Here is a 46,586-nt window from a genome sequence, read left to right as displayed (position 1 = left end):
TCCGACGTTCTGATGCCGATCGACCCGGCGCCGAGAATGTCGTCAGGGAGCTGGATGCGAATCCGTGACGGCCGGGCCCGCGGTGCTGGTGACGTGGACGGGCAGGTTGTCGGCCCACGGCTGGCTTTCCACCATGTCGGCGACTCGCACTGTGCCCCTTTCGAATTCGCCGGTGGCGGCGTCGACGAGGCGGTAGCCCTGCACCTGGGTGTGGATGGGCTGGGCGTCGAGCAGGACGATCCGGACTTCGCCGGGTTCGAAGTGGCAGCGCTGTTGCAGGGCGGCGATGAGTTGTTCGTTGTGCATGTGCCCGTCGCCGAAGTTCCAGCCGATGGCGGTGCTGCAGATGCGTTCGCCGTCGGTGATGGTGTATTCGTCTTCGCGGCCGGCGGGCATGGCGCGGTGCACGAGGGTGAACAGGGCGCGGCCGTGGGTGTTCATGGCGCGGAAGGCATAGCCGAGATACAGCGGGATCTGGGCTCGGTCCTTGCCGTAGTAGCGCTCCATCTGTGCCTGCGGCATGCTCGCGATCGCGACGACGTTGCGGTCGATCTTCTGCGCCGCCGAGGGTTTGACGCACCACACCGTGGTGTCCCAGTTGCCGGCGTAGTAGCGCATGCCGGGCAGGAACGAGATCCGCGAGGGCACCAGGTTGCCGGTGATCACGATCGCGACGAGTACCGCGAACAGCAGGACGGGCAGCCATGGGTGTTGCGCGTCGGCGAAGCCGATATCGGCGTGGGCGACGAACAGCACTCCGAGACCGAACATCATGAACACATTCCACTCGAGCGGCACGCCCATCGGGATGGCGGTGAGGATCACCAGGTGGAAGCACAGCAGGATCACCGCGGCCACCGCGGTGGGCGGGCCGCCGTGGGAGAAGAACAGCACGATCGGCGCGCACATCTCCACCGCGGTGCCGCTGTGGGCGACCAACCGTGACAGCCGTCCCGGGCGCAGGTCGTCGGGGAAGTCGGCGAAGAAGCGCCGCTTCAACCATCGCGGCCGCACGATCGGACTGTTGGACATCATGGTCGAGACCACGAACGGGAAGTGCCGGTTCAGTTTCGAGGTCGCCGCACCCATCCAGATGACGACGAAGACGAGTTTCGCGGCGAGGATCGCGTCGGCGCCGCCGAACAGGAACGCCACCGCGAGCGAGCCGTACACCTCGCCGCGCGCGGCCAGGAAGATCACCTTGTCGCGCAGTCCCAGCACCGCCAGCACGGCCACGACGAGGCCGACGTGCCAGGCAGGCAACAGACCGACGGTGGTGTCGAATGCGGGGATGGGGCCGGTGCCGTCGGACAGCAGCGCCCACAGCAGTACCGCCAGCAGCAGCGCGTAGAGTGCGGCGTCGACCGGGGTGCGGGCGGTGCCGCGGGTGAGCGGGACGACGCGCGGCCACGGTGGGAGCCGGATCGTGCCGGGCCGCAGCCAGTACAGGATCGATCCCATCGGCGGGAAGTAGCGGTTGTTGAGCGGGCCGAATCCGCAGCCGAGCCCGATCACTTCGAACAGCATCGTGTAGAGCACGACCTTTTCGAACACGATCGGTTCCGACCACCAGCTGCCGACATCGGTGAATCCGTCGATGCCGCTGGTGCTCAGCGCGAACAGCCAGCCGCCGAGGATGTAGAGGCAGATCTTGACCACGTAGAACAGGTGCAGCACCACCGGTGTGCCGAAGCCGACCTCGGCCCAGTGCCGCGCCATGAGCCGGATGCGCTCACTGCGGTCGCTGCCCTGCCACTGCTGCTGATCGACGACCGGCAGTTCCGGCTGAACGAACCCCATCAATCTCTCCGTTCCCGCATCCGCGGCCGGTCACGGCACCATGACCGCGGTGTTGCCCTTCTCGCTCGACGTGACGAGGATGTCGCGGCCGATCGGATCGTCCACCGCGGCAAGGCTTTCCGGCGCCATCAACGCCAGGAACCGGCTGTCGTCGGCGTGCAGGCGCCCGACGACCAGTCCGGTGCGCGGCTCGAACGCATGACGCACGGTGTAGGTTTCGATCCGCGCCGGCCCATCGGCGCGCGCCCGGCTGGGCACCCGCGGGGCCACCGCCACGGCCCGCTGTAACTGTGCGCTGCGGTCAGGCGCCCAGGGCGCCGGCGCGGTCGAATACACCCCGACCGAATATTTGCTCATGATGCCGCCGTTGGCGCCCACCAGGCCGAAAGTGCCCGGCTGCTCGCGCATCCGGGCCACGGTCTCGGCGATCGCGTGCATCGAGTAGTTGTTGCCGGGGCCGCCGAAGAACGGCAACCCACCGGTCACGGTGAGCCCGCGCGGGTCGTCGGTGGCCAGTCCGGTGCCGTCGCAGAAGTTGAACACCGCGACGGGGAAGCAGCTGTAGAGATCGAAGGTGGTCAGGTCGTCGAGCCCGATTCCGGCCACCCGCAACGCTTCTCGCGCCGCCGTCCACGCGGTGGGTGCGGCGCCGAGGTCCGGGCGGGCGAGCAGTGGCTGTTCCTCGAGGTCGGCGTGACCACGCAGATACACCAGTTTGTCGTCGGGGACGCCGAGTTCGCGGGCTCTGCCCAGCGACATCACCACGGCCGCGGCGCCGAGGTTGACCAGATCGCGGGCCACCATCAGGCGCGGATACGGGTCGCAGATCATCCGGTTCGCGTCGGTGACGGCCGCCAGTTCCTCGGCGCTGCGTTCGACCGGCGCGGCGGCGAGCGGGTTCTTCGCGGCCACGGAGGTGAACGGCGCCAGCAGTTTTCCCATCTGCAGGCGATACTGCTGCGGTGTCGTGCCCACCCGCGCGCGGCGGGCGTTCTCCAGCAGACCGTATTGGGTGGGTGCGCCCATGACGGCATGGGCGACGAGGTTGTCGTCGACGAACGATTCGTATCCGAAGCCGCGGTCCTCGAGCTGACCGGGGGCGGTTTCGGTGAAGTCGGGCCGATCGTCTCGTCCGGCGTAGTAGCGCTCGGTCGAGATCGCGTCCGATCCGGTGATCAGCACCGATTCCAGTCGCCCGGCGGCGATGCCGGCGGCGAATTCGGTGAGCAGATGTTGCGGGCCCTGCCCGCCGACCACCTCGAGCACGGCGCGGGCGGGGTCGATGCCCAGTCGCCGCGCCACCGAGCGCGGGTAGTTGTCGGAGCGGCCGAGCGGGGCGCGCACCGGCGCCGAGATTTCGAATTGGCGCACCCCGGCGATGAGTTCGACGCTCGCGGCGGCGTCGGAGTAGCGGACCTCGGTGTCCTCGAGGGCGGCGCGGGCGGCCGCGGCGGCGAGGTCGACCGACGACATCTGCCGGTATTCGGAACTGTCGATGCGATCGATGGCCTGTCCGACGCCCACGACGACCGGCGTACGCGAATCGACCATCAGCGGACCCCGCCACTGCGTGCGGTCGTGCCGGCTCCCCGTCTCATGGGAGTGACAGTAACACGGGAAATAGAACCTGTTACAGACGTTTGTCTCAGATGGTGGCTCGCTGCGAGGCCGCGGCATGCTCGCCTAGATCGGCGAGGGTGAGCCGGTGCCGCGGCGCGCGGTCGACGACGGTGTGCCGGGTGGTCACCAGATCGGGGCCCACGTGCAGCAACCGGCCCACCGGCAGATCACGCCAGCCGGGATCGCTGTCCATGCGTTCGGTGGCGATGACCACGGCCGGATGGTCGGCGAGCGCGGGCGAGTGGGCGCGAAGGGGCCCGGTGCCGGCGTGGTCGAGATGTTTGCCGCCGCCGGGTCCGCCCGCGGCTCGTTCGAGGACGAACAGGTCGTGGGTGCCGGGGTAGCGCAGCGCCCACAGATCCTGTGCGGTGGTGAGTACGAAGTTCAGTGCGAACACCGGCAGGTTGTCCGCGATCCACCCGACCGCGGCGCTGATTCCGGCGACGACATCGCCGTCGTGTTCATCGATGCGGCGGGTGATGAGCGCGAAGACCCGCTCGGAATCGGTTTGCCCGGCGACCAGATCGCGATAGTCACCCAGGGCGCGGTCCAGTTCCGGCAGGCCGCCGACGACGCCATTGTGGGCGAACAGCCGCCCGTGTTGCTCGAACGGGTGGGTGTTGGCCGCGACCGTCGCCCCGGTGGAGGCGTAGCGCACGTGGGCAAGGAAGGTCGCCGACTCGCATTCCATGGCCTCGCGCACGAACTGCTCGTCTTCGTAGGCGGCGATGGGCTGCTTGCGCACCAGCGGTTCGCCGTCGGCCTCGAAGGTGCCCAGTCCGGTGCCGTCGGGTTCGCGGCGACTCTGGCGGGCCAGGCTGTCGGAGGCCTCCAGCAACCAGAACGTCGCGTGCACCCGCTGTGGTGCCGCGCTGAGCCCGAACAATCGGCACATCGTTTCACCTTTCGCCGCACCGGCGCGGATCCCGCGATCCGTGTCGGACGAAACCGCTTGTCACGGTTCGATATTCAGTGAACGAGCTACGGGGGAGCCGAGCCGATGACGCGGCCCGGGCCGCCGAACCGACCCTACCCGTCCGCCGCGAAACGCGAGGCCCTTCGACCCTGGATCCGCAAGCGCCCGCGGTGCACCATGAGGTGATCGATACGCGGCGGATCGGAGAGGGGTGCTCGTGGCGAGGAAACGGTGGAGCGAGCTGGACGAGCGGACGCGACGACTGATCGTGGCCGCGACCGTGGTGGAAGGGATCCTGAAACTGGCGGCGCTCATCGATATCGCGCGCCGGCCGGCCGCCGAGATCCGAGGGTCGAAACTGCGGTGGGCGACCGCGGTGACGCTGCTCAACTCGGCGGGCGCGGTGCCGATCACCTACTTCCTCGCCGGACGCCGGCAACCGGGCACGCACTCCTGAGCCCGGTCACCCTTCGCCGCGATAGTCCTGGCATCGGCAGCGATGCGTCGGCAGCCCGGCGCCGCGCTCGCGCGAGACCAGAACTCCGGCGTCCACGGCGCTGCGGCAACGGCCCGATACCGGGTCGTGCACGATATTGGAGTGCCCGCAGTGCGAGCACAATCGGCGTGTCACCTTCCGCGGCACCAGGATCAGCAGCACCAGCGCCGAGAAGGCGACGGTGACACCGACGAACCTGAGCAGATGTGGCCAATCCATCTCACGACCTCACTTTCCGGCCGAGTCCGCCGCGGCCGACCGCGATCAACGCCGTCGCAGGTGCATGCCGTAGGGGACCGCCTCGAGCAATGTCACGTTCACCGACGCCCCGCTGGGAATCCGGTACGAGCACACCTGCCCGGGCCGGGCGCCGGTGAGCGCGCTGCCCAGCGGCGACTCGGGCGAGTACACCTCGAGTTCCTCGGTGTCGGCGCCGTCGCGCCGGCCCAGCAGGAACGTTTCGGTCTGCTCGTCGTCGAACCGGACGGTCAGCACCATCCCGGGTTCGGCGATGCCGTCGTCGGCGGGCGCCTGCCCGACCACGGCACGATCCAGCAACTCCTCCAACTCCAGCCGGCGCAGCCGCCGCCCGGCCGCGGACTGCCCGTCCTCGTCGCCGGGGCCGTGTTGCGCCGCCCGCAACTCCAGCAATTCCCGCCGCAGCCGCTCGTACGCGTCCTGCGTCAACCAGACGCTTTCGGTTCCCGTCATCTCATTCTCTTCGTCCACTGCCGACAACACCGGCCCCCGGACGACACCACATCCGCCGCACCGAGGGTCCACCTCCAGAGTGACCCGCCGGCACACCCGCTACATTGTCAGCAACAAACAATCTCGTCCCACACTATTGTCGTTCCCGGACAGGGCGGCGGTGGCCCGACGCCCCGGAAGGAGCCGTGAGCTGCACCGATGGTCAAATTGGACCGGTTGATCAATATCGTGAGCCGCTACGGCGCCCGCCTGCACGGCACCGTCGTGGATCGCGCCGTCGAGATCCACAGCGTCGCGGTGCACGACCCGATCCGCCCGCACGCGGCCACCGGCGACGTATTCCTCGCCGTCGGCGCGGCCGACCTCGCCGAAGCCCTCACCCTGGGTGTGGACGCCCGCGCCCGCGTGATCGTGGCGCGCACCTCCGAGACACCGGATGCCCGGATCCGGCAGCTGCTCGATGATCGCGGGCCGGCGCTGATGACCGTCGACCCGAGCGTGTCCTGGAGCCAGATCGCCTCGGTCGTCTACGGGCTCGTGCTCGAGGGCCGCGAAACCGAATCCGGGCGCGGGCCCAGCGATCTGTTCGCCCTCGCCGACACCATCTCCGCCTCCCTCGACGGGCCGGTCACCATCGAGGATCAGCTCTCGCGCGTGATGGCCTACTCCACCGCGCACCACGACACCGACCCGGTCCGCTCGGACACCATCCTCGGGCGGCGCATGCCCGATCGCGTGCGGCGATTCTTCGAGGAGCAGGGCATCTTCGCGCATCTGGCCCGCTCCGATTCGCCGCGCTACATCCCGCCGGCACCCGAACACGGACTGCACGGGCGCACGGTGGCCGCGGTGCGCGCGGGCCGGGAGCTGCTGGGTTCGGTGTGGGTGTCCGGTCGCGAGCCGCTGTCGGCGGATCGGGCCCGAATCCTGCAGGAGGGCGCGCACACCGTCGCGCTGCATCTGCTGCGGTCGCGGGTCAGTGCCGACCTCGAACGGCAGGTGGAGTCCGAACTGGTCATCGAGTTGATCGAGGGCAGCCCCGACGCGGAGGCCGCGATCGGCAAACTCGGCATCCCGGCCCGCGATCTTCGCGTCATCGCCTTGCAGGCGCATGCCGAGCAGGAACGCAACGCCGGCATCCTGCTCGCGTTCGAACGCGCCACCACCGGTTTCGGCTGGTCGCGCCTGGGCCGCAGCACCCTGTTCGGCAATACCGTCTACACACTGCTGCCCGCCGGTGACGATCCGGCGCCGGCGTATCGGTGGATCGCCGATATCGCCGCGAGCCTGCCCGCGCACATGAGCGTCGTGGCCGGCATCGGCGGCACCGCCGACGCGCGGGAGTTGCCCGCGAGCCGTCAGGAGGCCGACGAGTGCATGGCGCTGCCGGCGGCCACCACCCCGGCACCGGCCTGCTACGACACCGCCTGGGATCGGGTCCTGATCCAGCGGCTACGGTCGATGGCCTCCACCGGCCGGCTGCCGTCCCGGGACCCCGTCGCCCAGCTGGCGGAGATCGACGAGCGAGCCGGCACCCACTATCTGCCCACGTTGAAGGCCTGGCTGGAAGCCCACGGCGATCCGAACACCGCGGCCCGCACCCTCGACGTCCACCCCAACACCGTGCGTCACCGGATGCGGCGGATGCGTGAACTGGACTTCCTCGATCCGGACGATCCGGCCAAACGCACGGCAATGCTCATCGCCTTGTCGATCCGCACCGGGTGAGCTCCGGCCGGCGAAAACCGATGGAGACAGGCGCCGGGCCGGGCTACTGTGCGCGGCGTGAGCGTCGACGCGCGTGCCGGACAGTGGGTGGAACTCAACCGCGCCAATTGGGATGAGCGCGTGCCGATTCACCTCACGAGCGAGTTCTACGATGTGGACCGGTTCGTCGCCGGCGCGGAGGCGCTGCGCGCATTCGAACTCGACGAGGTCGGCGACGTGCACGGAAAACGCTTGCTGCACTTGCTGTACCCGCGGTTCCACACCCTGACCGCGGAGAGCGGACAGTATCGCCTGCCGCCCGGACAACCGCGGGTGCCGTTGCTGCTCTCCCTGCGGGCGTCGAAACCGGACTGCTGAAACACCAAGGCGCCGTGCAGTTTTCGACGCACACCGGTCGTAAGTGTCAGCGTTCGTCGTAGTGGCCGTCGTGTGCCGCGTGGCGATGGCCGTCGTGGAGATAGTCGACGTGATCGTCGTGCGGGATGGCGACGTGCCCGCACCCTTCGCCGTGCACTATCTCGGCCGGATCGGCCAGGCCCTGGCGGATGCGGTCGCCGAGCCGGAAGTAGTCGAACCGCTCGATCCCGGGGGTGAACACGGTCAGCACATCCGCCGCCGAGGTCGCGGGCGCCGCCCACGCATGGGTCATGGGTTATCCGGTAACCCGGTGGTGATCCGGCGGCGGGGTGAGGTCTTCGACCACCACCAGATTTCCCCCGGCCTGTTTCGCCCGGTACATGGCGGCGTCGGCGGATTGCAGCAGCCGGTCCGGTGTCGGTCGCGGGCATCGCGGGCAGGTCGTCGCGTCGTAGACCGCGACACCGACGCTGGCGGTGACCTCGACCGTGGTGCCGGACGGTTCGGCGACGGTGCGGCGCAAGCGTTCGGCCTCGGCGTGGGCGGCGTCGGCGGCGATCGGCGTGGCGACCACGAATTCCTCACCGCCGGTCCGGGCCACCACCGCGGTTCGTCCGGCGGCCTCGTGCAGGCGCCGGGCGGTCCGCACGAGCACGGTGTCGCCGACGCGGTGTCCCCAGGTGTCGTTGACGCTTTTGAATTTGTCGAGGTCGAAGGTCATGACACTGATCGCGGGGTGCTGGTCGACCAGCAGCGGGAGCCGGATCTCGAGGCCGCGGCGGTTCAGCAGCTCGGTCAGCGGATCCGACATCGATTCGGTGCGCAGCAGCCAGTAGAGGATCTGCAGTGCGGGAACGGCGCTGACCACCGACACGAACAGCAGCAACCCGACCGCGAGCGCCAGCCGCAGTTGCCCGCCGCCGGTGGCGATGCGCACCGACATCACGATCACCGCCAGCAGCGACCACACCGAATGCGCCGCCAACGCCCGCGCGTTGTGGAAGAAGCCGAGGTAACTGCCGGTGACCACGAGCAGTACCGTGCCCATCGCCGCGAACACCCGATCGGGCACCTGCAGGAATTCCAGAATGAACAGCACGTCGGCGCCGCCGATCAGCAGCAGCGATTCGGTTTTGCCGGGCCAGCGCAGCAACCACCAGCGCAGTGCCCACAGCGTCCCGCACGACACCCCGACCGTGGACGCGATACCGGGATGGCCGGGCGGGCCCACCGGCGATCCGGTGATCACCGCTCCCATCGCCGCGATCATCGCGCCGGCGACACCGACCAGCACTTTCAACGGCCCCAGCGCCGATCGGGCCGTCAGGCTGCGTACCAGCCAGCGGTAGTCGACCGGATCGTTCCACCAGGCCCGCAGTGTCTTGCCGCCATTCATCGACTCACCCTCGCACCCGGCCGGTTGCCCGGCCGTCGCTCGTTTCCGGTGCGAGAATCCCGGGCGAGGATCTCGGGAATCTCATCGGCTGATCCGCAGCAGTCTAGACCGGCAACTCGGACCCTCCGGGCGAAAATGTGGTACCCGCGTGGATCGGCTCAGCGGTTGCCGGCCGTCAGGAGCAGGCGGGCCACCGAGGTCAGCCGGACCGCCATCTCCCGGTAGCCGTAGTAGCCCACCCCGGCCTGGATCATCGCCCCGCTGACCGCATTCCTGTGGCGCCGCTGGTCTCCCGGATACGCCGCCACCGACGACCTCGCCCACCTCGCCGCGGCCGCACCGCCGCAGCACCGCTCCGCGATCATCGGCTACTACCGGCAACTGGTCCGCCCGAGCTCGACGCGGCCCCGCGACCTCGACCGGCTGCTGATGTCGCCACCGATCCACCCGATCCTGCAGCTCTACGGCGCCACCGACGGCTGCCTGCGGCCCGGCTTCTTCCACGCTCTGGACCGGCACCTGCCCGCGGGCAGCCGCCTCGTCCGCATCGACGACGCCGGGCATTTCCTGCACCTGGAGAAACCGGAGACGGTGAACGAGATCATCCTCGACTACCTCGCCTCGGGGCGGTAGCGGTTCACTGCGCCGTTTCCCCGATGAGCGTGCGCAGCAGGGCCGCGTGGTAGAACAGTGCCTCGACATCCTCGGGGCGATCCATCTCCCCGAAATGCACGCGGCGCGAGCCGGTGCGCATGAACACGCACGCCCACACCACCGCCGAGTAGACGTAGAACCAGCGCAGATCACCGAGTTCGACACCGGTGCGGCGCCGATACGTGTCACGAACATCGTTCTCGCGCAAGACGTTCGGCAATCCCGGCAGTCCGGCGAGCCCGCTCAACTCCTGAAACACCAGGTGCGCGAACACACACCACGCCACATCGAGTTCGCGTGGCCCCACCGTCGTCATCTCCCAATCGAGGACGGCGGCGGGACGGAAGTCGCGGTAGAGCACGTTGCCGATGCGCGCATCGCCCCACAGCAGCACGGTCTCACCGGCCGCGATCTGTTCGGGCCAGTGGGTGTCGAGCCAGTCGAAGGCGCGCTCGACCAGCGGTGACCGCCCGATATCGGCCACCGCGAACTCGTACCACGCCCGCAGCCAGGTGAGGTTCTTGCGTAGGGCGGTGTCGCCGGCGCGGTCGGCGACGAGGAAGTCGAATGCGGTGCCCGCGTCGGGGATCGAGTGCAGGGTGGCGAGCACCTCGATCGTGGCGTCCTGCAGCAGGCGCTGCTGTTGAGGGGCCGCGTCGAAGAACCAGTTGCCGCCGAACGTATACGGCATCACATCGGGCGGGACGATCCCCTCGACGTAGTCCATGATGAAGAAGGGGGCGCCCAGCACCGTCGCCGTGTTCTCCCGGAACCGCACCCGCGGGACCGGAATACCGGCCCGACCGGCGGCCTCCATGACAGCGGCTTGATGATCGAGACGATAGACCGGAAAGACGGGGACGTCGGAGCCGGTGGGCGCCACCCGCATCACCCATTTCCGAGTCACGGGCGCGCCGTCCTCGTCCCATCGGGCGCCGAGCACGATCGTCTCCGAGGACATCCCGTTGGCGTCGATCCCGCCGACGACGGAGATCTCGGGCCGCTGCCCGTCCGGCATGACCGTGGCCAGCCAGTCGGCGAGCAGCGCGGGCAATTCGCTGACGTCGCGGCTCGAGCTTTGCAGCCGGCTGACGTTCTCCACGGTCGGTTCGGTAGCCACAGGCCGGCTCCTTTCACTCGGGCGGGTCACCCACGGGCCGCTCGGCTCTCACCGTGCACCGATCGTGACCGGCATATGCCGGATACCGGTGTGTTTGTTGCTGCGGACGTACTCGACGGGCCCCCGCGGAGTGAGGGTTTCGACCCGATCGAGCAGCGCGTCGAACAGGACCCGCATCTCCATCCGCGCGAGCGAGGCGCCCAGGCAGAAGTGCACGCCACGCCCGAAAGCCAGGTGCGGATTGGGGTTTCGGGTGATGTCGAACCGGTGGGCGTCGGTGAACACACTGTCGTCGCGGTTGGCCGAGGCCCACCACAGCGTGACCTTGTCACCGGCGGCGATGCGGTGGCCGCCGATCCACACCTCCGTGGTGGCGGTGCGCCGGTTGTAGGGGGTCGACGACGCCCAGCGCAACATCTCCTCGACCGCCGCCGGAAGGCGAGTCCTGTCCTGCTGCAACTGTTTCCACAGCTGCGGCGATTCGCTGAGCGCGGCCGCCCCGAGAGCGATGGAGTTGCGGGTGGTCTCGCTGCCCGCGGCGACGATCAGGCTCAAGAACAGGTGCTGCTCGGCGTCGGTCAGCGGCTCGTCCTCGACGAGGGCGTGGGTGATCACCGACAGCAGATCCGCACCCGGCGCGCCGCGTTTGCGCTGCAGCAGGTCCGCGGCGTAGGCGAACATGCGGGCCTGAGCGCGGGCGAGACGGTCGTCGACCTCGCCGACTTCGCGGCCGTCGTAGTCCAGGGTGACGTTCGCCCAGTTCATCAGTTCGTGGCGATCGGCTTGCGGCACACCGGCCAGCTCGGCGACGGCCTGCAGTGGCAGTTCCGCGGCCACATCGGTGAGAAAGTCGCACTCGCCCTTGGCGACCGCCGCATCCACGATGTCGGCCGCGCGCCGGCGCAGGTCGTCCTCGATCCGCCGCAGCGCTCGGGGGGTGGTGCTGGGTGCGAGCAGACGCCGGATCTTCGCGTGGCGGGGATCGTCCATCATGTTCAGTAGCGCCCCGACCGGCGCACCCAGCGGCATATCCTCGAGTGTCGTGCCGCCGCCGTCGCGTCCGCCGCCGGATTCGGAGGAGAAGACCGTGGTGTCGGTGGCCGCGGCGACGATGTCGGTATAGCGGCTGAGCACCCAGAAACCGTCGCCGCCGGGGCTGTGCGCGGTGGGCGGATGGAACCAGACCGGCGCCTCGCGTCGCAGCCGATCGAATATCGGATGCGGAAATCCGCTGGTGAACCGGTCCAGGTCGGTGAGGTCGATGCCCTCGTCCACGAGGTGTCACCTCCTTGCCCACACCACGAGATCGCCTGTCGGCGGTTGCCGGGCGCCGTGTCAGGACCCCGGCAGCCTGCACCTTACAGGTGTCAATCCGACCGTATGGCGGTATCGCCAACCCTCGGCCCCGAGCCAACTCATCTGATCCACGACGGCTACGCGTTGCGCGGGCGCAGACCGTCGAGCATCAGGTCCAGCAGGCGCCGCCAGTCTCCGCTGCCGGTGCGGATCGTCGCCGAGATCGCACCGACGAGCATGTAGGCGTCCGCGGCCGTGCAATCCTGCCGCAGCGCACCGGCCTCGCGATCGCGCGTGATGATCTCGCCGACAACGGTTTCCAGCCGGGCGCGAGCGGATCCGCGCGGCTCGCTGCCGGGCGATCGGCGGGCGGCTTCGACGGCCGCGGACAGGCCCTGATCGGCGCTGAGCAGCTCACCCACATGCGTCAGATAGCGTCGCAGCCCCTCGCCGGCGTGAGCGAGACACTCTGCGCGAGCGTAGTTCTCGATCTCCGCGAAGCGTTGCTCGGCCGCCGCGTCGACGAGCTCGGCGAGGGTGGGGAAGTGGCGATAGACCGTGCCGACCCCGACCCCCGCGGCGCGTGCCACATCGGGCAACTGCGCCTGAGAGCCCTTCTCGGCGAACACTTCTCGAGCCGCGCGCAGGAGGCGATCGCGGTTGCGGGCCGCGTCGGCGCGGGTTCTTCGTGGCGTCGCGGGTGTTGACACCTGTCCGTCCTTTCCGGCTACCATCGAGACGGAAGCGGATTCCGGTTCCGTTTTGTCCCGCGGGAAGGCTACCACGATGTCGCACAACAGATTTCTCCACTTGGGTCCGGGCGAGGTGCGCCCTGGGCGGGTTCCGATGCCACCCGCCTTCGCGGTCAAGGCCACCACAGCCGACACCGAGGGCCGATTCTCACTGCTCGAGGTGACCCTGGCCCGCGACATCCCGCGACACACGCACGAGGTAGCAGACGAAAGCATCTACGTGCTCAGCGGTGAGCTCGGAGTCGACTTCGACGACCGGTCGTTCGTCGCACCGGCGGGCACGTTCGTCCTACTGCCACACGGCATTCCGCACGCCCTACGCGCGGTCTCGGACCCGCCGCCCACAGTGCTCCAGATATCGTCGCCGGGCGGATGGGAATGCTATCTGGAAGATCTGTTCGAAGCGGGCCCCACCGTACTCACCGGCGGCGCACTCGACCCACGCAAGATCAACCCGATCGCCGCAGCGCACAGCATCCGCTACGACGAACACTGAACGCAGCCCAACGGAGCGAACCGCGCGGCCCCGGAACGAGATCGGCGGCAAGCCCGATCGCTCCCGTCCCCTGGGGCCCGACGCCGCGCTGTCAGTGAATGTGGTCCTGCCAGTCGGCGGGCACCTTCCCCGCGGGCCCCGGCACCGGCTGCGTCTCCGGGTGACTGGTCGGCGGCGCGAGTTCCGGCCCTTCGCCGACCGCGCCGTCGCGGTAGTCGTAGAACCAGTCCTCGCCCGGTTCGAAGCTCTGGATGATCGGATGTCCGGTGCTGCGGAAATGGGCGGTGGCGTGCTGGGCGGGGGAGGTGTCGCAGCAACCCACATGCCCGCAGCGCGCGCACCGACGCAGATGCACCCACCAGCCGCCGGCGGCGACGCACTCGGCGCAACCGGTTCCACTGGCGGGCACCTCGACGTCGATATCGCTGCCGGAATCGTTCACCGCTGATCTCCTCTCAGGGTCGCGACCACCGCTTCGGCCACGCCGCGCGCACTGGCGGGGTTCTGACCGGTGATCAGCCGCCCGTCGGTGACGACGTAAGGCGCGAACGGCTCGTCGGCCATGCTGTAGTCGGCGCCCAATTTCACGAGTTCGTCCTGAAGACTGAACGGTACCGCGTCGGCGCGCTGGGCGGCTTCCTCTTCCGGCCACGAGAATCCGGTCACCCGCCGCCCGCCGATCAGCGCCGCCCCGCTCTCCAGCGGAACGTTCAGCAACCCGACCGGACCGTGGCACACCGCCGACACGACGCGGCCGCTGTCGTGGAATGCCGCGGTGAGCGCGCCCAGATCGTCACCGCCGAAGTCGAACATCACCCCGTGCCCGCCGGTGAAGTAGATGGCGTCGTAATCCTCGACCTCGACCTCGCCGATACTGCGCGTGCGGTCGAGCAGATTCATGAATTCCCGGTCGCGGTAGCGGCGATCGGTGCCGAGATCGGCGAGGACGTCGTGGGCCAGGCTCTCCGGATCGATGGGCACGAATCCACCTGCGGGACTGGCGATGTCGACGGTATAGCCGTGTTCGGTGACGTAGTCGTAGAAGTGGGTCAGCTCGCCGAGCCACAGCCCGGTGCGATAGCCGACCTTCTCGTATTCCCCGGCATTGGTGACGATGACCAGAATCCGGTCGGTGGCCACGGCGATCTCCTTCCGGTCGATGCGATGGGCGACCGGCCGTCCGAGATCACTGTCGTCCGATCCGGGAAGACCGCCGGCCGCGTGACGTCGATCACAACCTAACACAGGCACCGATCGCCGGCGCCGTCGCTGGACCCGAGGGAGACTCACAGGAAAATAGCTCTGATTCAGAGGTATTGTGGGGAGGTGACCACCCCACCCGCCACCCACGCCGAACTGGTCCCTCGGCTCATGAGCGCCTTCGGCCGCTTCCGCCGCCAAGTCGGCCGCATCGCCGGCCGATCCTTCGACCGGCCCGGCGTCAGCGCCTCCCAAGCCGAATTCCTGCGCCTCGTCGGCCGCAACCCCCACATCTCCGTCAAATCCGCCGCCGCCGAGATGGGACTGGCCCCCAACAGCGTCTCCACCTTCGTCACCGCACTCGTCAAAGACGACCTCCTCGTCCGCGCACCCGACCCCGCCGACCGCCGCGTCATGCGCCTGAGCCTGCCCGCCCACGTCCAGCGCGACGTCGACGACATCCGCAGACGCCGCCATGACATCGTCGCCACCGCCCTCGACGCCCTCACCCCGGCCGAACGCGACGCCCTCCTCCGCGGCCTCGCCGTCGTCGACAAGATCACCGCACTCCTGCACGACCACGAACAAGGACGACGATGACCTCGCCACCCGCACACCGCCCCGCCATCGACTGCCGCGACCTCACCCACCGCTACGGCGACCACACCGTCGTCGATCACCTCGACCTGCGCATCGAACGCGGCGAGATCTTCGGCCTCCTCGGCCCCAACGGCGCCGGCAAAACCACCACCATCCGCCTGCTCACCACCCTCATGCCCATCCAGCACGGCACCGTCGACATCCTCGGCTTCCGCGCCGGCCGCCACGACACCGACATCCGCTACAACCTCGGCTACGTCCCCCAACAACTCTCCATCGAAGCCACCCTCACCGGACGCCAGAACGTCACCTGGTTCGCCCGCCTCTTCGACGTCCCCCGCCGCGAACGCCACCACCGCGTCACCGAAGCCCTCGACGCCATGAACCTGCTCGACGTCGCCGACCGCCCCGCCGCCGGCTACTCCGGCGGCATGATCCGCCGCCTCGAACTCGCCCAAGCCCTCGTCAACCGGCCCGCCCTGCTCATCCTCGACGAACCCACCGTCGGCCTCGACCCCATCGCCCGCGACAGCGTCTGGCAACGCGTCCACGACCTGCGCACCCGCTTCGGCACCACCGTCCTGCTCACCACCCACTACATGGCCGAAGCCGACAGCCTCTGCGACCGAATCGCGCTGCTGCACAAGGGAAAACTCCGCGCCGCCGGCGCACCCGCCGACCTGAGGGCCGCACTCGGCCCGAACGCCACCCTCGAAGACGTCTTCCGGCACCACGCCGACGCCGGACTCGACGACGACCCCACCACCGAAGGAGGACTGCGCGGTGTCCGAAGCACCCGTCGAACCGCTCAACGCGCCGGCTGAACTCCCGCCCCTGCGCCACGCCCCGCACGGCGCCGCCCGCATCGCCACCCTGGGCTCCCGCATCGTCACCTTCGCGATCGTCGAACTGCAGAAACTGCGCCACGACCGCACCGAATTGGTCACCCGCGCAGTGCAACCCGCGCTGTGGATGCTGATCTTCGGCACCACCTTCGCCCGCCTGCACACCATCCCCACCGGCGACATGCCCTACCTGGACTTCCTGGCACCCGGCATCATCGCCCAATCGGCACTGTTCATCGCGATCTTCTACGGCATCCAACTGATCTGGGACCGCGACGCCGGCATCCTCAACAAACTCATGGTCACCCCCACACCCCGCGCGGCGCTGATCACCGGCAAATGCTTCGCCGCCGGAGTGCGCGCCATCGCCCAGGTGCTGATCATCGTCGTCCTCGCCCTGATCATGGGCGTCCACATGACGATGAACCCGCTGAAACTGCTCGGCGCCCTCACCGTCGTCGTCCTCGGTGCCGCCTTCTTCGCCTGCCTGTCGATGACCATCGCCGGGCTGGTCACCCAACGCGACCGCCTCATGGGCATCGGCCAAGCCATCACCATGCCGCTGTTCTTCGCCTCCAACGCCCTCTACCCGCTGGCACTCATGCCCGGCTGGCTGCATGCCATCAGCCACGTCAACCCGCTCAGCTACGAGGTCGACGCCCTGCGCGGACTGCTCGTCGGCGGCACCGCCGACCTGTGGACCGACTTCGGTGTCCTCGTCCTGGCCGCCCTCCTCGGAATCACTTGCGCCTCAGCACTATTAGGACGCCTCACCCGCTGATGCCGAGATCGGTAGCCGCGACGGCTCAGGCCGGGCGGCCACCCGAGGACATGTGCCGGACCTCCACGATCGGCAGCCGCAACGCGGCAGGGGAGGAGGCCGGAACCACCGGCGCTACCGGCGCGATCGGATCGATGCGCCGGTAGGGCAGATCCATCGGCGGACGCGGGTCGCGCTCGCCCTGGTTCGGCCGCATCGACGCCGCGCGCTCGGCCTGCGCGGCGATCGTCAACGACGGATTCACCCCGAGATTCGCCGAGATCGCCGAACCGTCCACGATGCTCAACGTCGGATATCCGTGCACGCGGTGATACGGGTCGATCACACCGTGCTCACGGTCGCCGCCGATCACACACCCGCCGATGAAGTGCGCCGTCATCGGCACACCGAAGATATCAGGCCGCGAGGTTCTCGTGGCGGGTACCAAACCGTGCGGTGTGCACTGCACCTGAGTCACAATGCGCCCGGAGGCGCGCGATGATCGTCAGTGCATCCGTATCTCGACCCGTTGCGAGGAGCCACCCAGCCACCCTCATTACGTCACTGTGACGTTTTGCGGCCAGAGTCCGGGAAGCTGGGGAAGGGCCGGTAGGGAGCGCGGCTCGGACCGATGCGCGCCGCAGAAAATTTTCCGGCAAATCGTACTGGAGGCGAAAAAGTTCTTCACGCGGATTTCGGCGGAATTGGGCGAGACATCGTCGCATCGAGCGCCGTCGGACAGCAGACAGAAGAGTCGAGCGGCGAGCCGAGGGCGCCAACGCCCGAGCGTCGAAACGCGCTGACACACAGGCGTTAACGCAGCCTCCGGCGCCCGTTCCATTGCGCCGATAATCTACATTATGTCAGGTAATCGCAGTCCGGCCCCGAAGACCGATCCCCTCACCGATCCAGCCGCCGGTTGAGGATCTTCGCGATCTCGGCGACGACGGCGGGTTCGGTCATCGCCAGATGCTCGGCCGCGATATCGACATTCGAGATCTGGCCGCTGACGAACCGGGCCCATCCCTCGTGGCCTGCGGCGTCGGCGCGCCGGTCCGTCGTGGCGGTGAAATACAGCATGTCGGCATCGAGTACCGGCGGCTGCCAGGCACTCGCGGCGCGGATCGACAGGTTGTAGGCGTCGGTCATGCGTTCGATGGTGGCGGCGTCGATGGCGAAGCTGTCGCCCAGCTGTCGGCGGATCAGGTCGGCGGCCTCCTCGGCGGTGGCGTCGGCGCCGACGACGTCGATGCCCATGACCGGGCCGAGATTGCTGATCAGCTCCCCTGGTGTGGCCTCGGAGACCTCCGTGGCGTCGATCCCTTCGGCTTCGGCGTCCAGCAGCGCCAGCAACGCGACTTCCTCACCGGCCGAACGCATTTCGGCGGCGACGGCGTGCGCGATCTGCCCGCCGAGCGACCAGCCGAGCAGATGGTAGGGCCCGTGCGGCTGGATGGCGCGGATCTCCTGGAAGTAGCGGCGCGCGATCTCCTCGAACGTCTGCGGGCCGGGCACTTCCCCACCGATCTGCGGCGCCTGCAGGCCGTAGATCGCGCGGTCGCCGGCGAGGTGGTCGCCGAAGGTGTAATAGCACCACGACAGTCCCGAGGCGGGATGGATGCAGAACAGCGGTGGCCGGCTGCCTCCGGTCCGGATGGGCAGCACGACGTCCAATCCGAAGGCGGCAGGCTCGGATTCGTGATGCCCGTTGCTCATCCCGGTTTCGATGCGCTTGGCGAGGTCGGCCGGATTCGGATCCGACAGCATCCATCCGAGCGGGATCTCGAAGTCGAGTTCCTTGGTGAGTTCGCTGGCGACCTGTACCGAGCGCAGCGAGTTGCCACCGAGGGCGTAGAAGTCGTCGTCGGCTCCGACGTGGGTGACGCCGAGGACGTGTTCGAACGCGCGGGCGATCTCGCCTTCCAGCCAGGACGACGGTTCGCGGAACTCCCCTACCACGGCCACCGGTTCGGGCAGCCGGGCGCGGTCGAGTTTGCCGGATGCGGTGAGCGGTACGGTGTCGAGCACCATGAGCGTGGTGGGCACCATGTAGTTGGGCAGTTCGGCGGCGGCGTGCGCGAGCACCGCGTCGGTGTCGACGGTGGCGCCGGCGGCGGGTACGAGGTAGCCGACGAGCTGGGCGGCGATCTCACTGGAGTGGACGACGGCGATGGCGCGCGCGACGCCGGGATGTTCGGCGAGCACGGTTTCGATTTCGCCGAGTTCGATGCGCAGGCCGCGCAGTTTGACCTGGAAGTCGGTGCGGCCCAGATATTCCAGTTCGCCGTCGCGGCGGCGGCGCCGCACGAGGTCACCGGTGCGGTACATGCGTCCGCCGTCGTTGTAGGGGTCGGGCACGAACCGTTCGGCGGTGAGGCCGGGGCGGGCGTGGTAGCCGCGGGCGATCTGGGTGCCCGCGAGGTACAGGTCCCCCGCCACTCCGGGTGGTACGGGGTTGAGCCGGGCGTCGAGGACGTAGGCGCGGGCGTTCCAGACGGGCGTGCCCATGGGCACGCTGCCCTGGTCGGCGGCGGTGACGCGGTGGGAGGTGACGTGCACGGTGAATTCGGTGGGGCCATACAGGTTGTCGAGTTCGACGTCGGGCAGTACACGCCGGACGGCGGCCACGGTATCGGACCCGAATGCCTCTCCCCCGATGAGCAGTGCGCGCAGTGAGGTCAGGGTGCGGGCGGGTGCGGCCTCGGCGAACACGGCGAGCATGGACGGCACGAACGAGGTGATCGTGATCTGTTGTGCGGCAATGATTTCGGCGAGGTAGGCGGGGTCGGTGTGGCCGTCTGCGCGGGCGATGACGAGGCGGGCGCCGACGCCGAGGGTGGCGAACAGTTCCCAGACCGAGACGTCGAAGGTGGCCGGCGTCTTCTGCAGGACCACATCGTCGGCGGTGAGTTCGTATTCGTCGCTGAGCCAGCGGATCTGGTTGGCGGCCGCGCCGTGCGGGACGGCGACGCCTTTGGGCCGGCCGGTGGATCCGGAGGTGAACAGGACGTAGGCGGTGTTGTCCGGTCGCAGTGGCGCGTGGCGTTCCCGATCGGTGACGGGGGTGTCGTCGAAGGCTGACAGGTCGATGCCGTCGAGGGTGGACAGGACGACGACGGGGGCGGCGGTGGCGAGCATGTAGTCGATGCGGTCGGCGGGCAGGTCGGGGTCGACGGGCACGTATCCGCCGCCGGCGGCGAGGACGGCGTAGAGGGCGGTGACCTGGTCGAGTGAGCGGCGCATCCGCACGGCGACCAGCTTTTCCGGGCCGACGCCGCGGGTGATGAGCCAGCGGGCGAGCCGGTTGACGCGGGCGGAGAACTGCGCGTAGGTCAGGGACAGGTCGTCGTAGGTGACGGCGATGCGGTCGCGGTATGCCGGGACGGCGTCGGCGAACATGGAGGTCAGTGTCTCGTCGGTGGGCAGGGCGTGCTGGGTGCAGTTCCAGCGGACCACGACGTTGTGACGTTCGTCGGCGTCGAGCAGGTCGACGTCGTGGACGAGTCGGGTGGGGTCGGCGACGAGGGCGCGCAGCAGCCGGTCGAGGCGGGCGACGAGGGCGGTGACGGTGTCGGGGTCGAACAGGTCGCGGGCGTAGGTGATGCCGCCGGTGATGCCGGCGGGGCCGCCGTGGTCGTCGTAGCTGTCGGAGACGGTGATCTGCAGGTCGAACAGGGAGGTGTCGAGGTCGGCTTCGACGGCGGAGAGGGTGAGTTCGGGGAGTTCGAATTCGGTGCCGGTGAGGTTCTGGACGGCGAGCATCACCTGGAACAGGGGGTGGTGGGCGTGGGAGCGGGCGGGGTTGAGTTCCTGGACGAGGCGTTCGAAGGGGACGTCGGCGTGGCCGAAGGCGGCGAGGTCGGTGTCTCGGACCTGTTCGAGCAGGTCGGTGAACGTCATGTCGGTGCCGACGTGGGTGCGCAGGACCAGGGTGTTGACGAACATGCCGACGAGGTCGTCGAGTTCGGGTTCGCCGCGTCCGGCGTAGGGGGTGCCGATGGTGATGTCGTCGGTGCCGGCGAGGCGAGCCAGGACGGCGGCGAGGGCGGCGTGGAACACCATGAACAGGGTGGTGTTGTGGGCGCGGGCGATGTGCTGGAGCCCGGCGTGGAGTTCGGGGTCGACGGTGAGCGGCACGGCGGCGCCGGCGTAGGTTTGCACGGGCGGTCGCGGCCGGTCGGTGGGCAGGGCGAGCAGTGCGGGGACGTCGGCGAGTTGTGTTGTCCAGTAGTCGATCTGGGCGTGCAGGAGCGAGTCGGGATCGCTGTCGTCGCCGAGAACAGTGCGTTGCCAGAGGGCGTAGTCGGCGTATTGGACGGGCAGGGGCGGCCAGGCGGGGGCGTCGCCGTCGAGTCGTGCGGTGTAGGCGATGGTGAGGTCGCGGGCCAGGGGTGCCAGGGAGGATCCGTCGCCGGCGATGTGGTGGACGACGAGGGCGAGGATCCAGGTGTCGTCACCGATGTCGTAGAGCCGGATGCGCAGCGGCACGGTGGTGGTGACGTCGAAGACGGTGGCCAGCAGCGACGAGAGGGTGTGTGGGAGTTCGGTTTCGGGGATGGCGGTGACGGTCAGGGGTGGGACGGCGTCGGCGGGTGGGAGGATTTGCTGGGTGGGTTCGCCGTCGACGGCCGGGTAGATGGTGCGCAGTACTTCGTGGCGGGTGATGACGTCGCCGATGGCGGCGTGCAGGGCGTCGATGTCGAGGCGGCCGGTGAGCCGGATGACGATGGGGATGCTGTAGGCGGGGGTGTCGGGTTCGAAGCGGTTGAGGAACCACATGCGCTGTTGTGCGTAGGACAGCGGGAGGTGGTGTGGGCGTGGTTGTTCGGTGAGGGCGATGCGGCGGGTGTCGGCGTGGGATTCGGCGCGGGCGGCGAGTTTGGCGACGGTGGGTGCGTCGAAGATCATCGAGACCGGGACGCGGGTGTCGAGGGCGGCGCCGATGCGGGCGGCGGCGCGGGTGGCGACGAGGCTGTTGCCGCCGAGGTCGAAGAAGTTGTCGTCGGCGCCGATGGTGGTGTCGAGGCCGAGGAGGTCGCCGAAGATGCCGGCGACGATTTCCTCCACCGGTGAGGCGGGTGCGCGGAATGTTTCGGTGTGCAGGACGGGTTCGGGCAGTGCGCTGCGGTCGAGTTTTCCGTTGGGTGACAGTGGGATCGCGTCGAGGATCATGACGGCGGCGGGCACCATGTAGGGCGGGAGGGCGTCGGCGAGGGCGTGGGTCAGTTCGGTGGCGGTGGGTGTGGCGCCGGGTGCGGGGACGACGTAGGTGACCAGCATGGCGGGGGCGTTGCCCTGCCGGTGGGCGATGGTGGCGGCGAAGGCGATGTCGGGGCGGGCGTCGAGGACGGCGTCGATCTCGCCGAGTTCGATGCGGTAGCCGCGGACTTTGACCTGGAAGTCGTTGCGTCCGACGAATTCGATGTCGCCGTGCGTGCTCCAGCGCACGAGGTCGCCGGTGCGGTACATGCGGGTGCCGGGTTCACCGGCCGGGCAGGGCACGAATCGGGTGGCGGTGGTGGCGGTGCGGTTGAGGTAGCCGCGGGCCGGGGCGGGTCCGGCGAGGTAGAGTTCGCCGACCACGCCGGCGGGGACGGGATGCAGGCGGGTGTCGAGGATCAATGCCTGCATGCCGGGTAGTGGGGTGCCGATGGTGGGCCGGTCCCCCGCGTGCAGGGCCCGGGTGGCGGTGGCGAGGATGGTGGTTTCGGTGGGTCCGTAGAGGATGCGGAATTCGCGGGTGCCGCGGCGGTCGGTGCCTGCCCACCGGTTGATCAGTTCGGCGGGGACTTCTTCGCCGCCGGAGAGCACCAGTTGCAGGTCGTCGAGTCCGGTGGGGTCGACCGAGGCGAGGGCGGCGGGGGTGACGAAGGCGTGGGTGACGTGCCGGTTGCGCAGCAGGTCGGCGAGGTCGTCGCCACCGTAGGTGGCGGGGGGTGCGATGACGAGGGTGGCGGCGCCGGCGGTGGCGAACAGGATTTCCATCAGGGAGGCGTCGAAGGATGGTGAGGCGAAGTGCAGGAATCGGGCGCCGGGTTCGATGTGGTAGTCGGTGCGTTGGGTGGCGACGAGATCGGCGATGCCGGTGTGGGTGACGGCGACGCCTTTGGGGCGGCCGGTGGATCCGGAGGTGAAGACCACGTAGGCGGTGCTGGTGGGGCGTAGGGGCCGCAGCCGGTCGTGGTCGTCGATCGGGTTGTCGGGGTGGGTGTCGAGGTGTGCGAGGGTGTCGGGTGCGTCGAGGGTGATCCAGTGGGCGGTGTCGGGTAGGTGGGGGCGTGCGGTGGTGACGGTGATGCCCAGTGCGGCAGCCGAATCGGTGATCATGTGGTCGATGCGGTGGGCCGGGTAGGCGGGGTCGACAGGAACGTAGGTGGCGCCGGTTTTGACGATGGCCCACCAGATGAGCACGGATTCGGCGGAGCGCGGTGCGGCGGCCAGGACGGGGATTTCGAGTCCGGCGCCGTGGTCGATGAGTAACCGGGCCAGGCGGTTGGAGCGCCGGTCGAGTTCGGTGTAGGTGAGGCCGTCCTCGCCGGTGGTGAGGGCGAGGCCGTCGGGGTTGCGGCGCACGGCGTCGGCGAATACGGCGGGCAGCAGCGGTGATTCGGGTGTGGGTGCGGTGCGTGGGCCGATGCTGGAGAGCAGGGTGTGGCGTTCGTGGGGGTGCAGCCAGTCGATGTCGCCGACGGGGGTGTCGGGGGTGGTGGCGACGGTGTGGAGGATCCGCAGCAGCCGTTGCACGAACCCGGTGACGGTGTCGGGGTCGAACAGGTCGCGGGCGTACATCAGCATGCCGGAGAGGCCTTGGGCCGCACCGGTTTCGGTGGAGGTGTCGGAGATGACGAGTTGGAGGTCGAATTGGCTGGTGCCGGTGTCGACGTCGGCGCGGGAGACGTCGACGTCGGGCAGGGCGATGTCGATGGCGCCGGTGTTCTGGAAGGCGAGCACTACTTGGAACAGGGGGTGTGCGGCGGTGGTGCGGTGCGGGTTGAGTTCTTCCACGATGCGTTCGAAGGGGACCTCGGCGTGGTCGAGGGCGTGCAGGTCGGTGTCGCGGGTGCGGGCCAGCAGTTCGGTGAACGGTTCGGCGGGGTCGATGGGTGTGCGCAGGGCGAGGGTGTTGACGAACATGCCGACGAGGTCGTCGAGGCCGGGTTCGCCGCGTCCGGCGACGGGGGTGCCGATGACGATGTCGTCGGTGTCGGCGAGGCGTCCGAGCAGGACGGCGAGTGCGGCGTGGACGACCATGAACAGGGAGGTGCCGTGGTCGCGGGCCAGTGTCTGCAGTTGCTGGTGCAGGGGTGCGGGGATGTCGAGGGGGACGCGGCCGCCGGTGAGGGTGGCGACGGTGGGCCGGGGCCGGTCGGTGGGCAGGTCGAGCAGGTCGGGGACGCGGTCGAGGGTGGTGCGCCAGTAGTCGAGCTGGGTGGACATCAGTGAGGTGGGGTCGTCGGCGGCGCCGAGGACTCGGCGTTGCCACAGCGCGAAGTCGGCGTATTGCACGGGCAGTGGCTGCCACTGTGGGGGTTGTCCGGTGTGGCGGGCGGCGTAGGCGGTCATGACGTCGCGGGCCAGCGGGCCCATGGATTGTCCGTCGCCGGCGATGTGGTGCACGACGAGGATCAGCATGTATTGGCCGGTGGTGTCGGTGGTGGTGATGTCGTACAGGGCGACGCGCAACGGTACCTGGGTGGAGACGTCGAAGCCGCGGCGCACGAATTCGGTGAGCAGGTGTGGGAGGGTGTCGTGGGTGGGGTGGCCGGTTTCGAGGGTGATCGGTGCCCGGTCGAGGATGAGCTGGCGGGGTTCGCCGTCGGTTTCGGGGTAGATGGTGCGCAGCACTTCGTGGCGGGTGAGGACGTCGTCGAGGGCGGCGCTGAGTGCGTCGGTGTCGAGGCGTCCGGACAGGTGCAGCATGACGGGGATGTTGTAGGCGGCCGAGTCGGGTTCGAATCGGTTGAGGAACCACATGCGTTGCTGGGCCAGCGACAGTGGGAGGGGGTCGGGGCGGTCGGCGGCGGTGAGTGGGATGCGGGCGGTGCCGTGCAGGGTGCGGGCGGCGCGGGCGAGGGCGGCGACGGTGGGTTCTTCGAAGATGGTGCGGACGGGGATGCGCACGTCGAGGGCGGCGCCGATGCGGGCGGCGACGAGGGCGGCGCTGAGCGAGTCGCCGCCGAGGGCGAAGAAGTCGTCGTCGGCGCCGACGTGTTCGGTGTCGAGGACTTGTTCGTAGGCGTGGGCGACGATGTCTTCGGCCCAGGTGGTGGGTGCGCGGAAGGTGCGGGTGGTTTCGGGGGGCCGGGGTAGTCGGTCGCGGTCGAGTTTGCCGGTCGGGGTGAGTGGCACCTCGTCGAGGATCATGACGGCGGCGGGCACCATGTAGGGCGGAAGTGCTTGGGCGAGTGTGGTTTTCAGGTCGGTGTCGGAGAGTGTGGCGCCGGGGGCGGGTGTCACGTAGGAGACGAGGGTGGTGGGGCGGCCGTCGTCGGTGCGTGGGATGGTGACGGCGAAGGCGACGTCGGGGTGGGTGGCCAGGGCGGCGTCGATTTCGGCGAGTTCGATGCGGTTGCCGCGGACTTTGACCTGGAAGTCGTTGCGTCCCACGAATTCCAGGTCGCCGGTGCCGGTGCGGCGCACGATGTCGCCGGTGCGGTACATGCGGGTGCCGGGTGCGCCGAAGGGGCAGGCGACGAAGCGGGTCGCGGTCAGTGCGGTGCGGTCTTTGTAGCCGTCGGCGAGTCCGGGGCCGAGCAGGTACAGCTCCCCCGCGACGCCGTGCGGGACGGGCCGCAGCCAGGTGTCGAGGACGGTGGTGGTGACGGGGCCGGCGGGGGTGCCGATGGTGATCGGCGCGCCGGGGGTCAGTGGTGCGCTGGCGGTGGCCCAGATGGTGGATTCGGTAGGTCCGTAGAGGTTGACCATGGTGCGTCCGGGTGCCCACCGGTCGACGAGTTCGGGTCCGACGGGTTCGCCGGCGGTGGCCAGTACGCGCAGGGTGTCGAAGCGGTCGCCGGGGATGGTGGCCAGCGCCGACGGTGTGAGTACGGCGTGTGAGATGTGTTCGTATTGAATCAGTTTCGCCAGGTCGGGGCCGCCGTAGACGTCGGGTGGGGATACGACCAGGCGGCCGCCGGTGCCGTGGGCCATGAGCAGTTCGAAGATCGAGGCGTCGAAGGACGGTGAGGCGACCTGCAGGACGGCGGAGTCGGCGGTGACGCCGAGGAGGCGTTGCTGGGCGTCGACGAGGTCGGTGAGGCCGCGGTGGGTGACCAGGACGCCTTTGGGGGTTCCGGTGGATCCGGAGGTGTAGATGAGGTAGGCGGTGTGGTCGGGGGTGAGTGCTGCGCCGCGTTCGGTGTCGGTGATCGGTGCGGCGGATTCGGTGTCGAGGGCGTGGACGGTGTCGGGGTCGTCGAGGGTGAGCCAGTCGATGGGCTGGGTCGGGCGGGCGCTGTCGGGGTGGATGCCGCCGGTGTCTGTGATGCCGAGAGGGGCGCCGGAGTCGTCGAGCAGGAAGGCGATGCGGTCGGCGGGCAGGCGGGGGTCGATCGGCACGAACGCGGCGCCGGTCTTCGCGGCGGCCCACACGGTGACGACCGCGTCCAGGGAGCGGGGCAGCGCGATGGCGAGCACGGTGTGCGGGGTGAGGCCGCGGCGCAGCAGCAGCCGCGCGAGCCGGTTGGATCGCTGGTCGAGGTCGCGGTAGGTGGCGGTGTCGGTGCCGCAGGTGGCGGCGACCGCGTCGGGGTGGGCGGCGGCGGTGGCGGTGAGGATGTCGCCGAAGGTGCGCGGCCGCTGGTGGGCTCGGGCGGGGTGGGCGGGTGCGGTGTCGTCGGTCGCGGTGAGGCGGGCCAGGTGGGTGGCGGGGTGGTCGGCGATGCGGTGCAGGAGTGTGACGAATCGGTCGAGGATCCAGCGGGCGCGGTGGGTGTCGAATTCGTCGTCGAGGTAGCGCAGGGTGATGCGCAGCCCGGCCGCGGCGGCCGGTTCGGTGTGGGGGTCGGTGGGTTCGGGGGCGACGACGAGGCTGAGCGGATACGGGGTGGCGTCGACGCCGGCGATGTCGTCGATGCGCAGGCCGGCGGCGTCGACGAGGTGCTGCAGCGCGGGCCGGTCGACGGGGAAGGATTGGAATGCGACGGCGGTGTCGAACAGGGCGGTCATTCCGGCGGCGCGGTGGATGTCGGGCAGTCCGATGTGGTGGTGGTCGAGCATGCGGGTCTGGTGTTGCTGGATGCGGGTCAGCAGTTGTTCGACGGTCAGGGTGGGGTCCAGGGGGACGCGCACGGGGATGGTGTTGAGGAACATGCCGAGTGTGCGGTCGACCTGCGGGAGTTCGGGGGGCCGGCCGGAGACGGCGGATCCGAAGACGACGTCGGTGTCGCCGGTGAGTTCGCGCAGGGTCAGCGCCCAGGCCGCGGCGACGGCGGTGTTGACGGTGACGGCCGCGTCGGCGGCGACGCGGCGCAGGTCGGCGACGCGTTGCGCGGGCAGCAGGGTGTCGATTTCGCCGGCGGAGGTGTCGCGGTGGGCGGCGTCGGCGCGGGCGACGCGGGTGGGTGATTCGACGTCGGCGTATTCGTGGGCCCAGGCGGCGGTGGAGGCGGCGAGGTCTTGGCGGTGCAGCCAGCCCAGGTAGTCGCGGTAGCTGGGGGCGGGTTCGGCGGTGTCGATGTGGGCGGGGGTGGCGTAGGAGGCGAGTAGTTCGCTCATCAGCAGCGGCATGGACCAGCCGTCGAGGATGACGTGGTGGTTGGTGACCAGCAGCCGGAAGGTGTCGGGGCGCACGGTGATCAGGGTGAACCGGATCAGCGGCGGCGCGGACAGGTCGAACCCTTCGGCGGCGTCGTCGGCGGCCACCCGGTCCAGGTCGGTGTAACCGGTGTGGTCGGTGTCGGTGAGGTCGATGTGCCGGAAGCGGACGGGCGCGTGGGCGAGCACGATCTGGCAAGGTCCGGCGCCGGTGTCGGTGAAGGCGGCGCGCAGGATGTCGTGGCGGTCGACGAGGGCCTGGGCGGCGTGGCGCAGCCGTTCGGCGTCGACGGTGCCGGTGAAGTCGATCGCGGTGTGGACGGTGTAGTTGTCGCCGGCGCCGGGGTTGTAGGTGGAGTGGAAGCGGATTCCGGCTTGCATCGGCGACAGCGGCCACACGTCGGCCAGCTCCGGGTAGCGGTGGGCGAGCCGCTCGACGTCGGCGGCGGTCAGGTCGACGAGCGGGAAGTCCGCTGGGCGCGGGGGCCGGTGTTCGGCGCGGTGGGCGGGCCCGTGCGCGAGCGACGGGTCGGTGGTGGCGGTGTCGCGGACCAGTTCGGCGAGCGCGGCGACGGTTTTGGCTTCGAAGACGTCGCGGGGGGTGAGGGTGAGCCCGGCCGAGCGGGCCAACGCCACCAGGCGCATGGACACGATGCTGTCGCCGCCGAGGGTGAAGAAGTTGCTGTCGGCGTACACGGTGTCGCGGTGCAGGACTTCGGCGAACAGTTTCGCCACGAGTTGTTCCTCGGCGGTGGCCGGTGCCCGGCCGGCGGCCTCGTCGGTCCGGAAGTCGAGGGCGCGCAACGCTTTGCGGTCGATCTTGCCGACCGCCGTGCGCGGCATCTGCTCCAGTTCCACGATGGCGGCCGGGTTCATGTAGTGGGCCAGTTCGCGTTCGAGGTCGGCGTGTAGCGCGGCGGGGTCGAGGGTGGCGCCGAGTGCGGCGACGACATAGGACACCAGCACGGGTTCGCCGGCGGGTCCGGGGCGGTCGACGGTGGCGGCGGCGGCCACGGTGTCGTGGCGGGTCAGCCGGGCGTCGATCTCCCCCGGTTCGATGCGCAGGCCGTGGATCTTGACCTGCTGGTCGCTGCGGCCGAGGTATTGCAGGTGCGGTCCGTGCGGGGTGTGCAGCCAGCGCACGCTGTCGCCGGTGCGGTAGAGGCGTTGTCCGCGAGGCGATTCCGGGTCGGCGACGAAGCGGGCGGCGGTGGTGGCGGGGCGGTCGAGGTAGCCGCGGGCCAGGGCGGGGCCGCGCACGTACAGTTCGCCGGCCATGCCGGCGGGGACCGGTCGCAGCCACATGTCGCGCACGGTGACCGACAGTCCGTGGATCGGGGTGCCGATGGTGACGGGTTCGCCGGGGGCCAGTGCGTCGGATCCGGTGGCCCACACGGTGGTTTCGGTGGGGCCGTAGTGGTTCATCAGCCGCCGCCCGGGCGCCCAGCGGGCGACGAGGTCGCTGCCGGTGGCCTCCCCGACGACCGCGATCGTGGTCAGGGCCGGCACGTGCGCGGGATCCATCGTGTCGAGCACCGACGGGGTGATGATGGCATGGGTCACCCCATATGTGTGCAGCAGGTCTTCGAGTGCGGCGCCGCCGTAGACGTCGGGCGGTGCGATCACGAGGCAGGCGCCGTGTCCGTGGGCGAGCAGCAGTTCCGACAGGCAGGCGTCGAATCCCGGTGAGGCGACCTGCAACACGGTCGAGGTGGTGTCGACACCGAAGGCGTCGGCGTGTGCGGCGGCCAGTCCGGCGAGGCCGCGGTGGGTCAGGTGCACGGCTTTGGGGGTGCCGGTCGATCCGGAGGTGTAGATCAGGTAGGCGGCGTGGTCGAGGCGCACCTCGTGCACGGTGGTGGTGTCGGGTTCGGCGGTCGGGTCGGTGTCGGCGTGGGCCCAGTCGACGGTGCCGGGGAGCCGGTGTGCGAGGGCGCGGGTGGTGACTCCGAGGGCGGTGCGCGAGTCGGCGAGCAGTTCGGCGAGGCGTTCGCCGGGGTTGCCCGGATCCAGCGGCAGGAACGCCGCCCCGGTTTCGGCGACCGCCCAGATCGCGACCGCCAGCTCGATCGATCGCGGAACGACCACGGCGACAACGGTTTCCGGTCGTGCGCCGCGGGCGAGCAGCCGCTGCGCGAGCCGATGGGACCGCGCGGCGAGTTCGCGATAGGTGAGGGTGGTGGTCCCGGCCCGCACGGCCACCGCGTCCGGGTGCGCGCGGGCGGTGTCGGCGAGGATGTCGCGCAGGGTGCGCCCGGCCGGTGCGCTGCGCACCGGAATCGGTTCGGCCGCTTCGGTATTCGAGCCGGGGGTGATCGTGGCGACGGTCGCGGTGGGGTCGGCGGTGATCTGGTCGAGAATCTGTTCGTAGCGGTCGAGCAGGGTGCGGGCGGTGTCGGTGTCGAGCCGGTCGCAGGAGAAGCGCAGCATCACGGTGTGGGTGGCCGAGTCGGGGTCGCTGTCGCGGCCTGGTCGCGGCGGGGTCACCTGCAGGCTCAGCGGGTACGGGGTGGCGTCGTGGGCGTCGACGTCGACGAACCGCAGCCCGGCGTCGCGCAGACTGTGGCCCAGCTGTTCGCGATCGAGCGGATAGGACTCGAGGACGGTCACCGTGTCGAACATGTCGGCGAAACCGGTGGCGCGTTGCAGTTCGGCCAGCCCGAGATGCCGGTGATCGAGGATGGCGGCCTGTTCGGACTGCACCCGGGTCAGCAGGTCGGCGACCGTTTCGGCGGGTTCGAGCCGGATCCGCACGGGCAGGGTGTTGATGAACAGCCCCACCATGCGCTCGACTCCCGGCAGCTGGGGCGGCCGGTCGGAGACGGTGTTGCCGAATACGATGTCGGCGCGGCCGGTCAGGGTGGTGAGCAGCAGCGCCCACGCCACCTGCACGGTGGTGTTGGCGGTGACACCGTAGGCGCGCGACAGGTCGGTGATCGCGGCGGTGGTCTCGGCGGACAGGTTGCGGCTGACCTCGGCGTTGTCGGCGGGCACGGTCCGGTCCGGGCGCCCGGTGACCAGGGTCGGGCTCTCGATGCCGGCGAGCATGTTCTGCCAGGCGGTGATCGCGGCGGCGCGGTCCTGGCTGTGCAGCCAGTGCAGGTAGTCGCGGTAGGTGCCGGCCGGTGGCAGGGCGGCCGCATCGCCGTCTCCGGCGTAGAGGGTGAGCAGTTCGTGGATCAGCAGCGGCATCGACCAGCCGTCGAGCACGATGTGATGGTTGGTGAGCAGCAGTTCGAATCGGCTCGTGCCGGTGCGGATCAGGTGGAACCGCAGCAGCGGCGGGCGGGCGGGGTCGAACGGTGCGGACGCGGCGTCGGTGATGCGGCGGCGTTCGCGGGCGCGTTCCCCGGCATCGGCGATGTCGGTGAGGTCGCTGTCGTGCCAGTCGGCGCGCACGCCGCTCATCACGATCTGGCGGGGCCCGGCGGCGGATTCGACGAAGGCGGTGCGCAGGCTGTCGTGGCGGTCGATCACGGTCTGTGCCGCGGCCCGCATCCGGGCGGTGTCGACCTGACCGTCGAGGGTGAGTGTGGCCTGCACGGTGTAGCCGTCGGCGCGGTCGGTGTCGTAGACGGCGTGGAACAGCAGACCGGACTGCAGTGCGGTGAGTGGCCAGACGTCGGTCATGGTCGGATATTCCAGCTGCCAGCGGTCGATCTCGTCCTGGGTGAGGTCGACGAGCGGGAAATCCGAGGGGGTGAATCCGCCGGCGGTGTCGGTGCGGGCGTGGGTGGCGAGCCCGCGCAGCGCCCGCACCCACAGTCCGGCCAGTTCCTCCACGTCGGCGGTGTTCAGCACGTCGGTGGCGAATTCCCAGGTGGCGTCGAGTTCGAGACCGTCGGGGCCGGGTTCGGCGATCGCGTTGACATCCAGGACGGCAGGCAGTGCCATCGCCGGGTCGCCGGTCGCGGTGAGGGAGGTGAATTCGGTGGTCGGTGTCCACGGCCCGGACTGTTCGTGCACGCCGACGCGGCCGAGGTAGTTGAACGCGATCTGCGGTTCGGGCGTGGCCGCCAGTTCGGTGCCGGCGTCGGGGTCGAGGCAGCGCAGCATGCCGTAGCCGATGCCGTTGTCGGGGATCGCGCGCAACTGTTCCTTGGCTCGCACGATCGCCGTTCCCGCGGCGGCGCCGCCGGCGAACGCGTCGTCGGTGTCGACGCCGCGCAGGTCCAGGCGCACCGGGAAGCGGGAGGTGAACCAGCCGACGGTGGAGCTGAGGTCGGCGCCGGGCACGGCGTGTTCCTCGCGGCCGTGTCCTTCCAGCGAGATCAGTTCGGTGCCGGTGTCGACGCCGCGGCGGTGACGCCACTGTCGCAGCGCCAGCGCCAGCGCCGCCAGCAGCGGATCGTTGGGGGTGCCGTGGAAGCGGGCCGGGACGGTGGTGAGCACCGCTTCGGACACGTCGGCGGGTACGTGTACCTCGACGCGGCCCGCGGTGGCCGCGGTGTCGCGTGCCGGATCCAGATGTCTCGACCCGAGCAGCGTCTCCCCCGGCGCGAGGATGCTCTTCCACAGTTCGAGTTCGCCGGCGCGGCGGCTCGCGGCCTGTTCGGTGAGTCCGTGGCTCCAGCGCCGCACCGAGGTGGTGGCGGCACCGAAGACGGGTTCGGTGCCGGAGCTGATCTGCTGCCACGCCCCGGCGAGATCGGCGAGCACGATCCGCCACGACACCGCGTCGACCGCGAGGTGGTGGATCACCACCCACATCAGGTCGGGGCCGGTGGTGTCGTCGCTCATCCGCACCAGGTGCACCAGCACACCGGCGGTGGGATCGAGGCGGTCGGCGGCCGCCTGCAACCGGGCGTCGACCTCGGTGGCGTCGCGGTGCGGCAACCGCACCGATTCGAACAGTGCGGCGGCGTCGATCGTGCCGGGCGCGGCCACCTCGACCGACGGGTGGCCCGAGCCGGTATCGCGCAGGACCGCGCGCAGCATGTCGTGGCGCTGCAGTACCGCCGCCAGTGCTGTCACCAGGTCGGTGTCGTCGACGTGGCCGGGCAGTTCGATGAGGGTGGCCTGCGCGAATCGGTGGTATCGGCCGCGGTCGAGCATCGCGTACATGATCGGGGTCAGCGGCATGGGTCCGACCGCGCCGCCGGGCAGTTCGGCCAGTTGCGGGCCGCCGCCGGCGTCGGTGGCGACCGCGGCCAGACCGGCCACCGTCTTGTGTTCGAACACGTCCTGGGTGGAGAAGCTCAATCCCTCGGCCTTGGCTCGCGCCACCAGCTGGATGGACAGGATGCTGTCGCCGCCGAGGGCGAAGAAGCTGTCGTCGGCGCCGACGGTCGCCAGGTCCAGGATGTCGGCGAACAGATCCGCCACGCGCTGTTCGCGCGGTGTGGACGGTGCCCGGCCGGCCGGTGCGGCGCCGAAGGCGGGGGCGGGCAGTGCGGCGCGGTCGAGTTTGCCGAACGCGTTCACCGGCAGCGTGTCCAACGCCATGATCACCGCGGGCACCAGATGCGGCGGCAGCGTGTCGCGGGCGAATCGTTGCAGTTCCAGCGGGTCGATGTGGCGGCCGCGCACCGGCACCACATAGGAGGCCAGCACGGTGGCGTCGGCGTTGTTGCGCACCGGCACGGTGACGGAGATGTCGACGTCGGCGTGGGCGGCGAGCGCGGCGTCGATTTCGCCGGGTTCGATGCGGTAGCCGCGGATCTTGACCTGAAAGTCGGTGCGGCCCAGCAACTCCAGTTCGGGGACGGGTCCGTCGCCGATCCAGCGCGCCATATCGCCGGTGCGGTACATGCGGGCTCCGGGCCCGCCGTGCGGGTCGGCGACGAAACGGGCCGCGGTTTCGGCGAACCGGTGACTGTAGCCGCGTGCCACGCCGGGCCCGGCCAGATACAGTTCGCCCGCGGTCCCGGCCGGCACCGCTTGCAGGCAGCGGTCGAGCACCATCGCCGACACTCCGCGGATGGGGCCGCCGACGGTCAGATCACCGCCGGGTGTGATGGCGGCGCTGGCGGCGGTGACGGTGGTTTCGGTGGGCCCGTACTCGTTGAACATCACCGCGGTGTGGGTCCAGCGTTCGATCACGTGCGGCGGGCACACGTCACCGCCGACCACGACCACCCGCAGCTCGCTCAACTGCCGCGGATCCACGGTCGCCAGCATCGCCGGGGTGAGGGTGAGGTGGGTGACGTGCTGGGCGGCGAGCAGTTCGGTCAACTCGTCGCCGCCGATCACCTCCGGCGGGACGACCAGCAGGGTCGCGCCGTTGGCGAAGCACACCAGGAACTGTTCCAGGGAGGCGTCGAAACTCGGCGACAGCGCATACGACACCCGCGCGGTGGCGTCCACAGCGCAGACGTCGCTGCGGTCGGCGATCAGGTTCGCCAAACCCGCATGGGTGACCTGCACCCCTTTGGGGATGCCGGTGGATCCGGAGGTGTAGGTGATGTAGGCGAGGTCGTCGGGGCGCAGCGGGCGCAGGCGTTCGCTGTCGCCGATCGGGGCGCCGGTGGTGTTGTGGCAGGCGGCGGCGGTGCCGCGATCGTCGAGCACGACCGCGGTCACGGTGTGCGGCAGCCGGCCGCGGTAGGCGTCGACGGTGATGCCGGCACCGGCGCCGCTGTCGGCGATCATGTGCTCGATGCGTTTGGCCGGATATTCGGGGTCCACCTGCACGATCGCGGCACCGGATTTGGCGACGGCCCAGGCGGCGACGATCGAGTCGACCGAGCGGCGCAGCATGATCGCGACGGTGGTGCCGGGCCCGCAGCCGTGCGCGATCAGTTGCCGGGCCAGCTGGGAGGATCGGGTGTCGAGCTCACCGTAGGTCAGTGTGGTCTCGGGCGTGGCGATCGCGTCGGAGGCGGGGTGGCGGTAGGCGCTGTCGGCGAGGATGTCGGGCAGCAGCCGCGGCGCGACCGCGTCGTCGCCGCGCACGGGCAGCAGCCGCTGCTGTTCGGCCGGTGCGAGCAGCGGCAGCCGGTCGATGCGGTGATCGGTTCCGCGGGCGAGGAATTCGTGCAGGAACATCAGGAAACGGCCGTGGTGGCGGGCGAGTTCGTCGGGGCGGTAGATGTTCGGGTTGCCCTGGAAATCGATGTGGGTGCTCTCGCGGCCGGCGCCGGGATAGATGTTGACGAACAGATCGGCGGTGGGCCCGGAGGTGAGCACGTGCAAGTGGCCGGTGGTGTCGCCGAGGACGACGTCGTTGTCGATCATCATCAGGTTCACGGCGGGTCCGAACGAGGCGGTCTCGTCGCGGGCGATGCCCATATCGCGGAAGATGTCTTCCTGCCGGTAGCGCTGGCGGCGCAGCGCGCTGGTCAGCTCGCCCTGCACCGCGTCGATCAGTTCGCCGACACTGCGGGAACCGACCCGCACGCGCAGCGGCACCACGTTGGCGACCATGCCGCCGGATCGGCGCAGCATCGCCGAATGCCGGCCCGACACCGGCAGGCTCAGCAGCACCTCCGTGCTGCCGGTCATGCGGGCCAGATAGGCGGCGAAGGCGGCGACCACGATCGGTGTCACGCTGGTGCTGCGTTCGGCGACCACGGCATCCAGCAGTGCGGCGGTCTCGGGGGCGAGCGCTTCGCTGACCAGCGCCGGGTGGATGGTCGGTTTGCCGACGCGTCCGGCCAGGCTCACCACCGGCGGGGCGCCGGCGAGATGTTCGGTCCAGTAGTTGCGGTCGTTGTCGAAGCGCGTCGACCCGCGGTAGGCCAGGTCCTGTTCGGTGATGTCGGCCAGATCCTTCGCCGCGGCCGCGCTGGGCTCCTCACCGCGCAGCCACGCGTTGTACAGCTCGGTGATGCGCTGCAGCATGGTCACCGCGGCGAAGCCGTCGAGGGCGATGTGGTGGGCGCGCTGATACCACAGGTAGTGGTCGTCTGCGACCTGGTAGACGACGCAGACCATGAGGTGGTCGTGCAGCAGATCCAGCGGTGCCGCGTAGTCCTCGGTCATCAGCCGGTGGGCGGTGGCCACCGGGTCGGCGTGGCGGCGCAGATCCACCACCGAGACCGGGGCGCCGCGGAAGTGGTCGACGTACTGGCAGGGTTCGCCGTCGACCTCGATCACGTGCAGATGCCCGGATCCGAATTCGATGCTCGCGGTGCGGCAGGCTTCGACGAGCAGGTCGGTATCCAATTCGCCGACGATTTCGACGTATTGCGCCACCGAAATCGGGGACTCCCCCGCGAGGTGCTGGGCGAACCATATTCCGCGCTGCGCCGCGGTCAGCTTGAATACGCCGTCCGGGGCCGGGCGCGGGAATACGTGTCCCGAGCCGTGTGCGTGTGTTCCGGTACCGGATGCCTGGTGACCGCCGAGTGGCGTGGTGCCGATCCGCGGTGACTTCGGTGCCTGTCGATCGCCGCCGAAGTTGCTTTTGAATTGGGTCACCGGTCCTCCATCGGATCTCTTTACTTCGACGCAGTAATAAGACGCCGGACCGTTCTCCGAAACGACGTTCGCCGTAATGCGTGAAGCAGGTCGAAATATGCGGCCCCGAATTTCTTCAAGCGCGACGAACGACGCCCGCGTTGCTGTGGGCGGATATTCGTCCGGGCGCGGAAGCGGTGGTCACGGCGCCCCGACGCGCCGCGTCGACCGCCCGCGTGGACCGTCGGGCCAGGTCAGTGCCTGCGTTTGCGGCGGAGCCGGTGATCGCGCGATCGCCGGTCCGCGGATTCGACGCCTCCCCGGGGTTCGGAGCCGTCACCGCCGCCGTGCCGGCCGCATATCTCGTGCGGGGCGGCGTGGCCCGTGTCCGGGCCCGGCGGGGCGAGCAAGTTACCCACATCGTTGGAATTCATCGCGTTCACCGGATCACCTTCTGGCACGTGAAGCCTCACGGCAGTGTGTCGTAGGTAGATTCGGTGGCCGGACACGCCCGGATAAAAAGTAATTTTTCGATAACTACGACGTTTCCTCGGTACCAGATAGTCGGGCTTTCGCCCGCTCGGATGCAGGAAGAACGGGACGCCGCCGATCGCGGCCCGCGGTTTTCGTGCCGGTCGTTATGAAATCGAGCCCCGAGGAGGGCCGAATGTCGGTGTGGTCACCGGCATCAGAAACCACAGAAATCACAACGATCACAGATTTCGTCGGCGCAGCGCCCTGATGCCCCTCGCCCCGTCCGGCACACTTCGCATCCGATCGCGCCCGCACGGCGCCCGGGACCGGTCGGGCGACCCGCCGGAGGGCGGATGTTCGGAAACTGGGTTCTCAAATCCGCACCTACCGGTTACTTGAATGAGTCATACTTCGGACCGTGTCCACTACGGCGGATTTCGAGCGCATGCTGCGCCGGGCCGCGCTGCGGGTGACGGCCCCGCGGATCGCGGTGCTGACCGCTGTGGCCGAGCACCCGCACTCCGACACCGACACCATCCTCGGCCTGGTCCGCGGCACCCTCGGCACCGTCTCCCATCAGGCCGTCTACGACGTGCTGCGGGCGCTGACCGAGGCCGGTCTGCTGCGCCGGATCCAGCCGATGGGATCGGTCGCGCGCTACGAGACCCGCGTCGGCGACAACCACCACCATCTGGTGTGCCGCTCCTGCGGCGTCATCGCCGACGTCGACTGCGCGGTCGGCGACGCACCGTGCCTGACCGCCGCCGACGACAACGGCTTCGTCCTCGACGAGGCCGAGGTCATCTACTGGGGGCTGTGCCCCTCCTGTTCCGTTTCCGTCCCGACGTCTCGATCCAACCCCTGATCACTGCCCGTTTCACTCTCTCGGAAAGGAAATACCGTGCCTGAGGAACATCCACCTATCGCCGAGGCCAATACCGAACCGCCCGAGAGCGGATGCCCCGTCATCGGCCGCATGAAGCGGCCGGTCGAAGGTGGCGGCAACCGCGACTGGTGGCCGGAACAACTCAACCTCAAAGTGCTGCAACACAATCCGGCCGAAATTCACCCCTTCGGCGCGGACTACGACTATGCCGCCGAATTCGCCACCCTGGATCTGGCGGCTGTCAAGGCCGACATCATCGAGGTGATGACGACCTCGCAGGACTGGTGGCCGGCCGATTTCGGCCACTACGGGCCCTTCTTCATCCGCATGGCCTGGCATGCGGCCGGCACCTACCGCATCGAGGACGGTCGCGGCGGCGCCGGATCCGGAATGCAGCGCTTCGCCCCACTCAACAGCTGGCCCGACAACGCCAGCCTGGACAAGGCGCGCCGGCTGCTGTGGCCGGTCAAACAGAAGTACGGCCGCAAACTGTCGTGGGCCGACCTCATCGTCTACACCGGCAACGTCGCCCTCGAGCACATGGGTTTCCAGACCTTCGGCTTCGGCGGCGGCCGCGTCGACGAGTGGGAGCCCGAGGAGGTGTACTGGGGTCCGGAGCTGGAATGGCTCGGCGACACCCGCTACTCCGGGCAGCGTGATCTGGAGAATCCGCTCGCGGCCGTGCAGATGGGCCTGATCTACGTCAATCCCGAAGGGCCCAACGGCAATCCGGATCCGCTGGCCGCCGCGATCGACATCCGCGAGACGTTCCACCGGATGGCGATGAACGATGTGGAGACCGCGGCACTGATCGTCGGCGGGCACACCTTCGGCAAGACCCACGGCGCGGGCCCCGCCGACCTCGTCGGCCCCGAACCCGAAGCCGCGCCGATCGAGCAGCTGGGCCTGGGCTGGAAGAGCGCGTTCGGCACCGGTGTCGGCAAGGACGCGATCACCAGCGGTATCGAGGTGACGTGGACCCCGACCCCGACCCAGTGGGACAACAGCTTCCTCGAAACCCTCTACGGCTACGAATGGGAGCAGACCAAGAGCCCCGCCGGGGCGTGGCAGTGGGTGCCGAAGGACGGCGCCGGCACGGGCACGGTGCCCGACGCCCACGACCCGTCCAAGACCCAGGCCCCCGCGATGCTGACCACCGACCTGTCGCTGCGCCTGGACCCCATCTACGGGCCGATCACGCGGCGCTGGCTCGACCATCCCGAGGAACTGGCCGAGGAGTTCGCCAAGGCCTGGTACAAGCTGATCCACCGCGATATGGGACCCAAGGCCCGGTATCTGGGTCCGCTGGTGCCCGAGGAGACGCTGCTGTGGCAGGACCCGATCCCGGCCGTCGATCACGACCTGATCGGTGACGCCGAGATCACCACCCTCAAGGCGCGCATCCTGGATTCGGGCCTGACGGTGCCGCAGCTGGTGTCCACGGCGTGGGCGGCGGCGGCCTCGTTCCGCGGCAGCGACAAACGCGGCGGCGCCAACGGCGGCCGGTTGCGGCTGCAACCGCAGAACGGCTGGGAGGTCAACGATCCCGACGAACTGGCCCAGGTGATCCGCACCCTGGAAGCGATCCAGGAGGCGTTCAACACCGAGCAGACCGGCAGCGTGCGCGTCTCGTTCGCCGATGTGGTGGTGCTCGGCGGTGTCGCGGCGATCGAGAAGGCCGCCCGCGACGCCGGTTTCGGGGCCACCGTCCCGTTCACCCCGGGCCGCAGCGACGCCACGCAGGAACAGACCGACGTGGAGTCGTTCTCCGCGCTCGAGCCCAAGGCCGACGGTTTCCGCAACTACCTCGGCAAGGGCACCCGCCTGCCGGCGGAGTATCTGCTGGTCGACAAGGCGAACCTGCTGCGGCTGACCGCGCCGGAGATGACCGTGCTCGTGGGCGGTCTGCGCGTGCTCGGCGCCAACCACAAGCAGTCGCCGCTGGGTGTGCTCACCGACAATCCCGGTGTGCTGAGCAACGACTTCTTCGTCAACCTGCTCGACATGAGCACCGAGTGGAAGCCGTCCCCCGCCGACGATGGCACCTATATCGGCACGGACCGCGCCACCGGCGAACAGCGCTGGACCGGCAGCCGCGTCGATCTGGTGTTCGGCTCGAACTCGCAGCTGCGGGCGCTGTCCGAGGTGTACGCCGCCGACGACGCCAAAGCCACGTTCGTCGACGATTTCATCGCCGCCTGGGACAAGGTGATGAACGCCGACCGGTTCGACCTGGCCTGATCCGTCACACCCGGATGCCCCGCACACCACCGCCGGTGCGCGGGGCATCCGCTCGTCCGGGGCAGCATGTCGATCGCCGCGAGTGCGCGGGCGCGGGCGCTACAGTCACCCGAGACCCCTCGCCGCACAGGAGGCCGCCGTGACCGTTCCGCTGCTGGCATGGGCCGGTGCGCTGGCGCTGATCCTCGTGCTGCTGGTGTTCGACTTCGTCTTCCATGTGCGCGGTGCGCATTCGCCGACGCTGCGCGAGTCGGCGGTGTGGTCGGCGGCCTACATCGGCGTGGCGGTGGCGTTCGGGTTCGTGGTGTGGGCGCTGGGCGGATCGGAGATGGGGGTCGAATACTTCGCCGGCTACATCACCGAGAAGGCGCTGTCGGTGGACAACCTGTTCGTCTTCCTGGTGATCTTCACCGCCTTCCGAGTGCCCGCGGCCGCCCAGCAGAAGGTGCTGCTGGTGGGGATCGTGATCTCGCTGCTGGCGCGCACCGGATTCATCTTTCTCGGGGCGACGCTGATCAACCGTTTCGCGTGGGTGTTCTACCTGTTCGGCGGGGTGCTGCTGGTGACCGCGGGCAATATGCTGCGCCCCGAGAGCGAGGACACTCATTCCGGCGACGGGCTCGTGGTGCGCGCGACCCGGAAACTGTTGCGCACCACCGACTTCTACGACGGTGACGCGATGACCACGATGGTGGACGGGCGGCGCCGGCTGACCCCGATGATGTCGGCGATGATCGCGATCGGCGGCACCGACGTGCTGTTCGCCCTCGACTCGATTCCCGCGATCTTCGGCCTGACCCAGAACGTGTTCCTCGTGTTCACCGCCACGGCGTTCTCACTGCTGGGTTTGCGGCAGCTGTTCTTCCTGCTCGAGGGCCTGCTGGACCGGCTGATCTACCTCGGTTTCGGGCTGGCCGCCGTGCTCGGCTTCATCGGTGTGAAGCTGATCCTGCACGCCCTGCATCACAACAGCGTGCCCTTCGTCAACGACGGTGACCCGGTGCCGGTGGCCGAGATCCCCACCGGGTGGTCGCTGGTGGTGATCGTGGCGATACTCGTGGTGACCGTGATGGTGTCGCTGTGGAGCCCGGCCGGGCGCGCGCAGACCGCGGTGGCCGGAGCCCGCCGCTACGCCACCCGCTACCTCGACCTGGGTTACGAGGCCGACCAGGCCGTGCGCGAACGCACCTATGCGCGCCTGCTGGACGCGGAACGGGCCATGGCCGGGCTGCCGGGCAAATACGTGCACCGCTTCCGCGCCGACGACCTGACCGCGCTTCTCGACCGCGCGCACGTCGTGCACGAGGACCGTATGAACCGCATCCGCGCCGGCCTGCCGCTGCGCATGTGACCGCCGAACCCTCCCGTTTATATTCCATTTCGGCTATATTGCCGTTATGGCATCTACGTTCGAGGCGTTGGCCGAGCCGCGGCGCCGCGACATCCTGGACCTGCTGCGCCGGCGCGAACACCTGGTCGGCGAACTGGTCACCGAGTTGCGCCTCGCGCAACCGACGGTGTCGAAACATCTGAAGATCCTGCGCGGCGCCGGGCTGGTCGAGGTCCGCCACGACGCCCAGCGCCGCTGGTATCGGCTGCGCCCCCAGCCGCTCACCGAGATCGACCTGTGGCTGGCCCCCTACCGGCAACTGTGGGACACCAGCCTCGACGCGCTGGCCCGCCACCTCGACGCCGTGGCCGCCGCCGAAGAAAACACCACCCCCACCGATGCCGAGACCGCGAGGAGTGACGACGATGAGTGACCCGTCCGCCGAACTGACCACGATCGACGGCACCCCGACATTGCGGTTCGAGCGCCGCTTCGCCCACCCCCGCGAACGCGTGTGGCGGGCGATCACCGATCCGCAGCAGATGACGGCGTGGTTTCCCGCCGCCGTGCACACCGAACTGCGCCCCGGCGCACCGATGCGGTTCGTCTTCGACGACGAAGCACCCGTCGACGACACCTGGGACGGAGAAGTCCTCGAGGTCGATCCGCCGACGGTGTTCATGTTCCGCTGGAACCGCGACGTGCTGCGATTCGAACTGATCGCCGACGGCGACGGCTGCCGGCTGATGTTCACCCACGCGCTCGGCGACGGCCCGACCGGCCGCCTGGGCGCCGCCCGCACCGCCGCCGGATGGGACGGCTGCCTCACGAGCCTGACCGCCGCCCTCGACGAGACCGAGGTGAGCCAGGACCCGGCGACCGGATGGCTGGCGCGCGCGGAAGCCTACGTCGAGAAGTTCGGGCTGGCCCGCGGCAGCGCCGAACCGGGCGCGGATCCCGAATCCGATGTGGTGCTGCGGTTTTCGCGTGATCTGGTGTGGCGGCCCGCGGACACGATCTGGGCGATCCTGGTCGAGGACCACGCCGTGCGCGTCGGCGCGATGCCACCGGCCCGCGCGGCCAACCCGCAGATCGCACCGGGACCGGTCACCGCACTCGATCCGCCCCGGCTGCTGGAATACGAGGTGGCGGTCGACGGGCAGCCGGCGGGCCGGGCGCGATGGGAGATCGTCGCCGATCCGCGACTGGGCACCCGGGTCGACTTCACCCACACCCTGCCCCTTCGGCTCGCCTCGCACCGCGCCGGATTGCTGGCCGCCTGGCAGGTGCAGTTCGAACTGTTCTTCGCCGCCACCCAGGGCGAGATCCGATGCCCGTGGCCCCAGCAGCGCGTCACCGAACTGACCGCCACCTACCGCTGAGTCACCGCGGCGAAGCCTTGCCGGTGCGGACCGGAATCGTGGTGTCCAGCAGCGTCATCAGCGCGACGACGACACCGAGGCCGACGATCACCCAGGCGATGGCGTGCAATCCGGCGTCGGTGGTGGCCGAACCGAAGGTCAGCGCGATCAGGCTGGAGGAGAAGATCGCCCCCATATAGGCGAAGGTGCGGTACAACCCCGACGCCACCGCGACCTGCCGGGCGGGCGCCTGCACGTACAGCGCGGCCTGGTTGGCGAACCCGCTGGTCCCGCTGGCCACTCCGAACAGCAGCGACATCGCGATCAGCACGATCACCGGCGAGTCGTGCGTGATCACGACCATCACCAGCCCGGTCGCGATCAACGCCGCACCGCTGCCGGCCAGCGGCACCCGCACCCAGCCGCGATTCGACACCAGACGCGCGATGACGATGCTGATCGCCGACAACGGCAGCAGGATCAACCCCACCTGCGAGGCGCTGTAGTGCGCGGCCTGTTCCATCCATTGGCTGGTCCCGTAGAGGGCGGTGTAGGTGCCCAGCGACACCACCGCCTGCCGCGCATACGTGCGCAACAGCCCGCCGTTGCGGGTCAGCATCCGCACGTCGATGAGCGGGCTACGAGCCCGCCACTCCCACGCCACCAGCGCGGCGGCCAGTCCCAGCGTCACCGGCAGCAACCACCACAGCGGTGAGCGCAGATCCGACAGAAACGTCAGCATGCCGATCACCGCACCGGCGAACAGGCCGATGCCGACGATGTCGATCGCGCCCGGCAGCGACCCGTGATCGCGGCGGCGCGGCTCATCCTTCGGCACACCGGTCAGCGTCGCCACCAGCGCGACCAGCGCGAGCGGGATGTTGACGAAAAAGATCGCGCGCCACCCGAACACCCCCGCCAGCAGTCCACCCAGCGGCAGCCCCACCACGGAGGTGACCTGCGCGGCGATCGAGAAATTACCCAGCACCCGCGCCGGCACCCCGGTCCCGGCGTCGTCGGCGCGCCGGCGCACCAGCGCCATCGCGGTGGGAAACGCCGCCGAGGTGCCGATGCCGATGAGCGCCCGCGACACCACCAGGAATCCGAAAGCCGGTGCGGCCGCGCCGATCACGCCGGCGGTGATGAGGATGATCAGTCCGCTGGTGAACACGCGCCGCGGCCCGAACAGGGTGGCGAGTTTGCCCATGGTGGGCTGGGCGACGGCGCTGCACAGATACAGCACCGAGATGAGCACGGCGGTGGTGGCGGGGCCCCGATGGAAGTCGACGCCGATGCCGACGAGGGCGGTGGCGATGGTGGAGGTGTTGATCGGGTTGAGGGTCGAACCCAGCAGCAGCGGCCCGACGAAGCGGGCTGTGAACGGGTCGCTGCGGGCGGGTGCGGTATCGGCGGGGGCGGCTGTCACGAGCGGGCCGCCAATGTCCGCAGCACGTCGTCGGTGGTGCCGGTTTCGGCGATGCGGCCGAAGATGTGGGTGATGCTGTGGTCGTGGCGTTCGCCGTCCGAATCGGTCATCGCGTCGACCGGCAGGGTGACGTGGAAACCCTGTTCGTGGGCGTCGCGGGCGGTCGATTCGACACCGGCGCCGGTGGCGATGCCCACGACCACCACCTGGGTGAGCCCGTCGGCGCGCAACCGGTCGGCGAGCCCGGTGCCGGCGAAGGCGCTGCGGGCATGTTTGGTGACCCGGATATCGCCGGGACGCGGTGTCATCTCCGGGATGAGGGCCGTCCAGTCCGGCGGCAGATCGGTCAGGGCGGAGGCGCCGGCGTCGGTGCGCCCCGGCGGGGTACCGGCGACGTTGACCAGCACGACCGGCAGGTCACGGTCGCGGAAGGCGTGGACGAGGGTGGCCGCGCGCGCGATCACGGGCTCGACCGGATGTGCCAGCGGCCGCCCGACGATGCCCTGCTGCAGATCGATCACGATGAGGGCGGTGGCCGGGTCCAGGGTGGTGACGGGCATGACGAATTCCTTTGCTGGCGTGCGAGTTTCGGAGCACCGGATGCGGCGCGCGGCGACGCGCGGGCCCGGTGGCCGGGTCGCGAATGTCGGTTGTGGGCGCTCGGTCAGCCGGCGCGGCCGATGCGGTCGAGCAGGCCGATCGCATCGGCGAGTTGCCGGATTTCGGCGTCGGTGAATTCGGCCTCGATGACGCGGGTGAGCCAGTCCTCTTTCGCGCGGCGGCCGGTGCGGAATTCGTCGCGGGCGGCGTCGGTCAGGTCCAGGACGGTTTTACGGCCGTCGGCCGGATCGGGTGTGCCCGCGATGAGACCCGCATCTTCCAGCGCGCGAACGATTTTCGCCATCGACTGCGGACGCATTCCCGCCGCATGAGCCAGCTGGGTGGCCGTGGCGGGCCCGCCCTGTTCGAGGCGGATGAGGACCGAGCTCTGGGATTTGGTGAGGTCGCTGCCCTCGGCCTGAGCGCGCAACTGCCGCAGCAGCCGGCTGACGGCGACCCGCAGATCGCTCGCCACCGCGGCGGGTGTGGGCGCAGGCTTTCCGGACATGACTCCACCCTATCATTTACTAAGCTAACTGTGTAGTTGGCTGTACAACTTCGTAGCGCCGTCACTCAGTCCGGTCGCGATTACTTGACGGCCGGTAAGTGATGTGGCTAGCCTGACCGAAAAGCCCCCTACCGGGTCGTTCATTCGATCCGGACGGCGTGGGAAGTGGGTGGGGAATGCAGACCGTCAGCGTGTTGTGGCCGGTGCCGGCCGAGCGCGTCGCGTCCGTCGAGGTCGGCGAGGACGCGCTGACGGATCTGGAGATCGCACCGCTGCTCGCCGCCATCGTCGGCGATACCGATGATCACGACCTCATCGCGCTGCTGCGCCGCCCGGTCCGTGACCCCGACACCGTCCGATTCCGTCAGGAAGTGTTCACCGATCTCGACAATCCCGAAACACACTCCGCCGCAGAGGATTTCGTGATCGCCATGTGGCGGGTGCGGCGCCGGCTGCGCGTCGCGGGCGAGCTGTATCACCCCCATCAGCGCCACCGCCTGCACCTCGACGCCGCCGCCGACTACGTGACAGCGGTGACCGCGCTGCACACCACGGCCGCACGACTGTCACTGCGATCGCGGGCCCTGCTGCGGTGGCGCACCTACCTCGACACCTATTGCGCGAGTACGGATCTGCGCGCGCTGGCCGACGACATCGACACCGTCCAGGCCGCGCTGGCCCAGGTGCGGTACCGGCTGCGGATCCTCGGCCGCACCCTCGAGGTGAGCGCCGCGCACCCCGCCCCCGACTACACCGCCGCCGTGACACACCTGCTCGCCCGCTTCGGCGCACCCCAGCGCCACCACTCGCGTCCGCGTCCGGAGTGGCCGGATATGAACCAGACCGAGGAACAGATCCTCGACCGGGTCGCCGCCCGGCATCCGGCGCCGTTCGCGCGACTGGCCGAATTCGCCACCCGCCATCGTGATGTGATCGCCCCCGAGGTGGCCGACTTCGATCGAGGCATGCAGTTCTATCTGCGCTACCGCCGCTTCGTCCACCGCGCCGCCGGCACCGGGCGCAGCGTGTGCCTGCCCGAGATCGCCGCACCGGGCGATCCGATCCACGCCGACCGCGCCTACGACCTCGCCCTCGCCACCCGCTCACCGAACCCGGTGGTGTGCAACGACTTCCGGCTCCAAGACCCGGAACGGGTGGCGGTGGTGACCGGCCCCAACCAGGGCGGCAAAACGACCTTCGCGCGCACGATCGGGCAACTGGTGTACTTCGCCGCGCTCGGCGGCCCGGTCCCGGCGCACACGGCGCGGCTGCCGTTGCCCGATCGCATCCACACCCACTTCGAACGCGCCGAACACGCCGGCGATCCGGACGGACGGCTACTGGCGGACCTGCGGTCGATGCGCGAGATTCTGCGGACCGCGAGCGCGGACACCCTGATCGTGCTCAACGAGAGTTTCTCCACGACCACCACCCACGACGGCGTGCGCATCGCCGGCGAGGTCCTGGCCCGCATCGTGCGGCGCGGCGCGTGGGGCGTGTGGGTGAGCTTCTTCGACGATCTCGCCGCGGCCGGACCCGAGGTGGTGTCGATGGTGGCACTGACCGACCCGGACGACCGCGCACACCGCAGCTACCGCATCGTGCGCCGCCCCGCCGACGGCCACGCCTACGCCACCGAACTCGCCGACCGCTACGGACTCGGCTACGACGCGGTGGCCGCGAGGCTGGCGCGATGAGGGTCCGGCTGCTCCACCCCGGCGACACCACCCCCGCACCCACCGCGCTCGGCGACACCGCGATCGAGGATCTGGGCCTGTCCGCACTGTTCGACACGATCGCCGACAGCCATCCGGCGGCAGCCGACGCCGTCCGGGCCGTGATCGCCGCCGCCCCGGCCGATCCGGCGGTGATCACGCACCGCCACGCCGTACTCACCGACTGCTGCGCGCACCCGCAC

The 46,586-nt window shown here is 69.6% G+C and carries 31 protein-coding genes and 2 pseudogenes; 15 read left to right on the top strand and 18 right to left on the bottom strand.

Annotated elements, in window-relative coordinates; translation table 11 throughout:
* Positions 1-42 precede the first annotated feature (42 nt).
* The 3 genes from IRT45_RS28860 to IRT45_RS28850 all read right to left on the bottom strand — a co-directional run bounded on the left by IRT45_RS28860 (position 43) and on the right by IRT45_RS28850 (position 4,315).
* Positions 43-1,800: a DUF3556 domain-containing protein gene (locus IRT45_RS28860; protein ID WP_194808990.1), complete on the bottom strand. Its 1,758-nt coding sequence runs from the start codon at positions 1,798-1,800 to the stop codon at positions 43-45.
* 30 nt (positions 1,801-1,830) lie between these two features.
* On the bottom strand, positions 1,831-3,351 hold the full coding sequence (locus IRT45_RS28855; protein WP_375540163.1) for an acetyl-CoA acetyltransferase: 1,521 nt from the start codon (positions 3,349-3,351) through the stop codon (positions 1,831-1,833).
* Between the two features lie 94 nt (positions 3,352-3,445).
* The gene (locus tag IRT45_RS28850; protein WP_194808989.1) at positions 3,446-4,315 is read right to left on the bottom strand and encodes a class II glutamine amidotransferase; all 870 of its coding nucleotides are present in this window, start codon (positions 4,313-4,315) and stop codon (positions 3,446-3,448) included.
* Positions 4,316-4,553: 238 nt separating this feature from the next.
* On the opposite strand from IRT45_RS28850, the gene IRT45_RS28845 reads away from it, so the two are divergent.
* Positions 4,554-4,793: a DUF5652 family protein gene (locus IRT45_RS28845; protein ID WP_194808988.1), complete on the top strand. Its 240-nt coding sequence runs from the start codon at positions 4,554-4,556 to the stop codon at positions 4,791-4,793.
* Between the two features lie 6 nt (positions 4,794-4,799).
* On the opposite strand, the gene IRT45_RS28840 is transcribed toward IRT45_RS28845, so the two are convergent.
* Complete coding sequence (locus IRT45_RS28840) at positions 4,800-5,051, bottom strand: hypothetical protein (protein WP_194808987.1); 252 nt, start codon at positions 5,049-5,051, stop codon at positions 4,800-4,802.
* A 45-nt stretch (positions 5,052-5,096) separates the two neighbouring features.
* A complete protein-coding gene (locus IRT45_RS28835) occupies positions 5,097-5,543 on the bottom strand; it encodes a GreA/GreB family elongation factor (RefSeq protein WP_036505644.1) in 447 nt (148 codons plus the stop codon).
* 198 nt (positions 5,544-5,741) lie between these two features.
* Between IRT45_RS28835 and IRT45_RS28830 the strand changes: the two genes are divergently transcribed.
* Both IRT45_RS28830 and IRT45_RS37215 read left to right on the top strand, forming a co-directional pair.
* Positions 5,742-7,271, top strand: coding sequence for a CdaR family transcriptional regulator (locus IRT45_RS28830; protein WP_194808986.1), 1,530 nt, complete (start codon positions 5,742-5,744; stop codon positions 7,269-7,271).
* 57 nt (positions 7,272-7,328) lie between these two features.
* A complete protein-coding gene (locus IRT45_RS37215) occupies positions 7,329-7,628 on the top strand; it encodes a hypothetical protein (RefSeq protein ID WP_228535379.1) in 300 nt (99 codons plus the stop codon).
* Positions 7,629-7,674: 46 nt separating this feature from the next.
* Here the strand turns inward: IRT45_RS37215 and IRT45_RS28820 are convergent, their stop codons facing one another.
* The 3 genes from IRT45_RS28820 to IRT45_RS28810 form a co-directional block, all read right to left on the bottom strand.
* Positions 7,675-7,920 (bottom strand): hypothetical protein, encoded by a 246-nt coding sequence (locus IRT45_RS28820; protein WP_194808995.1) that lies wholly within the window; start codon positions 7,918-7,920, stop codon positions 7,675-7,677.
* A 3-nt stretch (positions 7,921-7,923) separates the two neighbouring features.
* On the bottom strand, positions 7,924-9,024 hold the full coding sequence (locus tag IRT45_RS28815; protein WP_194808985.1) for a GGDEF domain-containing protein: 1,101 nt from the start codon (positions 9,022-9,024) through the stop codon (positions 7,924-7,926).
* Positions 9,025-9,182: 158 nt separating this feature from the next.
* Entirely contained in the window at positions 9,183-9,389 is a 207-nt protein-coding gene (locus IRT45_RS28810) for a hypothetical protein (protein WP_194808984.1), read from the bottom strand.
* Between the two features lie 64 nt (positions 9,390-9,453).
* On the opposite strand from IRT45_RS28810, the gene IRT45_RS28805 reads away from it, so the two are divergent.
* On the top strand, positions 9,454-9,657 hold the full coding sequence (locus IRT45_RS28805) for an alpha/beta fold hydrolase (protein ID WP_194808983.1): 204 nt from the start codon (positions 9,454-9,456) through the stop codon (positions 9,655-9,657).
* Positions 9,658-9,661: 4 nt separating this feature from the next.
* Here the strand turns inward: IRT45_RS28805 and IRT45_RS28800 are convergent, their stop codons facing one another.
* From IRT45_RS28800 to IRT45_RS28790, 3 genes are all read right to left on the bottom strand, one after another.
* Positions 9,662-10,798 (bottom strand): phosphotransferase family protein, encoded by a 1,137-nt coding sequence (locus IRT45_RS28800; RefSeq protein ID WP_194808982.1) that lies wholly within the window; start codon positions 10,796-10,798, stop codon positions 9,662-9,664.
* A gap of 48 nt (positions 10,799-10,846) precedes the next feature.
* Positions 10,847-12,073 (bottom strand): cytochrome P450, encoded by a 1,227-nt coding sequence (locus tag IRT45_RS28795; RefSeq protein WP_194808981.1) that lies wholly within the window; start codon positions 12,071-12,073, stop codon positions 10,847-10,849.
* Between the two features lie 158 nt (positions 12,074-12,231).
* On the bottom strand, positions 12,232-12,804 hold the full coding sequence (locus IRT45_RS28790; RefSeq protein ID WP_309241197.1) for a TetR family transcriptional regulator: 573 nt from the start codon (positions 12,802-12,804) through the stop codon (positions 12,232-12,234).
* 76 nt (positions 12,805-12,880) lie between these two features.
* Here IRT45_RS28790 and IRT45_RS28785 point away from each other — a divergent pair, with 76 nt between their 5' ends.
* Entirely contained in the window at positions 12,881-13,342 is a 462-nt protein-coding gene (locus tag IRT45_RS28785; RefSeq protein WP_194808979.1) for a cupin domain-containing protein, read from the top strand.
* A 91-nt stretch (positions 13,343-13,433) separates the two neighbouring features.
* On the opposite strand, the gene IRT45_RS28780 is transcribed toward IRT45_RS28785, so the two are convergent.
* Both IRT45_RS28780 and IRT45_RS28775 read right to left on the bottom strand, forming a co-directional pair.
* Positions 13,434-13,784, bottom strand: a complete 351-nt coding sequence (locus IRT45_RS28780; protein WP_194808978.1) for a UBP-type zinc finger domain-containing protein — start codon at positions 13,782-13,784, stop codon at positions 13,434-13,436.
* Positions 13,781-14,482: a type 1 glutamine amidotransferase domain-containing protein gene (locus IRT45_RS28775; RefSeq protein WP_309241196.1), complete on the bottom strand. Its 702-nt coding sequence runs from the start codon at positions 14,480-14,482 to the stop codon at positions 13,781-13,783. The genes IRT45_RS28780 and IRT45_RS28775 overlap by 4 nt, the downstream gene beginning before the upstream one ends.
* 186 nt (positions 14,483-14,668) lie before the next feature.
* Between IRT45_RS28775 and IRT45_RS28770 the strand changes: the two genes are divergently transcribed.
* Genes IRT45_RS28770 through IRT45_RS28760 form a run of 3 tightly spaced genes read left to right on the top strand, consistent with a single transcriptional unit; the run spans position 14,669 to position 16,768 of the window.
* Entirely contained in the window at positions 14,669-15,142 is a 474-nt protein-coding gene (locus IRT45_RS28770; RefSeq protein WP_309241195.1) for a MarR family transcriptional regulator, read from the top strand.
* Positions 15,139-15,966: an ABC transporter ATP-binding protein gene (locus tag IRT45_RS28765; RefSeq protein ID WP_194808977.1), complete on the top strand. Its 828-nt coding sequence runs from the start codon at positions 15,139-15,141 to the stop codon at positions 15,964-15,966. The genes IRT45_RS28770 and IRT45_RS28765 overlap by 4 nt, the downstream gene beginning before the upstream one ends.
* 10 nt (positions 15,967-15,976) lie before the next feature.
* Entirely contained in the window at positions 15,977-16,768 is a 792-nt protein-coding gene (locus tag IRT45_RS28760) for an ABC transporter permease (protein ID WP_228535387.1), read from the top strand.
* 25 nt (positions 16,769-16,793) lie between these two features.
* Here IRT45_RS28760 and IRT45_RS28755 read toward each other — a convergent pair.
* A pseudogene (locus tag IRT45_RS28755) lies at positions 16,794-17,153 on the bottom strand (GMC oxidoreductase); the annotation flags it as partial.
* A 494-nt stretch (positions 17,154-17,647) separates the two neighbouring features.
* Complete coding sequence (locus IRT45_RS28750; RefSeq protein ID WP_309241194.1) at positions 17,648-35,863, bottom strand: non-ribosomal peptide synthetase; 18,216 nt, start codon at positions 35,861-35,863, stop codon at positions 17,648-17,650.
* A gap of 898 nt (positions 35,864-36,761) precedes the next feature.
* On the opposite strand from IRT45_RS28750, the gene IRT45_RS28745 reads away from it, so the two are divergent.
* The 5 genes from IRT45_RS28745 to IRT45_RS28725 all read left to right on the top strand — a co-directional run bounded on the left by IRT45_RS28745 (position 36,762) and on the right by IRT45_RS28725 (position 42,155).
* Entirely contained in the window at positions 36,762-37,181 is a 420-nt protein-coding gene (locus tag IRT45_RS28745) for a Fur family transcriptional regulator (RefSeq protein WP_228535385.1), read from the top strand.
* Positions 37,182-37,217: 36 nt separating this feature from the next.
* Positions 37,218-39,443, top strand: a complete 2,226-nt coding sequence (katG, locus tag IRT45_RS28740; protein ID WP_194808973.1) for a catalase/peroxidase HPI — start codon at positions 37,218-37,220, stop codon at positions 39,441-39,443.
* Positions 39,444-39,582: 139 nt separating this feature from the next.
* Positions 39,583-40,794 (top strand): TerC/Alx family metal homeostasis membrane protein, encoded by a 1,212-nt coding sequence (locus IRT45_RS28735; RefSeq protein ID WP_194808972.1) that lies wholly within the window; start codon positions 39,583-39,585, stop codon positions 40,792-40,794.
* 46 nt (positions 40,795-40,840) lie between these two features.
* On the top strand, positions 40,841-41,206 hold the full coding sequence (locus IRT45_RS28730; protein ID WP_194808971.1) for a helix-turn-helix transcriptional regulator: 366 nt from the start codon (positions 40,841-40,843) through the stop codon (positions 41,204-41,206).
* Positions 41,199-42,155, top strand: coding sequence for an SRPBCC family protein (locus tag IRT45_RS28725; protein ID WP_194808970.1), 957 nt, complete (start codon positions 41,199-41,201; stop codon positions 42,153-42,155). Before IRT45_RS28730 ends, IRT45_RS28725 begins: the two co-directional genes overlap by 8 nt.
* Position 42,156: 1 nt before the next feature.
* Here IRT45_RS28725 and IRT45_RS28720 read toward each other — a convergent pair whose 3' ends face one another.
* The 3 genes from IRT45_RS28720 to IRT45_RS28710 form a co-directional block, all read right to left on the bottom strand.
* On the bottom strand, positions 42,157-43,560 hold the full coding sequence (locus IRT45_RS28720; RefSeq protein WP_194808969.1) for an MFS transporter: 1,404 nt from the start codon (positions 43,558-43,560) through the stop codon (positions 42,157-42,159).
* A complete protein-coding gene (locus tag IRT45_RS28715; protein WP_194808968.1) occupies positions 43,557-44,120 on the bottom strand; it encodes an isochorismatase family protein in 564 nt (187 codons plus the stop codon). Before IRT45_RS28715 ends, IRT45_RS28720 begins: the two co-directional genes overlap by 4 nt.
* A gap of 104 nt (positions 44,121-44,224) precedes the next feature.
* Positions 44,225-44,668, bottom strand: a complete 444-nt coding sequence (locus IRT45_RS28710) for a MarR family winged helix-turn-helix transcriptional regulator (protein ID WP_194808967.1) — start codon at positions 44,666-44,668, stop codon at positions 44,225-44,227.
* Positions 44,669-44,844: 176 nt separating this feature from the next.
* On the opposite strand from IRT45_RS28710, the gene IRT45_RS28705 reads away from it, so the two are divergent.
* Together IRT45_RS28705 and IRT45_RS28700 are read left to right on the top strand one after the other, a co-directional pair.
* On the top strand, positions 44,845-46,365 hold the full coding sequence (locus IRT45_RS28705) for a DNA mismatch repair protein MutS (RefSeq protein ID WP_194808966.1): 1,521 nt from the start codon (positions 44,845-44,847) through the stop codon (positions 46,363-46,365).
* A pseudogene (locus tag IRT45_RS28700) lies at positions 46,362-46,586 on the top strand (hypothetical protein); the annotation flags it as partial. The gene IRT45_RS28705 and the pseudogene IRT45_RS28700, both read left to right, overlap by 4 nt.

Origin of the sequence: Nocardia sp. BSTN01 (genome assembly GCF_015354405.1) — a bacterium.
Classification (GTDB): Bacteria; Actinomycetota; Actinomycetes; order Mycobacteriales; family Mycobacteriaceae; genus Nocardia.
Note: the sequence above shows the minus strand (reverse complement) of the source record. Positions and strands in the feature narration are given on the sequence as shown.

What these genes read in the sequence shown, in the direction of transcription:
- IRT45_RS28860 (WP_194808990.1), bottom strand. Translation starts at nt 1,800, where the DNA reads ATGGGGTTCGTTCAGCCGGAACTGCCGGTCGTCGATCAGCAGCAGTGG.
- IRT45_RS28855 (WP_375540163.1), bottom strand. Translation starts at nt 3,351, where the DNA reads ATGGTCGATTCGCGTACGCCGGTCGTCGTGGGCGTCGGACAGGCCATC.
- IRT45_RS28850 (WP_194808989.1), bottom strand. Translation starts at nt 4,315, where the DNA reads ATGTGCCGATTGTTCGGGCTCAGCGCGGCACCACAGCGGGTGCACGCG.
- IRT45_RS28840 (WP_194808987.1), bottom strand. Translation starts at nt 5,051, where the DNA reads ATGGATTGGCCACATCTGCTCAGGTTCGTCGGTGTCACCGTCGCCTTC.
- IRT45_RS28835 (WP_036505644.1), bottom strand. Translation starts at nt 5,543, where the DNA reads ATGACGGGAACCGAAAGCGTCTGGTTGACGCAGGACGCGTACGAGCGG.
- IRT45_RS28830 (WP_194808986.1), top strand. Translation starts at nt 5,742, where the DNA reads ATGGTCAAATTGGACCGGTTGATCAATATCGTGAGCCGCTACGGCGCC.
- IRT45_RS28820 (WP_194808995.1), bottom strand. Translation starts at nt 7,920, where the DNA reads ATGACCCATGCGTGGGCGGCGCCCGCGACCTCGGCGGCGGATGTGCTG.
- IRT45_RS28815 (WP_194808985.1), bottom strand. Translation starts at nt 9,024, where the DNA reads ATGAATGGCGGCAAGACACTGCGGGCCTGGTGGAACGATCCGGTCGAC.
- IRT45_RS28810 (WP_194808984.1), bottom strand. Translation starts at nt 9,389, where the DNA reads ATGATCGCGGAGCGGTGCTGCGGCGGTGCGGCCGCGGCGAGGTGGGCG.
- IRT45_RS28805 (WP_194808983.1), top strand. Translation starts at nt 9,454, where the DNA reads ATGTCGCCACCGATCCACCCGATCCTGCAGCTCTACGGCGCCACCGAC.
- IRT45_RS28785 (WP_194808979.1), top strand. Translation starts at nt 12,881, where the DNA reads ATGTCGCACAACAGATTTCTCCACTTGGGTCCGGGCGAGGTGCGCCCT.
- IRT45_RS28765 (WP_194808977.1), top strand. Translation starts at nt 15,139, where the DNA reads ATGACCTCGCCACCCGCACACCGCCCCGCCATCGACTGCCGCGACCTC.
- IRT45_RS28745 (WP_228535385.1), top strand. Translation starts at nt 36,762, where the DNA reads ATGCTGCGCCGGGCCGCGCTGCGGGTGACGGCCCCGCGGATCGCGGTG.
- IRT45_RS28730 (WP_194808971.1), top strand. Translation starts at nt 40,841, where the DNA reads ATGGCATCTACGTTCGAGGCGTTGGCCGAGCCGCGGCGCCGCGACATC.
- IRT45_RS28725 (WP_194808970.1), top strand. Translation starts at nt 41,199, where the DNA reads ATGAGTGACCCGTCCGCCGAACTGACCACGATCGACGGCACCCCGACA.
- IRT45_RS28715 (WP_194808968.1), bottom strand. Translation starts at nt 44,120, where the DNA reads ATGCCCGTCACCACCCTGGACCCGGCCACCGCCCTCATCGTGATCGAT.
- IRT45_RS28710 (WP_194808967.1), bottom strand. Translation starts at nt 44,668, where the DNA reads ATGTCCGGAAAGCCTGCGCCCACACCCGCCGCGGTGGCGAGCGATCTG.
- IRT45_RS28705 (WP_194808966.1), top strand. Translation starts at nt 44,845, where the DNA reads ATGCAGACCGTCAGCGTGTTGTGGCCGGTGCCGGCCGAGCGCGTCGCG.